General features: G+C 51.1%; 56 protein-coding genes and 2 pseudogenes (1 of these 58 running past the window's edge). 44 read left to right on the top strand and 14 right to left on the bottom strand.

Annotated features, from left to right (window positions below; all coding sequences use genetic code 11):
* Positions 1 to 61 precede the first annotated feature (61 nt).
* Positions 62 to 193: pseudogene (flk, locus tag A7090_RS08790) on the bottom strand (flagella biosynthesis regulator Flk); the annotation flags it as partial.
* Between the two features lie 98 nt (positions 194 to 291).
* Between flk and pdxB the strand changes: the two are divergent.
* From pdxB to rpnB, 16 genes are all read left to right on the top strand, one after another.
* Entirely contained in the window at positions 292 to 1,428 is a 1,137-nt protein-coding gene (gene pdxB / locus A7090_RS08795; RefSeq protein WP_105273727.1) for a 4-phosphoerythronate dehydrogenase PdxB, read from the top strand.
* Between the two features lie 65 nt (positions 1,429 to 1,493).
* Complete coding sequence (locus A7090_RS08800) at positions 1,494 to 2,507, top strand: aspartate-semialdehyde dehydrogenase (RefSeq protein WP_050015928.1); 1,014 nt, start codon at positions 1,494 to 1,496, stop codon at positions 2,505 to 2,507.
* Positions 2,507 to 3,319: a tRNA pseudouridine(38-40) synthase TruA gene (truA, locus tag A7090_RS08805; RefSeq protein WP_105273728.1), complete on the top strand. Its 813-nt coding sequence runs from the start codon at positions 2,507 to 2,509 to the stop codon at positions 3,317 to 3,319. Before A7090_RS08800 ends, truA begins: the two co-directional genes overlap by 1 nt.
* A gap of 82 nt (positions 3,320 to 3,401) precedes the next feature.
* Entirely contained in the window at positions 3,402 to 4,061 is a 660-nt protein-coding gene (locus A7090_RS08810) for a DedA family protein (RefSeq protein WP_105273729.1), read from the top strand.
* 155 nt (positions 4,062 to 4,216) lie between these two features.
* On the top strand, positions 4,217 to 5,131 hold the full coding sequence (gene accD, locus A7090_RS08815) for an acetyl-CoA carboxylase, carboxyltransferase subunit beta (protein WP_105273730.1): 915 nt from the start codon (positions 4,217 to 4,219) through the stop codon (positions 5,129 to 5,131).
* 69 nt (positions 5,132 to 5,200) lie between these two features.
* The gene (gene folC, locus A7090_RS08820; protein WP_105273731.1) at positions 5,201 to 6,469 is read left to right on the top strand and encodes a bifunctional tetrahydrofolate synthase/dihydrofolate synthase; all 1,269 of its coding nucleotides are present in this window, start codon (positions 5,201 to 5,203) and stop codon (positions 6,467 to 6,469) included.
* The gene (dedD, locus tag A7090_RS08825) at positions 6,459 to 7,109 is read left to right on the top strand and encodes a cell division protein DedD (protein WP_105273732.1); all 651 of its coding nucleotides are present in this window, start codon (positions 6,459 to 6,461) and stop codon (positions 7,107 to 7,109) included. The genes folC and dedD overlap by 11 nt, the downstream gene beginning before the upstream one ends.
* Positions 7,110 to 7,367: 258 nt before the next feature.
* A complete protein-coding gene (gene cvpA, locus A7090_RS08830) occupies positions 7,368 to 7,856 on the top strand; it encodes a colicin V production protein (RefSeq protein ID WP_000262113.1) in 489 nt (162 codons plus the stop codon).
* A gap of 36 nt (positions 7,857 to 7,892) precedes the next feature.
* Positions 7,893 to 9,410, top strand: a complete 1,518-nt coding sequence (purF, locus tag A7090_RS08835; protein WP_105273733.1) for an amidophosphoribosyltransferase — start codon at positions 7,893 to 7,895, stop codon at positions 9,408 to 9,410.
* Between the two features lie 94 nt (positions 9,411 to 9,504).
* Positions 9,505 to 10,074, top strand: a complete 570-nt coding sequence (gene ubiX, locus A7090_RS08840; protein WP_105273734.1) for a flavin prenyltransferase UbiX — start codon at positions 9,505 to 9,507, stop codon at positions 10,072 to 10,074.
* A 263-nt stretch (positions 10,075 to 10,337) separates the two neighbouring features.
* Entirely contained in the window at positions 10,338 to 11,120 is a 783-nt protein-coding gene (gene argT / locus A7090_RS08845) for a lysine/arginine/ornithine ABC transporter substrate-binding protein ArgT (RefSeq protein WP_105273735.1), read from the top strand.
* A gap of 220 nt (positions 11,121 to 11,340) precedes the next feature.
* The gene (gene hisJ, locus A7090_RS08850; RefSeq protein ID WP_000737625.1) at positions 11,341 to 12,123 is read left to right on the top strand and encodes a histidine ABC transporter substrate-binding protein HisJ; all 783 of its coding nucleotides are present in this window, start codon (positions 11,341 to 11,343) and stop codon (positions 12,121 to 12,123) included.
* An 88-nt stretch (positions 12,124 to 12,211) separates the two neighbouring features.
* Complete coding sequence (gene hisQ / locus A7090_RS08855) at positions 12,212 to 12,898, top strand: histidine ABC transporter permease HisQ (RefSeq protein ID WP_105273736.1); 687 nt, start codon at positions 12,212 to 12,214, stop codon at positions 12,896 to 12,898.
* Positions 12,895 to 13,611 carry an ABC transporter permease gene (locus A7090_RS08860; protein WP_105273737.1) on the top strand — a complete coding sequence of 239 codons (717 nt, stop codon included), beginning with the start codon at positions 12,895 to 12,897 and terminating at the stop codon, positions 13,609 to 13,611. Before hisQ ends, A7090_RS08860 begins: the two co-directional genes overlap by 4 nt.
* 7 nt (positions 13,612 to 13,618) lie before the next feature.
* A complete protein-coding gene (gene hisP, locus A7090_RS08865) occupies positions 13,619 to 14,392 on the top strand; it encodes a histidine ABC transporter ATP-binding protein HisP (RefSeq protein ID WP_105273738.1) in 774 nt (257 codons plus the stop codon).
* 196 nt (positions 14,393 to 14,588) lie between these two features.
* Entirely contained in the window at positions 14,589 to 15,491 is a 903-nt protein-coding gene (gene rpnB, locus A7090_RS08870) for a recombination-promoting nuclease RpnB (protein WP_105273739.1), read from the top strand.
* A 47-nt stretch (positions 15,492 to 15,538) separates the two neighbouring features.
* Here rpnB and A7090_RS08875 read toward each other — a convergent pair whose 3' ends face one another.
* The 3 genes from A7090_RS08875 to yfcG are packed head-to-tail and all read right to left on the bottom strand — an operon-like array spanning position 15,539 to position 17,519.
* Complete coding sequence (locus tag A7090_RS08875) at positions 15,539 to 16,432, bottom strand: TIGR01777 family oxidoreductase (RefSeq protein WP_105273740.1); 894 nt, start codon at positions 16,430 to 16,432, stop codon at positions 15,539 to 15,541.
* Between the two features lie 20 nt (positions 16,433 to 16,452).
* A complete protein-coding gene (gene folX, locus A7090_RS08880; protein ID WP_105273741.1) occupies positions 16,453 to 16,815 on the bottom strand; it encodes a dihydroneopterin triphosphate 2'-epimerase in 363 nt (120 codons plus the stop codon).
* A gap of 56 nt (positions 16,816 to 16,871) precedes the next feature.
* Entirely contained in the window at positions 16,872 to 17,519 is a 648-nt protein-coding gene (gene yfcG / locus A7090_RS08885; RefSeq protein WP_105273742.1) for a GSH-dependent disulfide bond oxidoreductase, read from the bottom strand.
* Positions 17,520 to 17,685: 166 nt separating this feature from the next.
* Here yfcG and yfcF point away from each other — a divergent pair.
* The 3 genes and pseudogenes from yfcF to yfcD all read left to right on the top strand — a co-directional run.
* Positions 17,686 to 17,991, top strand: a pseudogene (gene yfcF, locus A7090_RS08890) (glutathione transferase); the annotation flags it as partial.
* A 55-nt stretch (positions 17,992 to 18,046) separates the two neighbouring features.
* Positions 18,047 to 18,598 (top strand): phosphodiesterase, encoded by a 552-nt coding sequence (gene yfcE / locus A7090_RS08895; RefSeq protein WP_123056940.1) that lies wholly within the window; start codon positions 18,047 to 18,049, stop codon positions 18,596 to 18,598.
* A 58-nt stretch (positions 18,599 to 18,656) separates the two neighbouring features.
* On the top strand, positions 18,657 to 19,205 hold the full coding sequence (gene yfcD / locus A7090_RS08900) for an NUDIX hydrolase YfcD (RefSeq protein ID WP_105273744.1): 549 nt from the start codon (positions 18,657 to 18,659) through the stop codon (positions 19,203 to 19,205).
* A gap of 6 nt (positions 19,206 to 19,211) precedes the next feature.
* Here the strand turns inward: yfcD and A7090_RS08905 are convergent, their stop codons facing one another.
* Positions 19,212 to 20,231 carry a LacI family DNA-binding transcriptional regulator gene (locus A7090_RS08905; RefSeq protein WP_105273745.1) on the bottom strand — a complete coding sequence of 340 codons (1,020 nt, stop codon included), beginning with the start codon at positions 20,229 to 20,231 and terminating at the stop codon, positions 19,212 to 19,214.
* Positions 20,232 to 20,478: 247 nt separating this feature from the next.
* On the opposite strand from A7090_RS08905, the gene A7090_RS08910 reads away from it, so the two are divergent.
* From A7090_RS08910 to A7090_RS08930, 5 genes are all read left to right on the top strand, one after another.
* The gene (locus A7090_RS08910; RefSeq protein WP_105273746.1) at positions 20,479 to 20,922 is read left to right on the top strand and encodes a PTS sugar transporter subunit IIA; all 444 of its coding nucleotides are present in this window, start codon (positions 20,479 to 20,481) and stop codon (positions 20,920 to 20,922) included.
* A gap of 84 nt (positions 20,923 to 21,006) precedes the next feature.
* The gene (locus A7090_RS08915; protein ID WP_105273747.1) at positions 21,007 to 21,279 is read left to right on the top strand and encodes a PTS sugar transporter subunit IIB; all 273 of its coding nucleotides are present in this window, start codon (positions 21,007 to 21,009) and stop codon (positions 21,277 to 21,279) included.
* A gap of 22 nt (positions 21,280 to 21,301) precedes the next feature.
* Positions 21,302 to 22,690 carry a PTS ascorbate transporter subunit IIC gene (locus A7090_RS08920; protein ID WP_105273748.1) on the top strand — a complete coding sequence of 463 codons (1,389 nt, stop codon included), beginning with the start codon at positions 21,302 to 21,304 and terminating at the stop codon, positions 22,688 to 22,690.
* A complete protein-coding gene (locus tag A7090_RS08925) occupies positions 22,687 to 23,517 on the top strand; it encodes a transketolase (RefSeq protein ID WP_105273749.1) in 831 nt (276 codons plus the stop codon). The genes A7090_RS08920 and A7090_RS08925 overlap by 4 nt, the downstream gene beginning before the upstream one ends.
* Complete coding sequence (locus tag A7090_RS08930) at positions 23,510 to 24,463, top strand: transketolase family protein (RefSeq protein WP_105273750.1); 954 nt, start codon at positions 23,510 to 23,512, stop codon at positions 24,461 to 24,463. The genes A7090_RS08925 and A7090_RS08930 overlap by 8 nt, the downstream gene beginning before the upstream one ends.
* A gap of 42 nt (positions 24,464 to 24,505) precedes the next feature.
* Here A7090_RS08930 and yfcC read toward each other — a convergent pair whose 3' ends face one another.
* The 3 genes from yfcC to ackA all read right to left on the bottom strand — a co-directional run bounded on the left by yfcC (position 24,506) and on the right by ackA (position 29,637).
* On the bottom strand, positions 24,506 to 26,026 hold the full coding sequence (gene yfcC / locus A7090_RS08935; protein ID WP_105273751.1) for a putative basic amino acid antiporter YfcC: 1,521 nt from the start codon (positions 26,024 to 26,026) through the stop codon (positions 24,506 to 24,508).
* 189 nt (positions 26,027 to 26,215) lie between these two features.
* Positions 26,216 to 28,360: a phosphate acetyltransferase gene (pta, locus tag A7090_RS08940; protein ID WP_105273752.1), complete on the bottom strand. Its 2,145-nt coding sequence runs from the start codon at positions 28,358 to 28,360 to the stop codon at positions 26,216 to 26,218.
* A gap of 74 nt (positions 28,361 to 28,434) precedes the next feature.
* The gene (gene ackA / locus A7090_RS08945) at positions 28,435 to 29,637 is read right to left on the bottom strand and encodes an acetate kinase (protein ID WP_000095707.1); all 1,203 of its coding nucleotides are present in this window, start codon (positions 29,635 to 29,637) and stop codon (positions 28,435 to 28,437) included.
* Between the two features lie 337 nt (positions 29,638 to 29,974).
* Between ackA and yfbV the strand changes: the two genes are divergently transcribed.
* The 4 genes from yfbV to A7090_RS08965 all read left to right on the top strand — a co-directional run bounded on the left by yfbV (position 29,975) and on the right by A7090_RS08965 (position 33,763).
* Positions 29,975 to 30,430 carry a terminus macrodomain insulation protein YfbV gene (gene yfbV, locus A7090_RS08950; RefSeq protein WP_000106627.1) on the top strand — a complete coding sequence of 152 codons (456 nt, stop codon included), beginning with the start codon at positions 29,975 to 29,977 and terminating at the stop codon, positions 30,428 to 30,430.
* Between the two features lie 257 nt (positions 30,431 to 30,687).
* Positions 30,688 to 31,182, top strand: a complete 495-nt coding sequence (locus tag A7090_RS08955; RefSeq protein WP_105273753.1) for a YfbU family protein — start codon at positions 30,688 to 30,690, stop codon at positions 31,180 to 31,182.
* A 10-nt stretch (positions 31,183 to 31,192) separates the two neighbouring features.
* Positions 31,193 to 31,843: a hexitol phosphatase HxpA gene (hxpA, locus tag A7090_RS08960; protein ID WP_105273754.1), complete on the top strand. Its 651-nt coding sequence runs from the start codon at positions 31,193 to 31,195 to the stop codon at positions 31,841 to 31,843.
* Positions 31,844 to 31,930: 87 nt separating this feature from the next.
* Positions 31,931 to 33,763: an SLC13 family permease gene (locus A7090_RS08965; protein ID WP_105273755.1), complete on the top strand. Its 1,833-nt coding sequence runs from the start codon at positions 31,931 to 31,933 to the stop codon at positions 33,761 to 33,763.
* Between the two features lie 106 nt (positions 33,764 to 33,869).
* Here A7090_RS08965 and yfbR read toward each other — a convergent pair whose 3' ends face one another.
* Positions 33,870 to 34,469 carry a 5'-deoxynucleotidase gene (yfbR, locus tag A7090_RS08970; RefSeq protein WP_105273756.1) on the bottom strand — a complete coding sequence of 200 codons (600 nt, stop codon included), beginning with the start codon at positions 34,467 to 34,469 and terminating at the stop codon, positions 33,870 to 33,872.
* Positions 34,470 to 34,552: 83 nt separating this feature from the next.
* Positions 34,553 to 35,770 carry an alanine transaminase AlaA gene (alaA, locus tag A7090_RS08975; protein WP_000074527.1) on the bottom strand — a complete coding sequence of 406 codons (1,218 nt, stop codon included), beginning with the start codon at positions 35,768 to 35,770 and terminating at the stop codon, positions 34,553 to 34,555.
* 910 nt (positions 35,771 to 36,680) lie between these two features.
* Between alaA and lrhA the strand changes: the two genes are divergently transcribed.
* From lrhA to nuoN, 14 genes are all read left to right on the top strand, one after another.
* Positions 36,681 to 37,619, top strand: coding sequence for a transcriptional regulator LrhA (gene lrhA, locus A7090_RS08985; protein WP_105273758.1), 939 nt, complete (start codon positions 36,681 to 36,683; stop codon positions 37,617 to 37,619).
* 629 nt (positions 37,620 to 38,248) lie between these two features.
* Positions 38,249 to 38,692: an NADH-quinone oxidoreductase subunit NuoA gene (gene nuoA / locus A7090_RS08990; RefSeq protein ID WP_000062997.1), complete on the top strand. Its 444-nt coding sequence runs from the start codon at positions 38,249 to 38,251 to the stop codon at positions 38,690 to 38,692.
* A gap of 15 nt (positions 38,693 to 38,707) precedes the next feature.
* Positions 38,708 to 39,370, top strand: coding sequence for an NADH-quinone oxidoreductase subunit NuoB (nuoB, locus tag A7090_RS08995; protein WP_000386733.1), 663 nt, complete (start codon positions 38,708 to 38,710; stop codon positions 39,368 to 39,370).
* Between the two features lie 93 nt (positions 39,371 to 39,463).
* Positions 39,464 to 41,266, top strand: a complete 1,803-nt coding sequence (gene nuoC / locus A7090_RS09000) for an NADH-quinone oxidoreductase subunit C/D (protein WP_000247878.1) — start codon at positions 39,464 to 39,466, stop codon at positions 41,264 to 41,266.
* A gap of 2 nt (positions 41,267 to 41,268) precedes the next feature.
* Entirely contained in the window at positions 41,269 to 41,769 is a 501-nt protein-coding gene (nuoE, locus tag A7090_RS09005) for an NADH-quinone oxidoreductase subunit NuoE (protein WP_105273759.1), read from the top strand.
* Entirely contained in the window at positions 41,766 to 43,103 is a 1,338-nt protein-coding gene (nuoF, locus tag A7090_RS09010) for an NADH-quinone oxidoreductase subunit NuoF (RefSeq protein ID WP_105273760.1), read from the top strand. Before nuoE ends, nuoF begins: the two co-directional genes overlap by 4 nt.
* Before the next feature lie 52 nt (positions 43,104 to 43,155).
* On the top strand, positions 43,156 to 45,882 hold the full coding sequence (nuoG, locus tag A7090_RS09015; RefSeq protein ID WP_105273761.1) for an NADH-quinone oxidoreductase subunit NuoG: 2,727 nt from the start codon (positions 43,156 to 43,158) through the stop codon (positions 45,880 to 45,882).
* A complete protein-coding gene (gene nuoH / locus A7090_RS09020) occupies positions 45,879 to 46,856 on the top strand; it encodes an NADH-quinone oxidoreductase subunit NuoH (RefSeq protein ID WP_105273762.1) in 978 nt (325 codons plus the stop codon). The genes nuoG and nuoH overlap by 4 nt, the downstream gene beginning before the upstream one ends.
* 14 nt (positions 46,857 to 46,870) lie before the next feature.
* The gene (gene nuoI / locus A7090_RS09025; RefSeq protein ID WP_000172749.1) at positions 46,871 to 47,413 is read left to right on the top strand and encodes an NADH-quinone oxidoreductase subunit NuoI; all 543 of its coding nucleotides are present in this window, start codon (positions 46,871 to 46,873) and stop codon (positions 47,411 to 47,413) included.
* An 11-nt stretch (positions 47,414 to 47,424) separates the two neighbouring features.
* Entirely contained in the window at positions 47,425 to 47,979 is a 555-nt protein-coding gene (nuoJ, locus tag A7090_RS09030; RefSeq protein ID WP_105273763.1) for an NADH-quinone oxidoreductase subunit J, read from the top strand.
* Positions 47,976 to 48,278, top strand: a complete 303-nt coding sequence (nuoK, locus tag A7090_RS09035) for an NADH-quinone oxidoreductase subunit NuoK (RefSeq protein WP_000612644.1) — start codon at positions 47,976 to 47,978, stop codon at positions 48,276 to 48,278. Before nuoJ ends, nuoK begins: the two co-directional genes overlap by 4 nt.
* Positions 48,275 to 50,116, top strand: coding sequence for an NADH-quinone oxidoreductase subunit L (gene nuoL / locus A7090_RS09040; RefSeq protein WP_105273764.1), 1,842 nt, complete (start codon positions 48,275 to 48,277; stop codon positions 50,114 to 50,116). The genes nuoK and nuoL overlap by 4 nt, the downstream gene beginning before the upstream one ends.
* Before the next feature lie 174 nt (positions 50,117 to 50,290).
* Positions 50,291 to 51,820 (top strand): NADH-quinone oxidoreductase subunit M, encoded by a 1,530-nt coding sequence (gene nuoM, locus A7090_RS09045; RefSeq protein WP_105273765.1) that lies wholly within the window; start codon positions 50,291 to 50,293, stop codon positions 51,818 to 51,820.
* Positions 51,821 to 51,827: 7 nt separating this feature from the next.
* Entirely contained in the window at positions 51,828 to 53,285 is a 1,458-nt protein-coding gene (gene nuoN, locus A7090_RS09050; RefSeq protein WP_105273766.1) for an NADH-quinone oxidoreductase subunit NuoN, read from the top strand.
* Positions 53,286 to 53,362: 77 nt separating this feature from the next.
* Here nuoN and A7090_RS09055 read toward each other — a convergent pair whose 3' ends face one another.
* Positions 53,363 to 53,785 (bottom strand): hypothetical protein, encoded by a 423-nt coding sequence (locus A7090_RS09055; RefSeq protein ID WP_105273767.1) that lies wholly within the window; start codon positions 53,783 to 53,785, stop codon positions 53,363 to 53,365.
* A gap of 182 nt (positions 53,786 to 53,967) precedes the next feature.
* Here A7090_RS09055 and A7090_RS09060 point away from each other — a divergent pair, with 182 nt between their 5' ends.
* A complete protein-coding gene (locus A7090_RS09060; protein ID WP_105273768.1) occupies positions 53,968 to 54,684 on the top strand; it encodes a hypothetical protein in 717 nt (238 codons plus the stop codon).
* On the opposite strand, the gene A7090_RS09065 is transcribed toward A7090_RS09060, so the two are convergent.
* The 3 genes from A7090_RS09065 to A7090_RS09075 all read right to left on the bottom strand — a co-directional run bounded on the left by A7090_RS09065 (position 54,679) and on the right by A7090_RS09075 (position 56,974).
* Positions 54,679 to 55,254: a hypothetical protein gene (locus A7090_RS09065; protein ID WP_105273769.1), complete on the bottom strand. Its 576-nt coding sequence runs from the start codon at positions 55,252 to 55,254 to the stop codon at positions 54,679 to 54,681. The genes A7090_RS09060 and A7090_RS09065 overlap by 6 nt on opposite strands.
* Positions 55,255 to 55,405: 151 nt before the next feature.
* Complete coding sequence (locus A7090_RS09070; protein WP_105273770.1) at positions 55,406 to 55,909, bottom strand: YfbM family protein; 504 nt, start codon at positions 55,907 to 55,909, stop codon at positions 55,406 to 55,408.
* Between the two features lie 102 nt (positions 55,910 to 56,011).
* Positions 56,012 to 56,974 (bottom strand): M28 family metallopeptidase, encoded by a 963-nt coding sequence (locus A7090_RS09075; RefSeq protein WP_105273771.1) that lies wholly within the window; start codon positions 56,972 to 56,974, stop codon positions 56,012 to 56,014.
* A gap of 148 nt (positions 56,975 to 57,122) precedes the next feature.
* Between A7090_RS09075 and A7090_RS09080 the strand changes: the two genes are divergently transcribed.
* Positions 57,123 to 57,671, top strand: the beginning of a protein-coding gene (locus tag A7090_RS09080) for a vWA domain-containing protein (RefSeq protein WP_105273772.1). The gene runs 1,197 nt beyond the window's last position; 549 of the gene's 1,746 nt are visible here — the first part of the coding sequence; the start codon lies at positions 57,123 to 57,125; its stop codon lies off the right edge, out of view.

Below are 57,671 nucleotides of genomic sequence, written 5' to 3' on the forward strand. Positions count from 1 at the left end.
TGTTTTGTGTTGAAGTGAGAATATCACCTTTAATCAGGTGGCCAAATTTAGTGTGCCACTACACTTTCGTCATTAAGCTTTCCAGCGAAGTCCGTTGCTGACTGGATAAAGGCTGGTTGCCCGCGCCAGACGGCAGGTTATCTCCCTGACCTGGTGGTTGCCCAGGAGGAGGGCCGGAAATAGGTTGTATCATTACGTATCCTTATACCTGAAATCTTCGCAAGTATGCCTGGCCGCGAGATTATGGCACACTTGTCCGGTTAACTCTCGTCTCATACAGGTAACACAAACGTGAAAATCCTCGTTGATGAAAATATGCCTTATGCCCGCGACTTATTTAGCCGTTTGGGTGAGGTGACAGCGGTTCCGGGGCGTCCAATTCCAGTAGCACAACTGGCAGATGCAGATGCGCTGATGGTGCGTTCGGTCACGAAAGTGAATGAATCTTTACTGGCAGGAAAACCCATTAAATTTGTTGGCACTGCCACAGCGGGGACCGACCATGTCGATGAAGTATGGTTAAAGCAGGCAGGAATTGGTTTTTCCGCTGCACCTGGCTGTAATGCGATTGCGGTAGTGGAATATGTTTTCTCCTCACTACTGACGCTGGCCGAACGTGATGGATTTTCACTGCACGAGCGTACCGTGGGGATCGTGGGCGTTGGTAACGTTGGGCGCCGTTTACAGGCGCGGCTGGAAGCGTTAGGGATCAAAACATTGCTTTGCGATCCACCTCGCGCCGACCGTGGGGATGAGGGCGATTTCCGCTCGCTGGATGAATTAGTCCAGCAGGTGGATATTCTGACTTTCCATACGCCACTCTTTAAAGATGGGCCGTACAAAACGCTACATCTGGTGGATGAAAAAGTGATCCGTAGCCTGAAGCCGGGAGCGATTCTGATTAACGCCTGCCGTGGCGCAGTCGTCGATAATACCGCGCTGCTGACCTGCCTGAACGAAGGGCAAAAGTTAAGCGTGGTGCTGGATGTCTGGGAAGGCGAACCTGAGCTTAACGTGGATCTGCTGAAAAAAGTGGATATCGGCACGCCGCATATCGCAGGTTATACCCTGGAGGGTAAAGCACGTGGCACTACGCAAGTGTTTGAAGCCTATAGCAAGTTTGTGGGGCGTGAACAACACGTTGCTCTTGATACATTGCTGCCCACGCCAGAGTTTGGTCGCATTACGCTGCATGGTCCGCTCGATCAACCGACGCTAAAAAGGCTGGTGCATTTGGTGTATGATGTGCGCCGCGATGACGCACCGCTGCGTAAAGTCGCCGGAATACCGGGTGAGTTCGATAAACTGCGCAAAAATTATCTTGAGCGCCGTGAATGGTCATCTCTGTATGTGATTTGTGATGACGCCAGTGCGGCATCATTGCTGTGTAAACTGGGTTTTAACGCCGTTCATCATCCGGCACGTTAATCTCTTCTTCATGCTCTCTGCTGTAACATTGGCAGGGAGCTTTGCTATTTCTGGAGTAAACCACCATGTCTGAAGGCTGGAACATTGCCGTCCTGGGCGCAACTGGCGCTGTGGGCGAAGCCCTGCTTGAAACGCTGGCTGAACGTCAGTTCCCGGTTGGGGAAATTTATGCACTGGCACGTAACGAAAGCGCAGGCGAACAACTGCGCTTTGGTGGTAAGACAATCACCGTGCAGGATGCCGCTGAATTCGACTGGACGCAGGCGCAACTGGCGTTTTTTGTCGCAGGCAAAGAAGCCACCGCAGCTTGGGTTGAAGAAGCGACCAACTCAGGTTGCCTGGTGATCGACAGCAGCGGATTGTTTGCTCTCGAACCCGACGTACCGCTGGTGGTGCCGGAAGTAAACCCGTTTGTACTGACCGATTACCGCAACCGGAATGTCATCGCCGTACCGGACAGCCTGACCAGCCAGCTGCTGGCGGCACTGAAACCGTTAATCGATCAGGGCGGTTTGTCACGTATCAGCGTCACCAGCCTGATTTCTGCCTCTGCCCAGGGTAAAAAAGCGGTCGACGCTTTAGCGGGGCAGAGCGCGAAACTGCTCAACGGCATTCCGATTGATGAAGAGGATTTCTTCGGGCGTCAACTGGCCTTCAACATGCTGCCGTTACTGCCGGATAGCGAAGGTAGCGTGCGCGAAGAACGTCGTATCGTTGACGAAGTGCGCAAAATCCTGCAGGACGAAGGGCTGATGATTTCGGCAAGCGTTGTTCAGGCTCCGGTATTTTACGGTCATGCCCAGATGGTCAACTTCGAAGCACTGCGTCCGCTGGCGGCAGAAGAAGCGCGTGATGCGTTTGCCCAGGGTGAAGATATTGTGCTCTCTGAAGAGAACGAATTCCCGACGCAGGTGGGCGATGCTTCCGGGTCGCCACATCTTTCCGTTGGTTGTGTACGCAATGACTACGGTATGCCGGAGCAAGTCCAGTTCTGGTCGGTGGCCGATAACGTTCGCTTTGGCGGCGCGCTGATGGCAGTAAAAATCGCCGAGAAACTGGTGCAGGAGTATCTGTACTAATGTCCGACCAGCAACAACCGCCAGTTTATAAAATTGCGCTGGGCATTGAGTACGACGGCAGCAGGTATTACGGCTGGCAACGGCAGAACGAAGTACGCAGTGTGCAGGAGAAGCTGGAAAAGGCACTCTCCCAGGTGGCGAACGAACCTGTCACCGTCTTCTGCGCCGGGCGTACCGACGCAGGTGTACACGGCACCGGGCAGGTTGTGCATTTCGAAACTACCGCGCAGCGCAAAGACGCTGCGTGGACGTTGGGCGTAAATGCGAATTTACCTGGTGACATCGCCGTACGTTGGGTTAAAGCTGTACCTGATGATTTTCATGCCCGATTTAGCGCCACGGCTCGCCGTTATCGCTACATCATCTACAATCATCGACTGCGCCCGGCGGTACTGAGTAAAGGGGTAACCCATTTTTACGAACCGCTGGACGCTGAACGGATGCATCGGGCTGCGCAATGCCTGCTGGGCGAGAATGATTTCACCTCGTTCCGTGCGGTGCAGTGCCAGTCCCGAACGCCGTGGCGCAACGTTATGCATATTAATGTCACGCGTCACGGTCCTTATGTGGTGGTAGATATCAAAGCAAATGCTTTTGTACATCATATGGTCAGGAATATTGTCGGCAGCCTGATGGAAGTCGGTGCCCACAACCAGCCGGAGAGCTGGATAGCAGAGCTGTTGGCGGCAAAGGACAGAACGCTGGCGGCAGCAACGGCAAAAGCGGAAGGGCTGTATCTGGTCGAGGTGGATTACCCTGACCGGTTTGATCTTCCAAAACCGCCAATGGGTCCGCTATTTCTGGCGGACTAACGAGAATAATGCTCGGAACATTTCAGGCTGTAGCCAGCGTAGTTACAGCCTGAAAGATGACGAAAACAAGGCATAGGCAAATATGGATCTGATTTATTTCCTCATCGATTTTATCCTGCACATTGACGTGCATCTGGCAGAGCTGGTCGCGGAGTATGGCGTCTGGGTTTATGCCATTTTGTTCTTAATTTTGTTCTGTGAAACCGGTTTGGTGGTAACGCCGTTTTTACCGGGTGATTCATTGCTGTTTGTTGCCGGTGCGTTGGCATCACTGGAAACCAACGATCTCAACGTCCATATGATGGTGGTGCTGATGCTGATCGCCGCGATTGTGGGGGACGCGCTCAATTACACTATCGGGCGGTTGTTTGGTGAAAAGTTATTCAGTAATCCGGATTCGAAAATTTTCCGTCGCAGTTATCTGGATAAAACCCACCAGTTTTATGAAAAACACGGCGGTAAAACCATTATTCTCGCCCGTTTTGTACCTATCGTCAGAACGTTCGCGCCATTTGTTGCGGGAATGGGCCACATGTCGTACCGCCATTTCGCCGCTTATAACGTGATTGGCGCACTGTTGTGGGTACTGCTTTTTACCTACGCAGGTTATTTCTTCGGTACAATCCCGATGGTTCAGGATAACCTTAAGCTGCTGATCGTCGGGATTATTGTGGTTTCTATTTTGCCGGGCGTCATCGAAATTATCCGCCACAAACGCGCAGCGGCACGCGCCGCAAAATAAAAAGTAACTCTGCGGTTCGAACACTTTTTTATCCAAAGTTTCGGGCTGTTATGTTTTAATGTGCAACATTCATGGTCTGTTGGGGGCAAAAATGGCATTATGCGTCCCCAAAGATAAAACTGGCATCGAACCAGGTTCAGACAGAAAGGTCCCTAATGAGCTGGATTGAACGAATTAAAAGCAACATTACTCCCACCCGCAAGGCAAGCATTCCTGAAGGGGTGTGGACTAAGTGTGATAGCTGCGGTCAGGTTTTATACCGCGCTGAGCTGGAACGTAATTTTGAGGTCTGTCCGAAGTGTGACCATCACATGCGTATGACAGCGCGTAATCGCCTGCATAGCCTGTTAGATGAAGGAAGCCTTGTGGAGCTGGGTAGCGAGCTTGAGCCGAAAGATGTGCTGAAGTTTCGTGACTCCAAGAAGTATAAAGACCGTCTGGCATCTGCGCAGAAAGAAACCGGCGAAAAAGATGCGCTGGTGGTGATGAAAGGCACCCTGTATGGAATGCCGGTTGTCGCTGCGGCATTCGAGTTCGCCTTTATGGGCGGTTCAATGGGGTCTGTTGTGGGGGCACGTTTCGTGCGTGCTGTTGAGCAGGCGCTGGAAGATAATTGCCCACTGATCTGCTTCTCTGCCTCTGGTGGCGCGCGTATGCAGGAAGCGCTGATGTCGCTGATGCAGATGGCGAAAACCTCTGCGGCACTGGCAAAAATGCAGGAGCGCGGCTTGCCGTATATTTCCGTGCTGACCGACCCGACGATGGGCGGGGTTTCTGCAAGTTTCGCCATGCTGGGCGATCTCAACATCGCTGAACCGAAAGCGTTAATCGGCTTTGCCGGTCCGCGTGTTATTGAGCAGACCGTTCGCGAAAAACTGCCGCCAGGATTCCAGCGCAGTGAATTCCTGATCGAGAAAGGCGCCATCGACATGATCGTCCGTCGCCCGGAAATGCGCCTGAAACTGGCGAGCATTCTGGCGAAGTTGATGAATCTGCCTGCGCCGAATCCTGAAGCGCCGCGTGAAGGCGTAGTGGTGCCACCGGCACCGGATCAGGAACCTGAGGCCTGATGACTGATAAGGGCAGGGCCACTGGCTCTGCCCTTTTGCTATTCTCACCGTAACGAATCAGCGGATACCATGATTATCAAACGCACTCCTCAAGCCGCGTCGCCTCTGGCTTCGTGGCTTTCTTATCTGGAAAACCTGCACAGTAAAACTATCGATCTCGGCCTTGAGCGCGTGAGCCAGGTCGCGGCGCGTCTTGGCGTTCTGAAACCAGCGCCATTTGTGTTTACCGTTGCGGGTACGAATGGCAAAGGCACCACCTGCCGTACGCTGGAGTCGATTCTGATGGCGGCAGGGTACAAAGTGGGGGTCTACAGTTCTCCGCATCTGGTGCGTTATACCGAGCGCGTTCGTGTGCAGGGGCAGGAATTGCCGGAATCGGCCCACACCGCCTCTTTTGCGGAGATTGAATCGGCACGCGATGATATTTCCCTGACCTATTTCGAGTACGGTACGCTGTCGGCGTTGTGGCTGTTCAAACAGGCACAACTTGACGTGGTGATTCTGGAAGTAGGGCTGGGTGGTCGTCTGGATGCGACTAATATTGTCGATGCCGATGTTGCGGTGGTGACCAGCATTGCGCTGGATCATACTGACTGGCTGGGGCCAGATCGCGAAAGTATTGGTCGCGAGAAAGCAGGCATCTTCCGCAGTGAAAAACCGGCAATTGTCGGTGAGCCGGAAATGCCTTCTACCATTGCTGATGTGGCGCAGGAAAAAGGTGCACTGCTACAACGTCGGGGCGTTGAGTGGAACTATTCTGTCACCGATCATGACTGGACGTTTAGCGATGCTCACGGCACGCTGGAAAATCTGCCGTTGCCGCTTGTCCCGCAACCGAATGCAGCAACGGCGCTGGCGGCACTGCGTGCCAGCGGGCTTGAGGTCAGTGAAAATGCCATTCGCGACGGGATTGCCAGCGCAATTTTGCCAGGCCGTTTCCAGATTGTGAGCGAATCGCCACGCGTTATTTTTGATGTCGCGCATAATCCACATGCAGCGGAATACCTCACCGGGCGTATGAAAGCGCTACCGAAAAACGGGCGCGTGCTGGCGGTTATCGGTATGCTACATGATAAAGATATTGCCGGAACTCTGGCCTGGTTGAAAAGCGTGGTTGATGACTGGTATTGTGCGCCACTGGAAGGGCCGCGCGGTGCCACGGCAGAACAACTGCTTGAGCATTTGGGTAACGGCAAATCATTTGATAGCGTTGCGCAGGCATGGGATGCCGCAATGGTGGACGCTAAAGCGGAAGATACCGTGCTGGTGTGTGGTTCGTTCCACACGGTCGCACATGTCATGGAAGTGATTGACGCGAGGAGAAGCGGTGGCAAGTAAGTTTCAGAATCGGTTAGTGGGCACGATCGTGCTGGTGGCACTGGGGGTGATTGTACTTCCAGGACTGCTGGACGGGCAGAAAAAACATTATCAGGATGAGTTCGCGGCTATCCCGCTGGTGCCGAAAGCGGGCGATCGCGATGAGCCTGATATGATGCCAGCCGCCACCCAGGCGTTGCCGACGCAGCCGCCGGAAGGCGCAGCTGAAGAGGTGCGGGCTGGTGACGCCGCTGCACCGTCGCTCGATCCGGCCACTATTGCAGCCAATAACACCGAGTTTGAACCGGAACCTGCACCGGTCGCCCCACCGAAGCCGAAACCGGTGGAGCCGCCTAAGCCAAAGGTAGAAGCGCCACCTGAGCCGAAACCGGTCGTGGAAGAAAAAGCAGCGCCGACGGGTAAAGCCTATGTTGTGCAACTGGGGGCGCTGAAAAATGCCGATAAAGTGAATGAGATTGTCGGTAAGCTGCGCGGTGCTGGTTATCGGGTTTATACGTCGCCATCCACGCCAGTGCAGGGTAAAATTACCCGTATTCTGGTTGGGCCAGATGCTTCTAAAGAGAAGCTGAAAGGTTCGCTGGGTGAGCTCAAGCAGCTTTCTGGCTTAAGTGGCGTGGTAATGGGCTATACACCGAATTAATACGGTTTTGCCTGATGCGACGCCTGCGCGTTTTATCAGGCTTGTGCTGGAGTAGAACCGTAGGTCGGATTAGGCGTTCACGCCGCATCCGACACGCATAGCCCTAAGCTGCAAAGGCATAAAAAGTCGATGGCGTTGAATGTTTTTTCAGCGCCATTTTTATTGATGCGCGGGAAGGAAATCCCTACGCAAACGTTTTCTTTTTCTGTTAGAATGCGCCCCGAACAGGATGACAGGGCGTAAAATCGTGGGACACATATGGTCTGGATTGATTACGCCATAATCGCGGTGATTGCTTTTTCCTCTCTGGTTAGCCTGATCCGTGGCTTTGTACGTGAAGCGTTATCGCTGGTGACATGGGGTTGTGCTTTCTTTGTTGCCAGTCATTACTACACTTACCTGTCAGTCTGGTTTACGGGCTTTGAAGACGAACTGGTTCGAAATGGGATTGCCATCGCGGTACTGTTTATCGCTACCCTGATCGTTGGTGCTATCGTGAACTTCGTGATAGGCCAGTTGGTGGAGAAAACGGGGTTGTCAGGCACCGATAGGGTGCTGGGTGTCTGTTTCGGCGCATTGCGCGGTGTGTTGATTGTCGCCGCCATTCTCTTCTTTCTCGACTCCTTTACTGGGGTGTCGAAAAGCGAAGACTGGAGCAAATCACAATTGATCCCGCAGTTCAGTTTTATCATCAGATGGTTTTTTGACTATCTGCAAAGCTCGTCAAGTTTCTTGCCCAGGGCGTAAGTGCTCTGAGATGTGGCTTAACGAGGAAAAAGACGTATGTGCGGTATTGTCGGTATCGCCGGTGTTATGCCGGTTAACCAGTCGATTTATGATGCCTTAACGGTGCTTCAGCATCGCGGTCAGGATGCCGCCGGCATCATCACCATAGATGCCAATAACTGCTTCCGTTTGCGTAAAGCGAACGGGCTGGTGAGCGATGTATTTGAAGCTCGCCATATGCAGCGTTTGCAGGGCAATATGGGCATTGGTCATGTGCGTTACCCCACGGCTGGCAGCTCCAGCGCCTCTGAAGCGCAGCCGTTTTACGTTAACTCCCCGTATGGTATTACGCTTGCCCACAACGGCAATCTGACCAACGCGCATGAGTTACGTAAAAAACTGTTTGAAGAAAAACGCCGCCACATCAACACCACTTCCGACTCGGAAATTCTGCTTAATATCTTCGCCAGCGAGCTGGACAACTTCCGACACTATCCGCTGGAAGCCGACAACATCTTCGCCGCCATTGCTGCCACAAACCGCTTAATCCGCGGCGCGTATGCCTGTGTGGCGATGATTATCGGCCACGGTATGGTTGCTTTCCGCGATCCTAACGGGATTCGCCCGCTGGTGTTGGGGAAACGCGATATTGATGAGCGTCGTACCGAGTATATGGTCGCCTCTGAAAGCGTTGCGCTCGATACGCTGGGCTTTGAGTTCCTGCGTGACGTCGCGCCGGGCGAAGCGATTTACATCACTGAAGAAGGGCAGCTGTTTACCCGTCAATGTGCTGACAATCCGGTCAGCAATCCGTGCCTGTTTGAGTATGTATACTTTGCCCGCCCGGACTCGTTCATCGACAAAATTTCCGTTTACAGCGCGCGTGTGAATATGGGCACCAGGCTGGGCGAGAAAATTGCCCGCGAATGGGAAGATCTGGATATCGACGTGGTGATCCCGATCCCGGAAACCTCTTGTGATATCGCGCTGGAAATTGCTCGTATTCTGGGCAAGCCGTACCGCCAGGGCTTCGTCAAAAACCGCTATGTTGGCCGCACCTTCATCATGCCGGGTCAGCAGCTGCGTCGTAAGTCCGTGCGCCGTAAACTGAACGCCAACCGCGCTGAGTTCCGCGATAAAAACGTCCTGCTGGTCGACGACTCCATCGTCCGTGGCACCACTTCTGAGCAGATTATCGAGATGGCACGCGAAGCCGGAGCGAAGAAAGTGTATCTTGCCTCTGCGGCACCGGAAATTCGCTTCCCGAACGTTTACGGTATTGATATGCCAAGCGCCACGGAGCTTATCGCCCACGGTCGTGAAGTGGATGAAATTCGCCAGATCATCGGTGCTGACGGGTTGATTTTCCAGGACCTGAACGATCTGATCGAAGCCGTTCGCGCTGAAAACCCGGATATCCAGCAGTTTGAATGCTCGGTGTTCAACGGCATCTACGTTACCAAAGATGTTGATCAGGGCTACCTCGATTTCCTCGATACTTTACGTAATGACGACGCCAAAGCCGTGCAACGTCAGAACGAAGTGGAAAATCTTGAAATGCATAACGAAGGATGATGCCTTCGCTCAGGGTGCCGGTCTGGCACCCTGACTTGCAACTCCCGCCGAAATCCTGCAAAGTCTGCCTGCAAGTCTGACAGGACAACTATTTATGAAACGACTCATTGTAGGCATCAGCGGTGCCAGCGGCGCGATTTATGGCGTGCGTTTATTACAGGTTCTGCGCGACGTCGCAGATGTTGAAACGCATCTGGTGATGAGTCAGGCAGCACGCCAGACCTTATCTCTCGAAACGGATTTCTCCCTGCGCGAGGTGCAAGCGTTAGCTGATGTGACGCACGATGCGCGCGATATTGCTGCCAGCATTTCTTCAGGTTCTTTCCAGACGCTGGGGATGGTGATTTTACCCTGTTCAATCAAAACGCTTTCCGGCATTGTCCATAGTTATACCGATGGTTTACTGACCCGTGCGGCAGATGTGGTGCTGAAAGAGCGCCGCCCGCTGGTGCTCTGCGTGCGTGAAACCCCGTTGCACTTAGGCCACCTGCGTTTAATGACTCAGGCGGCAGAAATTGGCGCGGTGATTATGCCTCCCGTTCCGGCGTTTTATCATCGCCCACAATCCCTTGATGATGTGATAAATCAGACGGTTAACCGTGTTCTTGACCAGTTTGCGATAACGCTTCCCGAAGATCTCTTTTCCCGCTGGCAGGGCGCATAATTCCGCTGTTGCCCTGTTTCAGGGCAATTTTGCAACCGCGATCAAATCCTCAACATTTTGTTCCTGCCATTCAATCGAAACGCTGCGATTCAACCACCATACCTGCTATCTTCAATTTTAGGATAATAATGCAACGTCTTATTAACATATTTAACATTGAATATTGCAGCTGTCGGCAAGATGGCATAAGACCTGCATGAACGAGCCTGCAAACACACAACACAATACACAACATAAAAAGCCATTTCACTTGAGGGTTATGTATGAAGAAGTCGATTCTCGCTCTGTCTTTGTTAGTCGGTCTCTCCGCAGCGGTTTCCAGCTATGCGGCGCTACCGGAGACGGTACGTATCGGAACAGATACCACCTATGCACCGTTCTCATCGAAAGATGCCAAAGGTGACTTTGTTGGCTTTGATATCGATCTCGGTAATGAGATGTGCAAACGGATGCAGGTGAAATGTACCTGGGTTGCCAGTGACTTTGATGCGCTGATCCCCTCATTGAAAGCGAAAAAAATCGACGCCATTATCTCGTCGCTCTCCATTACCGATAAACGTCAGCAGGAAATTGCGTTCTCCGACAAGCTGTACGCCGCGGACTCTCGTTTAATTGCCGCCAAAGGTTCGCCGATTCAGCCAACGCTGGATTCACTGAAAGGTAAACATGTGGGTGTGCTGCAGGGATCAACTCAGGAAGCATACGCTAACGAGACCTGGCGTAGCAAAGGCGTGGATGTGGTGGCCTATGCCAACCAGGATTTGGTCTATTCCGATCTGGCTGCAGGACGTCTGGATGCCGCATTGCAGGATGAAGTTGCGGCCAGCGAAGGATTCCTCAAGCAACCTGCCGGTAAAGTGTTCGCCTTTGCTGGCTCATCAGTGAAAGACAAAAAATACTTCGGTGACGGCACCGGTGTAGGCCTACGTAAAGATGATGCTGAACTGACGGCTGCGTTCAATAAGGCGCTTGGCGAACTGCGTCAGGACGGCACCTACGACAAGATGGCGAAAAAGTATTTCGACTTTAATGTCTACGGTGACTGATACGTCGCAGGGAAGCTGTACCTGATGGAATGATCATCATGGTGCACGCCAGGTTTGTTGCACTATCGTGGTGCATTGAAATGCATGCTTAAGCATTTTTAATGAAAAATAATACATCTGACGGGGCGGGATATTTTGCCTTGATGGTCAATTTTATGGCACGATAAGTGTAACAAACCTGTAAATATTCCCTATAAAAAGACTGTCAGTTGAGGACATTATGAAAAAACTGGTGCTATCGCTTTCTCTGGTTCTGGCCTTCTCCAGCGCAACTGCGGCGTTTGCTGCGATTCCGCAAAACATCCGTATCGGTACCGATCCGACCTATGCGCCATTTGAATCAAAAAATTCACAAGGCGAACTGGTTGGCTTCGATATTGATCTGGCGAAGGAGTTGTGCAAACGCATCAATACGCAATGTACGTTTGTCGAAAACCCACTGGATGCGTTAATCCCGTCCTTAAAAGCGAAGAAGATTGACGCCATCATGTCATCGCTTTCCATTACGGAAAAACGTCAGCAAGAAATAGCCTTCACCGACAAACTGTACGCTGCCGACTCTCGTCTGGTGGTGGCGAAAAATTCCGACATTCAGCCGACAGTCGAGTCACTGAAAGGCAAGCGGGTAGGCGTATTGCAGGGTACTACTCAGGAGACGTTCGGTAACGAGTACTGGGCACCAAAAGGTATTGAAATCGTCTCTTATCAGGGGCAGGACAACATTTACTCTGATCTGACCGCCGGACGTATTGATGCCGCATTCCAGGATGAGGTCGCCGCCAGCGAAGGCTTCCTCAAACAACCTGTCGGTAAAGATTACAAATTCGGCGGCCCGTCTGTTAAAGATGAAAAACTGTTTGGCGTAGGTACTGGCATGGGCCTGCGTAAAGAAGATAACGAACTGCGCGAAGCACTGAATAAAGCCTTTGCCGAAATGCGCGCTGACGGTACTTACGAGAAATTAGCGAAAAAGTACTTCGATTTTGATGTTTATGGTGGCTAATCGCCATCGGTGAAAGAAAGCCCGCTCCCTTCGGGTAACCGGAGGGAGACAAGAGGCGGTAATTCACCACACTGACAGGACAGGCTGCATGTTGTATGGGTTTTCAGGTGTTATTTTACAGGGTGCGCTCGTCACGCTGGAGCTGGCTATCAGCTCTGTAGTGCTCGCTGTAATCATTGGTTTAATTGGCGCTGGCGGTAAGCTCTCGCAAAATCGGCTTTTGGGGCTGATTTTCGAAGGGTACACCACGCTGATTCGTGGCGTGCCGGACTTAGTGTTGATGCTGCTGATTTTCTACGGTTTGCAGATTGCGCTAAACACGGTGACGGAGGCGATGGGTGTCGGACAGATTGATATCGATCCGATGGTCGCTGGTATTATCACTCTCGGTTTTATCTACGGTGCTTATTTTACCGAAACGTTCCGTGGCGCGTTTATGGCTGTGCCGAAAGGGCATATAGAGGCGGCGACGGCGTTCGGTTTTACTCGTGGGCAAGTGTTTCGGCGGATCATGTTTCCGGCGATGATGCGTTACGCCCTGCCAGGCATTGGCAACAACTGGCAAGTGATTCTTAAATCTACCGCACTGGTTTCGTTACTCGGCCTGGAAGATGTGGTCAAAGCCACGCAGCTGGCGGGCAAAAGTACCTGGGAACCGTTCTATTTCGCCATCGTCTGTGGCGTGATTTACCTGGTTTTCACCACCGTTTCCAATGGTGTGCTGCTGTTACTTGAGCGCCGCTACTCCGTGGGCGTGAAGAGGGCTGACCTGTGATCGAAATCTTACATGAATACTGGAAACCATTGCTGTGGACCGACGGTTATCGCTTTACTGGCGTGGCGATCACCCTGTGGCTGCTGATTTTGTCGGTAGTGATAGGTGGAGTTCTGGCGCTGTTTCTGGCGATTGGTCGCGTCTCAAGTAATAAATACATCCAGTTTCCAATCTGGTTATTTACTTATATTTTTCGCGGTACACCGCTGTATGTACAGTTGCTGGTGTTCTATTCCAGCATGTACACGCTGGAGATTGTTAAGGGTACCGAGTTGCTGAACGCTTTTTTCCGCAGTGGCCTGAACTGTACCGTGCTGGCGCTGACGCTTAACACCTGCGCTTACACCACCGAGATTTTTGCCGGGGCGATCCGTTCAGTGCCGCATGGGGAAATTGAAGCCGCCAGAGCCTATGGCTTCTCGACCTTTAAAATGTATCGCTGCATTATTTTGCCTTCTGCGCTGCGTATTGCTCTACCAGCCTACAGCAACGAAGTGATCCTGATGTTGCACTCTACCGCGCTGGCGTTTACGGCCACGGTGCCGGATCTGCTGAAAATAGCCCGCGATATTAACGCCGCCACGTATCAACCTTTTACCGCCTTCGGCATTGCCGCGGTGCTCTATTTAATCATCTCTTATGTCCTGATCAGCCTCTTTCGCAGAGCGGAAAAACGCTGGTTGCAGCATGTGAAACCTTCTTCAACGCACTGAGAATACGATGTCTGAGAATAAATTAAACGTTATCGATTTGCACAAACGCTACGGTGAACACGAAGTGCTGAAAGGGGTCTCACTGCAAGCGAATGCCGGAGATGTAATAAGTATCATCGGATCGTCGGGATCGGGGAAAAGTACCTTTCTGCGCTGCATTAACTTCCTCGAAAAGCCGAGCGAAGGATCGATCGTGGTCAACGGTCAGACGATCAATCTGGTGCGCGATAAAGACGGTCAACTCAACGTTGCCGATAAAAATCAGCTACGTTTACTGCGCACGCGCCTGACGATGGTATTCCAGCACTTCAATCTCTGGAGCCACATGACGGTGCTGGAAAATGTCATGGAAGCGCCGATTCAGGTGTTGGGCCTGAGCAAGCAGGAAGCGCGCGAGCGGGCGGTGAAGTATCTGGCGAAAGTCGGAATAGACGAACGTGCGCAGGGTAAATACCCGGTGCACCTGTCTGGAGGTCAGCAACAGCGTGTTTCCATCGCAAGGGCGCTGGCAATGGAACCGGAAGTTCTACTGTTTGATGAACCTACTTCGGCGCTCGATCCTGAACTGGTAGGCGAAGTGTTGCGTATTATGCAGCAACTGGCAGAAGAGGGGAAAACCATGGTGGTAGTGACTCACGAAATGGGCTTTGCTCGTCATGTTTCTACTCATGTCATTTTTCTCCATCAGGGGAAAATAGAAGAAGAGGGCGCACCAGAACAGTTATTCGGTAACCCGCAAAGCCCTCGTCTGCAACAGTTCCTTAAGGGATCGCTGAAATAATTTTCTCTCCGGTGGCTAACGCTGCCGGAGTATTTTCATGGGGAATTTGCGAGTCAGCTTCCGCTGAAAAGTAAAAGTTGCAGTCCGCTAAAAATACTTCTGAATTCGCTGTCCAAAGATAAAAACTGCCTGCTGCATTGGGTGTTAATCGTGGTTATTGTCACGTCATCTTAAATTTGAGGTGTAACGGAACGCCATGACAATATCGACAACTTCCACGCCGCATGATGCGGTATTTAAATCTTTTTTACGCCATCCAGACACCGCGCGGGATTTTATTGATATCCACCTTCCTGCTCCGCTGCGCAAACTGTGTGATTTAACGACGCTCAAACTGGAACCAAACAGTTTTATTGATGAAGACCTGCGGCAATATTATTCCGACCTATTGTGGTCTGTGAAAACGCAGGAGGGAGCGGGTTATATTTATGTGGTGATAGAGCACCAAAGTAAGCCGGAGGAATTAATGGCTTTTCGCATGATGCGCTATTCCATTGCGGCGATGCAAAACCATCTTGATGCGGGCTATAAAGAGCTTCCATTGGTGATCCCCATGCTGTTTTATCATGGTTGCAGAAGCCCTTATCCTTATTCACTCTGCTGGCTTGATGAATTTGCCGAGCCTGCTATAGCCCGCAAAATTTATTCATCGGCTTTTCCGCTGGTGGATATTACCGTGATGCCAGATGACGAGATTATGCAACATCGCAAAATGGCGCTGTTGGAGTTAATTCAGAAACATATTCGTCAGCGCGATCTGTTGGGATTAGTCGATCAAATAGTTTCTCTTTTGCTTACAGGAAACACTAATGACAGACAGCTAAAAGCCCTGTTTAATTACGTATTACAAACGGGGGATGCCCAGCGTTTCCGTGCATTTATTGGTGAGATAGCGGAACGAGCACCACAAGAAAAGGAGAAACTGATGACCATTGCTGACAGATTACGTGAAGAAGGGCGGAATGATGGATTAATTCTGGGCAAACGCGAAGAAGCCCTGCGTATTGCTCAGGAGATGCTGGAGAGAGGTTTAGACCGAGAGTTAGTTTTGACACTGACCCGACTTTCGCCAGACGATCTTATCGCTCAAAGCCACTAACCCTGTAACACCGGGAGTTAACTGGCGGATGTTTGCAGTAAACCACATTAGCAAACAACATTCGCCAGCGCCTCTTCTAAATCGTACCAGCGAAACGCAAACCCCGCTTCTTCCAGCCTTTTGGGCAAGGCCCGTTGTCCACCTAACACCAGTACTGAAGATTCGCCCATTAACAGCCGAATGGCGGTCGCGGGGACGCGCAAAATGGCCGGGCGATGCAGCGCATGACCGAGCGCATGGGCAAATTGTTCATTGCGTACCGGGTAGGGCGAAACCATATTAAATGGCCCGCGCAGTTCGTTATCCAGTAGCCAGAGAATACCGTTGACCATATCATCGATATGAATCCAGGTCAGATACTGCCGACCGGAGCCAATCGGACCGCCAAAGCCCAGACGAAACGGCGGCAGCATTTTACCGAGGATACCGCCATCCGGTGCCAGCACTACGCCGGTACGCAGCAGGCACACTCGCGTTTTGTCACTTTGCGCCCGACAAGCAATCTCTTCCCAGCGGGCGCAGAGTTTATGGGTAAATTCGTTATGTGGTGGTTCTTCTTCGGTAACCACCACTTCACCTAAGTCGCCATAATAGCCCGTTGCCGAACCGGAAATGAGTACCGACGGCGGCGTGTTGCTGGCATTAATTAAATCCACCAGTTTTTGCGTGATATTCCAGCGGCTTTGGCAGAGACGCTCTTTTTGCTCGTGAGTCCAGCGTTTATCGGCAATCGGTTCTCCGGCCAGGTTGATTACCGCATCAACGCCGTTGAGGTTGCGTTGATCGGCAAGCCCTTGCCATAGTGTCACCTGGGGGCCGAGAACGGAGCTGGCTTTCTGCGGGTTACGCGTCACTACCGTGATTTGATGTCCCAACGCCAGTAAACGCGGAATCAAATGGCGGCCAATTAATCCCGTCCCTCCGGTGATCACTATGTTCATGCAGCCTCCCGATATGGCGGTTAACGCTGCCAGCTTAAGGTCATGGATACCGAATCGGCGTAGCGCAGCGCGTGCAGTTTATCGATCTCCACTTCAGCATACGTCACCCAGTGATGTTCACGTGCGATATCGAGCACATCCTGAGTTAATTTTTCCAGCAAAGAGAAGCGGTTATTCTCAACGTGCTGAATAATGTTTTTCGTTACAGTGCGATAATTCAGCGCATCGTTGATATCTTCGCTGGTGCGTGCTTTATCGGCGGGGTAGTGGATAGTCACGTTGATAACAATATCCTGACGGTTCTTAATTTCTTCATCCTTAATTCCGATAAACGTACGTAAACGAAGGTTCTTTATACGAATAATAGCGGCAGGTTGTGCCATTGCAGGTTCTCCGTTGTTTTAATTAGGATGAAATAATACACGAGAACCTGTATCTGTTAACTATCCGAACGCTTATCACTGAGTTGTGCTTTTAGCAGTGCCTGCCCGGTGGCAGGGCGCGAACGAATTCGCTCATACCAGTTCTTCACTGCCGGATACATGGCGAGGTCAATTCGCTGGCGAGTCCAGGCATTAACCCACGGCCAGCAGGCAATATCTGCAATGCTGTAGTTTTCTCCACCCAGCCAGGGCGAGTTTTCCAGCCGCTTGTTTAGCACGTGATACAGACGCTGAGTTTCAACCTGATAACGTTCAATAGCGTAAGGAATGGTTTGTGGTGCCGCGTGATTAAAATGATGATTTTGCCCAAGCATCGGCCCCAGCCCGCCGACCTGCCAGAATAGCCACTGTAATGTGGCGGCGCGTTCACGCGTTTCATGACTCAAAAAGAGTCCCGTTTTCTCTGCCAGATACAACAAAATGGCACCAGACTCAAAGAGGCTTAACGGTTCGCCGCCATTGGCTGGAGAATGATCAACAATTGCCGGAATTTTATTGTTAGGCGAAATGCGCAAAAATTCCGGACGAAACTGACCGCCTTTCCCCAGGTCTACCTTAATCAAGCGATAATCCAGCCCTGCCTCTTCGAGAAACAGCGTAATTTTGTGACCATTTGGTGTCGGGGCGAAATAGAGATCGATCATTGCAGCTCCGGTTGTCTAATCATCTGAACAACACAAGTATAGAAAGCGCGACGACTTGCGTGAGTATTCGTCACGTGACAGTGACAAAAAGGCTCTATAGTTTGATTGCAAGCCCCCTTTATTGCCGAGGACATAATGAGTAAACCCGCTATCACGCTTTGGTCAGATGCCCATTCGCGAAGAACGTCCGACGGACGTCGTTTTTGCTGGTGCGAAAAAAACGCCACTAACGGCAGAGGGAAAAGCCAGTGCAGAGAAACTGTTCGCGATGGCAGAACATTTGTTAGCTCTGGGTAAGCCAAATTTATTTGGTGAATGGTGCATTGCCGATACTGATCTGGCGTTAATGATTAACCGTCTGGTACTACATGGCGATGAGGTGCCTGAACGCCTGGTGGATTATGCGACATTCCAGTGGCAGCGAGCGTCTGTCCAGCGTTTTATTGCACTTTCGGCGAAGCAATCTGGCTGATAGCAACGACAGAATCCAGTATCATAGCTTACGTTTTTTCGACGAGGAGTGAGTGATGAAACTGATGTTTGCATCGGACATTCATGGGTCGTTACCGGCGACGGAACGTGTTCTGGCGTTGTTTGCCCAAAGCGGTGCCCAGTGGCTGGTGATCCTTGGCGACGTGTTGAATCACGGTCCGCGTAATGCTTTACCGGAGGGTTACGCGCCAGCCAAAGTCGCTGAACGGCTTAATGAAGTGGCACATAAAGTTATCGCTGTGCGCGGCAACTGCGACAGCGAAGTGGACCAAATGCTGCTGCATTTTCCCCTAACCGCGCCGTGGCAACAGGTATTACTGGAAAAACAACGTCTGTTTTTGACGCATGGTCATCTTTTTGGCCCGGAAAATCTGCCTGCTTTAAACCAGAACGATGTGCTGGTGTACGGTCATACCCATCTGCCAGTAGCAGAACAGCGGGGGGAGATTTTCCACTTCAACCCCGGCTCGGTGAGTATTCCGAAAGGCGGTAATCCGGCGAGTTATGGCATGCTGGATAATAACGTACTTAGTGTCATCGCACTCAATGATCAAAGTATCATTGCGCAGGTCGCGATTAATCCGTAATTTACCCACAACTCATTAATGCGCCGTAAGAGCGCCAGAAAAAGAAGGTTTCCTGATAATGGAACAGCGTCGTTTGGCAAGTACTGAATGGGTGGATATTGTCAATGAAGAGAATGAAGTCATTGCACAAGCCAGCCGGGAACAAATGCGGGCACAGTGTCTGCGTCATCGTGCAACTTATATCGTCGTACATGATGGCATGGGCAAAATTCTGGTCCAGCGTCGTACCGAGACAAAAGACTTTTTACCCGGCATGTTAGATGCGACCGCAGGCGGTGTAGTCCAGGCCGATGAGCAACTTCTTGAATCCGCACGTCGCGAAGCGGAAGAAGAGTTGGGCATTGCCGGTGTCCCCTTTGCCGAGCACGGGCAGTTCTATTTCGAAGATAAAAATTGCCGTGTCTGGGGCGCCTTGTTCAGCTGCGTCTCTCACGGTCCCTTCGCCCTACAGGAAGATGAAGTCAGTGAAGTTTGCTGGCTGACGCCAGAAGAAATTACCGCACGTTGCGACGAGTTCACTCCAGACTCGCTGAAAGCGCTGGCGTTGTGGATGAAGCGCAATGCCAGGAATGAACGAGAAACTCAAGAAGATTCGGAAGAGGCTTAATAAGTTTCAGCAGCTTTCTCGCAAGCACAAACTGGGAGCGATGGGTTTTCGATCGCTCCAGTTACCTTCTTTTATTCGTTCCAGTAAAGCCTTCCCTGCTTCCAGACCAATTTTCCGATGAGGAACCGCCATTGTTGTTAACGGCGGTTGGCAAACTTTGCTAACGTCACTGTCGCCAAATCCTACTACGGCGAGATCGTCAGGCACTTTGATACGTCTTCGTTGACACTCATACAGAACACCGCAGGCCAGCTCATCAGACACACATACCAGAGCATCCAGTTCCGGCCATGCGAGTAAAAATTCTGGCAATTGTGACGCTCCGGTGGAAAAGACCGGTGGCAGAGCGGCGTTAATAACGCGGTTGGGAGACATATGATGGCGCAACATGGCTTTATACCATCCCTGTAAATGTTGCTGAAAGATCCACTGTTCCTGGTTAGCGCACAGCAGGCCGATATTCTGATAACCACGTTGTACCAGCATATCCGTCAGTTCGAACATCGCAGCGACATTATCAATACCAATGTTCATATCAATCGGGTCGGTACGAATGGCACCGATTTCCATAACGGGAATTGAGGCATTTTTGAGCCAGTTGCGCACGGTATCGCTATGCTCAACACTGAGCAAAATTGCTGCGGCGATATTCGAAGCCAGCAGGGTTTCCAGCAGTTTTTCTTCTTGTTCCAGGCGGTGGCGTGACTCGGCCAGGATTATCTGATATCCCGCAGGCTGTAGCACATGTTGTAGTCCGGCAAACATTTCTGTACATCCCGCTTCGGCCAGATTTGGTACGACCATCGCAATAGTGCGAGAAGATGCTGATGCCAACGCACTTGCAGTGAGATTAGGCATATACCCTAGTTCATTTACAGCGGCTTCAATCTTCTCTCGTAGTTTATCGGAAACTTGTTCAGGCGTACGTAACGCTCTGGATACAGTCATTGTGCCAACGCCCGCGAGTTGCGCGACATCGGCGATAGTGACTTTACCTGTACTGCGACGTTTTCGGGTTATTGCCATACAAAATCCTGCTCAGTGACTACATATGGAGATTTTTTTTGCTTGTCATCGACGGCTTCCTGTTGGTAGCAGAGTATACCCCTTAATTTCTGCCAGAAGCTTGGATTTCAGTGAAATCCGTTTTGATAGCGCTATCACAAATATGAATGATACATTTTGATAGCGCTATCTTTGTGAGATTGATCTCAGATATGCCACCGTTGCTTGCTTAAAGTCTGCGCATTGACACGGAAAATGAGGAGGACAAGTGCTTAATACCTGGCTTTCTGATTCAACAATTGCATTGCGTAAGAGTGTCGATTCCTGGCAACAGGCATTGGATATTTGTGGCAGACCGCTACTGGACGCCGGACTAATTACAAAGGATTATCTTACTGCAATAAAAAAACAGCATGAAGAATTGGGACCCTATTATGTTCTGGCGCCAGGGTTGGCGATGCCTCATGCACGACCAGAAGAAGGGGCTAAAGGATTAGGGTTATCGTTATTAAAACTTGAAAAAGGCGTGGGTTTTAATGCGAAAGAGTTTGACCCAGTAGATATCATTATTTTGCTTGCCGCACCGGATAACCACAGCCATATAGAAATGATTTCAGTACTGGCAGAGTTATTCTCAAGCGAAAAAGATTTACGGGCATTACACCAGGCTAACACACTAGAGGAAATAAAAGAGATAATTTCACGATTCTGATTGCGTTACCTATTTAGTATTTTTACAACATAACATTACGCTATTGCGCAATGGGAACTTCTACAATTTAAAATGGTGAATACAATGAAAATCATGGCTATTTGCGGGTCAGGGCTTGGTAGTAGTTTTATGGTTGAAATGAATATTAAAAAGATCCTGAAAAAAATGGAGATAGATGCGGAAGTGGAACACTCCGATCTTTCATCCGCAACTCCAGGCGCAGCCGACTTGTTTGTGATGGCGAAAGATATTGCCGCCAGTGCCAGCGTGCCGGAAAGTCAACTGGTGGTTATCAACAACATCATTGATATTAATGAACTCGAAACGCAACTGCGCAACTGGTTCGCCAAACGATAATTCTAATTGAAGCGAGGTGGATATGTTTATCCTTGAAACGCTGAATTTTGTTGTTGATATCCTGAAAGTACCCTCGGTACTGGTTGGGTTGATTGCCTTAATTGGTCTGGTTGCCCAGAAAAAAGCTTTTTCTGATGTTGTTAAAGGCACAATCAAAACTATTCTCGGATTTATTGTGTTGGGCGGTGGCGCAACAGTCCTGGTGGGATCGTTAAATCCACTGGGTAGTATGTTTGAACATGCGTTTAATATTCAAGGCATCATTCCAAATAATGAGGCTATTGTTTCTATTGCGCTGGAGAAATATGGCGCATCGACGGCACTTATTATGGCATTTGGTATGGTGGCTAATATTATTGTTGCCCGCTTTACCCGCCTGAAATATATCTTCCTGACCGGGCACCACACCTTTTATATGGCCTGCATGATTGGTGTAATTCTTACGGTGGCGGGTTTTGAAGGGATTTCACTGGTCTTTACCGGGTCGCTGATTCTGGGGTTGGTGATGGCATTTTTCCCCGCGTTGGCCCAACGTTATATGAGGCGTATTACTGGTAACGATGAAATCGCTTTTGGGCACTTTGGTACTTTGGGGTATGTCCTTTCAGGCTGGATTGGTAGTGTGTGCGGTAAAGGTTCTCGCTCGACAGAAGAGATGAACTTACCGAAAAATCTGAGTTTTTTGCGCGACAGTTCTATCTCTATCTCCCTGACGATGATGGTCATTTATCTGATCATGGCAATCAGTGCCGGTCGTGAGTATGTCGAAAGCCAGTTCAGTGGCGGTCAGAACTACCTGGTCTACGCCATCATCATGGCCATTACCTTTGCCGCAGGGGTATTTATCATTCTGCAAGGTGTGCGTTTAATCCTCGCGGAAATTGTACCTGCATTTACGGGATTCTCTGAAAAATTGGTGCCTAACGCACGTCCGGCTCTCGATTGCCCGGTCGTGTATCCCTATGCGCCAAATGCGGTGCTGGTAGGGTTTCTGTTTAGCTTTCTTGGCGGTCTGGTAGGGTTATTTCTGTTGGGCCAGATGAATCTGGTGTTAATTCTCCCTGGCGTTGTGCCTCACTTCTTTACCGGAGCAACTGCGGGTGTGTTTGGTAATGCCACGGGAGGACGTCGCGGTGCAATGATCGGGGCGTTTGCGAATGGGTTATTGATTACGTTCCTGCCCGTGTTGTTACTGCCTGTTCTCGGGGCGATTGGATTTGCCAATACCACGTTTTCTGATGCGGATTTTGGCGCTATCGGGATCGTTCTCGGCAACCTTGCGCGATATCTCTCTCCTTTTGCGATTACGGGACTTGTGGTGGCGCTGTTTGCATTGCTGGTCGCCTGGAATATTTTTGCTAAAAACAAAGTTGCTACTCAGGCGCAAGAAACGAGTGGAGATAAATCATGAATGTCAGAGAAGTCACTCAATTTGCACGGGATATTCGCTCAGAAACACTTAAATCGCTGAATCATCTTGGCTTTGGCCATTATGGCGGCTGTATGTCGGTGGTTGAAACACTGGCGGTACTGTATGGCGTAGTGATGAAAATTGATCCTGCGGACCCTGACTGGTCTGAGCGCGACTACTTTGTGTTGTCGAAAGGACATGCAGGGCCGGCCCTTTATAGCACTCTGGCGCTGAAAGGTTATTTTCCTCTGGAAGAATTAAGTACCTTAAATCAGAACGGTACGCGCTTACCAAGTCATCCCGACAGACTAAAAACTCGCGGTGTTGATGTCACCACAGGATCGCTGGGGCAGGGGATATCTATTGCCGGTGGGATGGCGCTCTCCCATAAACTGGCGGGCCGCAGTAATCGGGTTTTTTGTATTGTCGGTGACGGAGAGCTTAACGAAGGCCAATGCTGGGAAGCCTTCCAGTTTATTGCTCACCATCGGCTGAATAATCTCACGGTTTTCATCGACTGGAATAAACAACAACTTGATGGCGAACTGGATAAGATTATCAATCCATTTGATTTAGAAGCGAAATTCCGTGCTTTTGGTTTTGATGTCATAACGGTAAAAGGCGATGACATTAATGAGTTAGTGCAGGTAGTGAAACCTGTCAGGCCGACAGATGCCAGACCACTTATTGTCGTCCTTGATACCATTAAAGGGCAGGGCGTGCCGTACCTTGAGCAACTTAGCAATTCTCATCACCTGCGTCTGACGCCAGAAATAAAGGAGACGCTAAACGAAACTATTCGTCAACTGGAGGCCATGCATGATTAAGCTCGCACCTGCAGGACAAAAAGACAGTATTGAAATGCGCAAAGTCTATGCCGGATTCATCGCGCAGCAGATTGAGGCTGGTGGTGCTGTCATTGCTCTTGAAGCAGATTTAATGAGCTCCATGGCAATGGATAGCGTGGCGCGGGATTATCCACAGCAGGTAATCAACTGCGGCATTATGGAAGCCAACGTTATTGGTACAGCAGCAGGTCTGGCGTTGACTGGTCGCAAGCCATTTGTGCATACCTTTACCGCATTTGCCAGCCGTCGCTGTTTTGATCAGTTATTTATGTCGCTTGATTACCAACGTGGCAATGTCAAAGTGATTGCTTCCGATGCAGGTGTTACTGCTTGTCACAACGGTGGAACACATATGTCGTTTGAAGACATGGGGATTGTACGTGGGCTGGCGCATTCGGTCGTGCTGGAAATGACCGATGCGGTGATGTTTAGTGATATTTTACGCCAACTTGTGGATCTTGATGGGTTTTACTGGGTTCGTACGATCCGTAAGCAAGCGACAAGTATCTATGCGCCAGGAACAACATTTTCTATTGGTAAAGGCAACGTCCTGCGTGAAGGCACTGATATTACGCTGATTGCTAATGGCATTATGGTAGCGGAGGCCCTGGAGGCCGCGCGTCAACTGGAACAGAGCGGTGTGAGTGCCGCAGTGATTGATATGTTTACCCTTAAACCTGTTGATCGCATGTTAATTAGAAATTATGCCGAGAAAACCGGGCGTATTGTGACCTGTGAAAACCATAGTATTCACAATGGTCTGGGGTCTGCAGTTGCGGAGGTTCTGGTCGAAAGCTGCCCAGTACCGATGCGTCGCGTGGGCGTGAAGGAACGCTATGGTCAGGTAGGAACTCAGGACTTTTTACAGAGAGAGTACGGATTAACCGCACATGATATTGTGGCGGCAGCCAGAGAGTTATTGTAATCAGTTCCCCTTGCCAGAGAGACTGGCAAGGGGATTTTCGACTTAATGGTAGCCCATCAACTGAGCACCAATCACCACCACGCTGGACATAATAAACAGCAGTCCAAGCAGTGTCGCGCCCACTTTCAGCCAGTTACGGAAGTCCACCCGGCAAACGCCGAGCGTCGCCATTAACGAAGCCGAGGTCGGGTAAATGATGTGACTGAAGCCATCACCAAACTGGAACGCCAGCACGGTAACCTGACGGTTAACACCGACCAGATCGCCAAGCGGTGCCAGTAACGGCATGGTTAACGCTGCCTGACCAGAACCGGACGTCACGAAGAAATTAAATACCGCCTGGAAGAGCAACATAAACCAGGCCGCGACCGCGTTATCCAGACCGCTAATGGCATTGGCAATGCTGTTGAGGATGGTATTTAACACGCTGGCATCACCCGCTTCACCATTACCGACCAGCAGCAAAATCCCTTTGGCGAAACCCACCAGCAGGGAAGGGGCGATCATCATTCGCGCCCCTTCGGTAAAGGATGAAGCCATGGTATTAACCGTCATGCCGTTAAGGCGGAAAACAACGCCGATGATGCCAATCACCAGACCCATTGTGAAGAACTGGCTGGCAATTTCTGGAATAAACCAGGCATTAACGATTACGCCCCAAATCACCCAGACCATTACGGCGGTCAGGACAATCAATACCAGCCAGTCACCAAAGGTAAATGGACGTTGTTCAACATCAGCCTGTTTTTCACGGAAAAAGCGGTCGGACTCATGCACGCGTGACAGGAGAGGATTCTTTTTCACTCGTGCGGCGTACACCATGGTAAAGATCAGGCCAATCAACGTAGCGATAACCCACACCACGATGCGCAAGCCGGAGCCGGAAAGTACCGGAACGCCGGCAATCCCCTGAGCAATGACCACACAAAACGGGTTCATCCACGAACTGGCAAAACCGATTTGTGTGGCGATATAGGTCACCAGGACGGTGGTAATACTGTCATAGCCCAGCCGGACCATGAGCGGTGCGATGATAATGGCAAAGGCGACGGCCTCTTCCCCCATCCCAAATACCGCGCCGCCAAGTGAAAACAGAATAAACAGCGCAGGAATAAAGAGAATTTCATTTCCGCGTGTATGGCGAATAAGTGCCAGGATGCCGTTATCAATAGTTCCTGTACGCATCACGATGCCAAACGCGCCGCCAATCACCAGCATAAACATGATGATGCCAACGGCTGTACCGTATTTCGATCCTGAGGTTAACCCTTCAAACGGGAAGTTCATTAAACCGGGACGTTCATCGCCCGTCGTGAACAGCTGTACGCGGTGATACTCAGGTTCGCCTGCCTCGTTAGTCAGAATGCGAAATGAGTGTGGATCTACGACTTTGCGTGTTTTTGTTTGACCATCAACCTGATACTGCACTTCCTGACTGTCAAACATCCCCACCGGAATTACCCAGGTGGCGAGACTGGTTAAAATAGCAACAAAAAAGATAATCACCAGCGTATCGGGCATTGCCCATCTTCTGGTTGGTTTGGATTCAGTGATTGCGGACATAGCGCAAATTTTCCCTTGCACAAAACAAAGTGGTAAGTATGCAAAGTGAGATTGCGTAATTCATTGATGCAGCGCAGCTTAGCAGGATAATCAGAATGTAGTAATGCAAATTAAGAGAATAAAAAACCGGAAATAGTGACTATTTCCGGTTCAGGTATCCGCAGCGCAAAGCTGCGGATGATGACGAGATTACTGCTGCTGTGCAGACTGAATCGCAGTCAGCGCGATGGTGTAGACGATGTCGTCAACCAGTGCGCCACGGGACAGGTCGTTAACCGGCTTGCGCATACCCTGCAGCATCGGCCCGATGGAGATCAGGTCGGCAGAACGCTGTACCGCTTTGTAGGTGGTGTTACCGGTGTTCAGATCCGGGAAGATGAACACGGTAGCGCGACCAGCAACCGGAGAGTTCGGCGCTTTGGATTTCGCAACGTCAGCCATTACCGCAGCGTCGTACTGCAGTGGACCGTCGATCATCAGGTCAGGACGTTTTTCCTGCGCCAGACGAGTTGCTTCGCGAACTTTTTCTACGTCGCTACCCGCACCAGAAGTCCCGGTGGAGTAGGAGAGCATAGCAACGCGCGGCTCGATACCGAAGGCCGCGGCAGAATCGGCAGACTGAATCGCAATTTCTGCCAGTTGTGCTGCGGTTGGGTCCGGGTTGATCGCACAGTCACCGTAAACGTAAACCTGTTCCGGCAGCAGCATGAAGAACACGGAAGATACCAGAGAGCTGCCCGGTGCGGTTTTGATCAGTTGCAGCGGTGGACGGATGGTGTTAGCGGTGGTGTGAACAGCACCGGAAACCAGACCATCAACTTCATCCTGTTCCAGCATCAGCGTACCGAGAACCACGTTGTCTTCCAGCTGTTCGCGGGCAACGGTTTCGGTCATGCCTTTGTTTTTACGCAGTTCGACCAGACGGCCAACATAGCTTTCGCGAACCACTTCTGGATCAACGATTTCGATGCCTGCCCCCAGTTCTACACCCTGAGACGCTGCAACGCGGTTGATCTCTGCCGGATTACCCAGCAGTACGCAAGTTGCGATACCACGTTCAGCACAGATGGCGGCTGCTTTAACTGTACGCGGTTCGTCGCCTTCCGGCAGAACGATACGTTTGCCCGCTTCGCGCGCCAGTTCAGTCAGCTGATAACGGAACGCTGGTGGAGACAGACGACGGCTGCGCTCGGAAGTGGCAGTCAGAGACTCGATCCAGTCAGCGTTGATGTAGTTAGCAACGTATTCCTGAACTTTCTCGATACGCTCGTGATCGTCAACCGGAACTTCCAGGTTGAAGCTCTGCAGGCTCAGAGAAGTCTGCCAGGTGTTGGTGTTCACCATAAATACCGGCAGGCCGGTAGCGAAAGCACGTTCGCACAGTTTGGAAATACGCGCGTCCATTTCGTAGCCGCCAGTCAGCAGCAGGGCACCGATTTCTACGCCGTTCATCGCAGCCAGGCAAGCGGCAACAAGTACGTCAGGGCGATCTGCGGACGTTACCAGCAGAGAACCGGCACGGAAGTGCTCCAGCATGTGCGGAATGCTGCGTGCGCAGAAAGTGACGGATTTAACGCGGCGAGTATTGATGTCGCCTTCGTTGATGATGGTCGCATTCAGGTGGCGAGCCATATCGATTGCACGAGTCGCGATCAGATCAAAGCTCCACGGCACAGCGCCGAGAACTGGCAGCGGGCTGGATTCTTGCAGCTTCGCCGGATCAACGTTGTTCACTTTAGCTTTGGAAGAGTCGTCGAAAATCTCGGACAGATCCGGGCGAGTGCGCCCCTGCTCATCAACCGGTGCGTTCAGTTTGTTAACGATAACGCCGGTGATGTTGGTGTTTTTGGTACCACCGAAGCTGTTGCGGGTCAGTTCGATACGCTCTTTCAGCTGTTCCGGGGTGTCTGTGCCCTGAGACATAACGAAGACGATTTCCGCATTCAGCGTTTTAGCGATTTCGTAGTTCAGAGACTGGGCAAACTGGTGCTTACGTGTCGGGACCAGACCCTCAACCAGAACGACTTCAGCGTCTTTGGTGTTAGCGTGGTAGTTCGCGACAATCTCTTCCATCAGCACATCTTTCTGATTGCTGGAAAGCAGACCTTCAACGTAGCTCATTTTCAGCGGTTCAGCGGCCGTCGTGGTGGAAGAGTTCGCACGCACGATAGTCGTGGTCTGATCGGGCGCATCGCCATCGGCACGCGGCTGAGCAATAGGTTTGAAAACGCTCAGACGAACGCCTTTGCGTTCCATTTCACGGATCACGCCAAGGCTGACGCTGGTCAGACCGACGCTGGTTCTGGTAGGGATCAGCATAATAATACGGGACACGGTTTATCCTCTTTCGTTACCGCCGATTTGGCGGGTTACAAAACAGCACCGCCAGCTAGGCTGGCGGTGTGAAATCAGGCAGTCAGGCGGCTCGCGTCTTGCGCGATAACCAGTTCTTCGTTGGTTGGGATAACCACCGCAGGACGGGTACCTTCTTTGTTGATGAAACCAGATTTTCCGAAACGTGCAGCCAGGTTGCGTTCATGATCAACTTCAAAGCCCAGCACACCCAGTTTGCCCAGAGACAGTTCACGAACCATCGCGGCATTTTCACCAATACCACCGGTGAATACAACAGCGTCCAGACGACCATCCATCAGCGCAGTGTAGGCACCGATGTATTTCGCCAGGCGGTGGCAATAAACGTCCATTGCGCGCTTCGCGTCTTCTTTCGTCGCGTAGTTGTCTTCAACATAGCGGCAGTCGCTGGTCACTTCGGTCAGACCCAGCAGGCCAGACTCTTTGGTCAGCAGTTTGTTGATAGCATCAACGCTCATGCCGAGGGTGTCGTGCAGGTGGAAAATGATCGCCGGATCGATGTCACCAGAACGGGTACCCATGACCAGACCTTCCAGCGGGGTCAGGCCCATAGAGGTGTCAACGCATTTACCGTTGCGGATAGCAGAAACAGAGCCACCGTTGCCCAGGTGGCAGGTGATGATGTTCAGTTCTTCTACCGGCTTGTTCAGCATTTTTGCCGCTTCCTGGGTTACATAGAAGTGGCTGGTGCCGTGCGCGCCGTAACGACGGATGCCGTGCTCTTTGTACAGGTTGTACGGCAGGGCGTAGAGGTAAGACTCTTCCGGCATAGTCTGGTGGAACGCGGTGTCAAATACTGCAACGTTTTTGTCTTTCAACTGTGGGAAAGATTTCAGTGCTTCTTCGATACCGATCAGGTGAGCCGGGTTGTGCAGCGGTGCAAAAGAAGCTGCATCTTTGATACCCTGAATAACAGACTCATCGATCACTACGGAGCTGGTATACTTTTCGCCGCCGTGTACGATACGGTGACCGATAGCAGTCAGCTGCGCAGACAGTTCTGGTTTTTGTGCCAGAATAGTATTAACGATAAAGTTGAGCGCTTCGCTGTGAGCGGCGCCTGCACCTAAAGCCGCTTCCTGTTTATTGCCGTCCATTTTCCATTTGATACGTGCTTCGGGCAGGTGGAAACATTCGGCTAAACCAGACAGGTACTCTTCACCATTTACTGCATCGATGATTGCAAATTTCAGTGAAGAACTACCGCAGTTCAGAACCAGTACTAACTTACTCGACATGGAAGTACCTATAATTGATACGTGGCTAAAAAAACGTCAGGGAGCCATAGAGCGTAGCGCATGATGACACCGACATTTATGATTAACATCATGCACTGCAAATTTTTTTTGCATGATGGAAAAAATATTTTGAGTCTATGCCATTTTGCGTAATTTTCAGCCAATGGCATAATGTATATGAATTTGACGACTCAATGAGTATGTACTACTTGGCCTTCAGGCTGCTAAAGGATACCTGATAGTGGGTATAGAAGACAAAATGTTTTGAACGTTGTCCCGCTGAGTTGTGAATTTGCACAAATTTTTGAAAAATTTATATGTGAAGTTGAGGTGAGGCATGTCAACGCCGGATAATCGTTCTGTTAATTTTTTTAGTTTGTTTCGCCGGGGACAGCATTACTCAAAGACGTGGCCGCTGGAAAAACGCCTTGCCCCGGTCTTTGTTGAAAATCGCGTTATCAAGATGACGCGCTATGCGATCCGTTTTATGCCGCCGATCGCCGTGTTTACTCTCTGCTGGCAGATTGCCCTGGGCGGCCAGCTTGGACCGGCAGTTGCCACTGCGCTGTTCGCCTTAAGTTTACCCATGCAGGGATTGTGGTGGCTGGGCAAGCGTTCAGTAACGCCATTACCCCCTGCAATCCTCAACTGGTTTTATGAAGTTCGCGGTAAATTGCAGGAGTCTGGACAGGTGTTGGCACCCGTCGAAGGCAAACCGGATTACCAGGCATTAGCTGACACGCTTAAGCGCGCCTTCAAACAACTGGATAAAACTTTCCTTGATGATTTGTAATTGACCCCTGATTACGCATATAAAAGAAGGCATAGATAAGCCTTCTCAGATTGTTGACAAAGTGCGCTCTGTTCATGCCGGATGCGGCGTGAACGCCTTATCCGGCCTACAAAAATATGCAGTTTCAATAGATTGCAGAGATTACGTAGGTCTGATGAGCGTAGCGCATCAGGCAATTTTGCGTTTGTCATCATTTTCAGAAGGCATAGATAAGCCTTCTTTTTTTTCACCGTAGTAGAGTGATACAGGAGCCCACAATGGAAATGACCAACGCGCAACGTCTTATTTTGTCTAACCAGTACAAAATGATGACGATGCTCGATCCGGCAAATGCTGAACGTTACCGCCGCCTGCAAACAATCATTGAGCGTGGTTATGGATTACAGATGCGTGAACTGGATCGCGAGTTTGGCGAGCTGAAAGAAGAAACCTGCCGCACCATCATCGACATTATGGAGATGTATCATGCGTTGCATGTTTCCTGGTCTAATTTGCAGGACCAGCAATCCATCGATGAACGTCGTGTCACCTTCCTCGGCTTTGACGTCGCCACTGAAGCGCGTTACCTCGGTTATGTCCGCTTTATGGTTAACGTAGAAGGGCGCTATACCCATTTTGACGCCGGAACACACGGTTTTAACGCCCAGACGCCAATGTGGGAAAAATATCAGCGCATGCTTAATGTGTGGCATGCCTGCCCGCGTCAGTACCATCTGAGCGCCAACGAAATTAATCAAATTATCAACGCCTGAGGAGGCCCGCGTGCGGTGCAAAGGTTTTCTGTTTGATCTTGATGGAACGCTGGTGGATTCCCTGCCTGCGGTAGAGCAGGCGTGGAGCAACTGGGCCAGACGTCATGGGTTAGCACCGGAAGAGGTTCTGGCTTTCATTCATGGTAAACAGGCGATTACCTCTCTGCGCCATTTTATGGTGGGCAAATCCGAGGCAGACATTGCCGCCGAGTTTACACGTCTGGAGCAAATCGAGGCCACGGAAACCGAAGGTATTACCGCGCTTCCGGGGGCAATTGCCTTACTCAATCATTTGAATAAAGCAGGTATTCCGTGGGCCATTGTGACTTCTGGCTCCATGCCGGTAGCGCGAGCGCGCCATAAAATAGCCGGACTTCCTGCGCCAGAGGTGTTTGTGACCGCTGAGCGGGTGAAGCGCGGAAAACCAGAGCCTGATGCGTATCTGTTAGGTGCGCAGCTGCTGGGGCTTGCGCCGCAGGAGTGTGTGGTGGTAGAAGATGCTCCTGCTGGCGTGCTTTCCGGCCTGGCCGCGGGTTGCCATGTAATTGCAGTTAACGCTCCGGCAGATACCCCGCGCCTGAATGAGGTCGATTTTGTCCTTCACAGTCTGGAGCAAATTACTGTGACCAAACAGCCAAATGGTGATGTTATTATTCAGTGAAACACCTGATCATGATTTAGCCCCATTTCGTTGGGGCTTTTTTATGGCAGAATCAAGCCATCCCCCCTCAATTAACAAGGATAAGTTGTGAACGGTGAATTGATTTGGGTTCTTTCATTACTGGCCGTTGCCATCGTCTTGTTTGCGACGGGCAGAGTGCGTATGGATGCGGTCGCTTTGTTTGTTATTGTCGCGTTTGCATTAAGCGGAACGCTGACGGTCTCCGAAGTATTTTCTGGCTTCTCCGATCCCAACGTAGTCCTGATTGCCGCCTTGTTTATTATTGGCGATGGCTTGGTCCGTACCGGTGTTGCTACCGTAATGGGAACATGGCTGGTCAAAGTGGCGGGCAACAGTGAAATCAAAATGTTGGTTTTGTTGATGCTGACCGTCGCGGGGCTTGGTGCGTTTATGAGTTCAACCGGCGTCGTCGCTATCTTTATTCCCGTGGTGTTAAGCGTTGCGATGCGCATGCAAACGTCGCCGTCCCGTCTGATGATGCCGTTAAGTTTTGCCGGGCTGATAAGCGGCATGATGACGCTGGTGGCGACGCCGCCAAACCTGGTGGTCAACAGTGAATTGCTGCGTGAAGGCTATCATGGTTTTAGTTTCTTTAGCGTAACGCCCATCGGCCTGGTCGTATTGATTCTGGGCATCTTATATATGCTAGTGATGCGTTTCATGCTGAAAGGGGATACCCAGACCCCGCAGCGCGAAGGCTGGAAGCGTCGTACGTTCCGTGATCTTATCCGTGAATATCGACTTACCGGCCGTGCGCGTCGTTTGGCTATTCGTCCCGGTTCGCCAATGATTGGCCAACGACTGGACGATCTCAAATTACGTGAACGTTATGGCGCTAACGTCATCGGTGTTGAACGCTGGCGGCGTTTTCGTCGCGTTATCGTGAACGTTAATGGGGTTTCTGAATTTCGCGCGCGTGACGTTTTGCTTATTGATATGTCTGCGGCTGATGTCGATCTCCGGCAATTTTGTAGTGAGCAATTGCTGGAGCCGATGGTACTGCGCGGCGAGTATTTTTCTGACCAGGCCCTTGATGTGGGCATGGCAGAGATTTCATTAATTCCTGAGTCAGAACTTATTGGTAAATCGGTGCGCGAAATTGGTTTTCGTACCCGCTACGGACTGAATGTGGTGGGGCTAAAGCGCAATGGCGTGGCGCTGGAAGGTTCGCTGGCGGATGAGCCTCTGCTGCTGGGCGATATCATCCTGGTTGTGGGTAACTGGAAACTGATCGGTATGCTGGCCAAACAGGGCCGCGACTTCGTAGCGCTGAACTTACCGGAAGAGGTGAGTGAAGCATCGCCCGCGCACAGCCAGGCACCCCATGCCATTTTCTGTCTGGTGCTAATGGTGGCGTTAATGCTGACTGATGAAATTCCTAATCCTGTTGCCGCTATCATCGCCTGCCTGTTGATGGGGAAATTCCGCTGTATCGATGCTGAAAGCGCCTATAAATCCATTCACTGGCCAAGCATTATTTTGATAGTCGGGATGATGCCGTTTGCTGTGGCATTACAGAAAACGGGCGGTGTCGCGCTGGCAGTGAAAGGGTTGATGGACATTGGCGGCGGCTACGGGCCACATATGATGCTGGGGTGTTTGTTTGTCTTATCGGCGGTTATTGGGCTATTTATCTCTAATACCGCGACGGCGGTGTTGATGGCTCCGATTGCGCTGGCTGCTGCCAAAACGATGGGGGTGTCGCCTTATCCATTTGCGATGGTCGTGGCGATGGCAGCATCTGCCGCCTTTATGACGCCCGTTTCTTCACCCGTTAACACACTGGTTTTAGGTCCGGGAAATTACAGCTTCAGTGATTTTGTGAAGCTTGGCGTTCCGTTCACCATTATCGTGATGGTGGTTTGCGTGGTGATGATCCCGATGCTGTTTCCGTTTTAATGAGATGTCGCATCCGGTGCGCAATGCCTGATGCGACGCAAACGCGTCTTATCCTGCCTACAAATCAAATCCAAATGTAGGCAGGATAAAGCGTTGACGCCGCATCTTACAGTGGCGAATCCTGGCTAATCTCATCGAGTGAAAGATGGAAGCTGGGAACAAATACTTCCATGAAGTAGTCCATCTCCAGACTGCGGCGCGCTTCAAGCGTTGCTTCCAGCCGCGTTTTTGCCAGCAAGAATTCATTATTCCCGGCCGCGAGCTCTTCCAGACATTTCAGATATGCACACAGTGCATCTGCCTGTTTCACCAGCGATTTTTCTTCATCGCTATACGCATGCTCATCAATCAACGGCGCGAAGATATCCTGCAACTCTTCCGGCACCATATCGACCAGTTTTTGCTGAGCGATTTTTTCAATAGCCTTGTATTCCTGAGCGATTTGCGAATTGAAGTATTTCACCGGAGTAGGGAGATCGCCTGTGAGCACTTCTGAGGCATCGTGGTACATCGCCAGCAAAGCGATGCGTTCGGCGTTGACATTACCGCCAAATTTACGATTTTTGATGGCTGCCAGCGCATGGGCGACCATCGCTACCTGCAAACTGTGTTCGGACACATTTTCCGTCCGCACGTTGCGCATTAGCGGCCAGCGGTTAATGAGTTTCAGGCGGGAGAGGTGGGCAAAAAAATGGCTCTGTTTCATAGTGACCTTACGTATGATGACATCATCAGGTCATTGTGGCGGGATAACACTGCCGGATGCAATCTCCGGCAGTGAAATTAAGATTACAGCTGATGATAACCAGAAAGGAAACGCGCGAACTTACTCAAAGACAGCTCGATATCATCGACACGCGGTAGCGTGACAATGCGGAAGTGATCCGGCCACGGCCAGTTGAATGCCGTCCCTTGCACCAGCAGGACTTTTTCCTGCAACAGGAAATCGAGCACCATTTTCTGATCGTCGTGAATGTTAAAGCGTTTGGCATCGATTTTCGGGAACATGTACAGCGCACCGCGCGGTTTCACGCAGGAAACGCCCGGGATATCGTTGATCAACTCCCACGCACGGTTACGCTGCTCGTAAAGACGCCCGCCTGGGGTAATAAATTCACTGATACTCTGATAACCGCCCAGCGCGGTCTGAATGGCGTGTTGCGCAGGAACGTTAGCACACAGGCGCATTGAAGCCAGCATTTCCAGACCTTCGATGTAGCCTTTGGCGTGTTTTTTCGGTCCGTTCAACACCATCCACCCCTGACGGAAGCCTGCAACGCGGTACGTTTTCGACAATCCGTTAAAGGTAATGGTCAGCAGATCAGGTGCCAGCGGCGCAATTGAGTGATGCTCGGCATCGTCGTAGAGAATCTTGTCATAAATTTCATCGGCAAAGATAATGAGATTATGCTGACGTGCAATCTCTACAATCTCCATTAAAAGCTCTTTGGAATATACCGCGCCGGTTGGATTGTTCGGGTTGATAATAACGATCCCACGCGTACGAGGCGTAATTTTAGCGCGAATATCATCGAGGTCCGGGAACCAGTCAGAGGATTCATCGCAAAGATAATGCACTGCTTTACCGCTGGAGAGCGAAACCGCTGCGGTCCATAGTGGGTAATCAGGTGCAGGAACCAACATTTCGTCCCCGCTGTTCAGCAATGCCTGCATTGCCTGAACGATAAGCTCCGATACACCATTGCCGATGTAAATATCTTCCACGGTAACATCACGCATGCCACGAGCCTGGTAGTGCTGCATGATGGCTTTACGCGCGGAGTAAAGACCTTTGGAATCGCAATAGCCTTGAGCGGTAGGCAGGTTGCGTATCACGTCAACGAGGATTTCATCTGGCGCGTCAAAACCGAACGGGGCAGGGTTGCCAATGTTCAGTTTCAGTACCTTGTTACCTTCTTCTTCCAGGCGTTTTGCTTCTTTCAGCACCGGACCACGGATGTCGTAACAGACATTCTCTAATTTGCTGGATTTTTCAATGGGTGACATGAATCTTGACCTTTTTGCTGTTATCGCCACTCCCTGCCGTGGAAGTCAGCTTAGAACAATGTACTCCCCCAGGACGGTGTTTTGAAGGTCTGCAGAATAAGATTTTGCCAGAGGAGAAGGCTTGATTGTGCTGTTTATGGCTTAATAATGGCAAAATAATGAGTGGTGTATGCTTAATAACTGGTAATAAATAGTGATTTGTTCTGGTTTTTAATTCTGATTTTGGTTTTTTTATCTGTGTGATAATTGTGTCAAAATGCCTCGTTTAAGAAATCTCTAATGAAAGGATGATGATATTTCCGCATTACGGAGAGTTTAACCGCGTGATGATTTCCGATGTGTCGCAATGGGGGCAAGGCGTGAAACTATTGTTAAGCGAAATTAATGAATGTGGGTGATGCTAATTAATTATTATTTAATATTCAAAAAGGTTTTGTTGTGCTTATTAATAATAGAAGATTACTTTGCCTAACATAACATAACTTTGCATCAGATAATTCGCAATGACCCTTATAAATAAAAGGTTTTTGGGGTAAAATGCTCACATAAATGACGGTTCCCTGCTCTTGATGCCGCTTCACCGTTGCTGTTTGTACGCGTTCGCGTATGACCAGCGATGTTGCACGAGAGTGGAACGAGGACTCACATTTACACAAACACGCGCATGTCATAAATAGAAAAGAGTGAGTAACTTAATAGATATGCGATTCCTGAAGATATATTCTGTGATCTACTTCAGGCATTATAACGGAACAATGTGAGTCACTTTTTTAGTGCAACTCATATGCATTTTTACTTTCGTCCGGGTTCCGGATGAAACTGCCAGGGAGGCACATTACAAATGGAATTGCTTGTTTGTGTGTGCACAGCATTAACCAGCTCAGTATGAGCCGCCAGTAAGTGATAATATATGATAAGTGCAAATCGTCCGATAATTAACCTCGACCTCGATCTGCTGAGAACATTTGTTGCTGTTGCCGATCTGAACACTTTTGCTGCCGCAGCTGCCGCTGTGTGTCGTACTCAGTCTGCTGTAAGTCAGCAAATGCAGCGTCTGGAACAACTCGTTGGGAAAGAACTGTTCGCTCGTCACGGTCGCAACAAACTGTTAACTGAACATGGCATTCAACTTCTTGGTTACGCCAGGAAAATTCTGCGTTTTAATGATGAGGCCTGCTCATCATTAATGTTCAGTAATCTTCAGGGTGTGTTAACTATCGGTGCTTCAGATGAATCTGCCGATACGATCTTACCTTTCCTGCTAAATCGCGTGAGTTCGGTTTATCCGAAACTAGCGTTGGATGTCCACGTTAAACGTAATGCCTACATGGTAGAAATGCTGGAATCCCAGGAAGTGGATTTGATGGTAACCACCCATCGTCCTTCTGCCTTTAAGGCATTGAACCTGCGTACCTCGCCAACACACTGGTACTGCGCCGCGGAATACGTATTGCAAAAAGGCGAGCCGATCCCTCTTGTATTGCTGGATAATCCCAGTCCGTTTCGCGATATGGTGCTGGCGACGCTTAATAAAGCAGATATTCCCTGGCGACTGGCTTATGTTGCCTCAACGCTTCCGGCCGTTCGTGCGGCAGTGAAAGCGGGTCTTGGTGTGACGGCAAGGCCGGTCGAGATGATGAGTCCGGACCTGCGTGTGCTGAGTGGAGTAGATGGCTTACCGCCTCTTCCCGATACCGAGTATCTGCTGTGCTACGACCCGTCCAGCAATAATGAGCTGGCCCAGGTGATTTATCAGGCGATGGAGAGCTACCATAATCCGTGGCAATACAGTCCAATGTCTGCTCCGGAAGGAGATGACTCAGTGTTAATTGAAAGGGATATTGAGTAATCGACGGACGAGAGATAATTCCTGAGACAATAGTGTAAAAACGAGCCGCTGGGGGTAGTTAAAACCCCAGCGGCTGTTTTTTGGTAAAAAACCTTCCTCGCGTAGTGCAGAACGCACAAAACTGTTCATTTTTCAATCACCAGAAATTCACGCCCCGTACGCACAAATAATCGCCTGAAAAAAAACACGTGTTACATCCATGTTAAAAAATACGTAAATCTGTTGCTGCATTTTTGTTATAAAATGACAAAAGCGTGTCACAGATCAAGAAAATACTCTCTTTGGGGGGAGGCATTGACACAAATTCCTGTCAAAATAGACCCGTATTTTTTTCCATTGCTTCACAACGGACACGATTCAACAACATCTAATTATCCTGGAGTCGTCAAAGATCTGGGGTGAAAGAGCATTAAATGCTAATGGTGTTGATATTATGTAAACCAATGTGAAGAAACTTTTGTTAAGGTTGACAAAAGGTTATAGAAAGGAGTAAAAAACCACATCAATTAGCTGTATAGAAGAGTTTCTACAGTGATTGTAAGGTTTTTTTTATTCCTCCCCATGAATCGATGTGGCGTCCATCTGCCGTGAAGAGCAGGGAATCTGGCGCTACTTTTGATGAGTAAGCAATGAGTATGTCAACATCCACTGAAGTCATCGCTCATCACTGGGCATTCGCTATCTTTCTTATCGTTGCCATTGGCCTGTGTTGCCTGATGCTGGTAGGCGGTTGGTTTTTAGGCGGTCGCGCACGCGCGAGGTCAAAAAACGTACCGTTTGAATCAGGTATCGACTCGGTCGGCTCCGCCCGCTTACGCCTGTCCGCCAAGTTTTATCTGGTGGCCATGTTCTTCGTTATCTTCGACGTTGAAGCGCTGTATCTGTTCGCATGGTCAACCTCTATCCGCGAAAGCGGCTGGGTAGGCTTTGTGGAAGCTGCAATTTTTATTTTTGTGTTACTGGCAGGTCTGGTTTATCTGGTGCGAATTGGCGCGCTGGACTGGACGCCCGCGCGTTCACGCCGCGAGCGTATGAACCCGGAAACGAACAGTATCGCTAATCGTCAACGCTAACCGCGAGGCATTAAGATGGATTATACGCTCACCCGCATAGATCCCAACGGTGAGAACGACCGTTACCCCCTGCAAAAGCAGGAGATCGTAACCGACCCTCTGGAGCAAGAAGTTAACAAAAACGTGTTTATGGGCAAGCTCAATGACATGGTTAACTGGGGTCGTAAAAACTCAATTTGGCCGTATAACTTCGGTCTTTCCTGCTGTTACGTTGAGATGGTGACTTCGTTTACCGCGGTGCATGACGTGGCGCGTTTTGGCGCAGAAGTATTGCGTGCTTCGCCGCGTCAGGCTGACCTGATGGTGGTGGCAGGAACCTGCTTTACCAAAATGGCACCGGTTATTCAGCGTCTCTATGACCAGATGCTGGAGCCAAAATGGGTTATCTCAATGGGTGCCTGTGCCAACTCCGGCGGTATGTACGATATTTATTCCGTTGTGCAGGGCGTCGATAAATTCATTCCGGTTGATGTTTACATTCCGGGTTGCCCGCCGCGTCCTGAAGCGTATATGCAGGCACTGATGCTGTTGCAGGAATCTATCGGCAAAGAACGTCGTCCGCTCTCCTGGGTGGTTGGCGATCAGGGCGTTTATCGCGCCAATATGCAATCAGAGCGCGAACGCAAGCGCGGTGAGCGCATTGCCGTAACCAACCTGCGTACACCTGACGAGATTTAATTTGCGCCTGTCGGCAAAGGGATTTTTCTTCGCTTATTCCTAAATCTATTTCGCGAAGTTTACTGCGCCGACAGTCACCACGGACCATTTGCAATGGTGAACAATATGACCGACTTAACCGCGCAAGAACCCGCCTGGCAGACCCGCGATCATCTTGATGATCCGGTGATTGGCGAACTGCGCAACCGTTTTGGGCCGGATGCCTTTACTGTTCAGGCGACTCGCACCGGGGTTCCCGTTGTGTGGATCAAGCGTGAACAATTACTGGAAGTTGGCGATTTCTTAAAGAAACTGCCGAAACCTTACGTCATGCTGTTTGACTTACACGGCATGGACGAACGTCTGCGCACACACCGCGAAGGGTTACCTGCCGCGGATTTTTCCGTTTTCTATCATCTGATCTCTATCGATCGTAACCGCGACATCATGCTGAAGGTGGCGCTGGCAGAAAACGACCTGCACGTACCGACCTTTACCAAACTGTTCCCTAACGCTAACTGGTATGAGCGTGAAACCTGGGATCTGTTTGGCATCACTTTCGACGGTCACCCTAATTTGCGCCGCATCATGATGCCGCAAACCTGGAAAGGTCACCCGCTGCGTAAAGATTACCCGGCGCGCGCCACCGAATTCTCGCCGTTTGAGCTGACTAAAGCCAAACAGGATCTGGAGATGGAAGCCCTGACCTTCAAACCGGAAGAGTGGGGGATGAAGCGCGGCACCGAAAACGAGGACTTCATGTTCCTCAACCTCGGTCCGAACCACCCGTCGGCGCACGGTGCTTTCCGTATCGTTTTGCAGCTCGATGGCGAAGAGATTGTCGACTGCGTACCAGACATCGGCTACCACCACCGCGGTGCAGAGAAAATGGGCGAGCGCCAGTCCTGGCATAGCTACATTCCGTATACCGACCGTATCGAATATCTCGGCGGCTGTGTCAACGAAATGCCGTACGTACTGGCGGTAGAGAAACTGGCTGGGATCACCGTGCCGGATCGCGTTAACGTTATTCGCGTAATGCTCTCCGAACTGTTCCGCATCAACAGCCACCTGCTGTATATCTCGACCTTTATTCAGGACGTCGGCGCGATGACGCCAGTGTTCTTCGCCTTTACCGACAGGCAGAAAATTTACGATCTGGTGGAAGCAATCACTGGTTTTCGTATGCACCCGGCGTGGTTCCGTATTGGCGGCGTAGCGCACGACCTGCCGCGTGGCTGGGATCGCCTGCTGCGTGAGTTCCTCGACTGGATGCCGAAACGTCTGGCGTCTTACGAGAAAGCGGCGCTGCAAAACACCATTCTGAAAGGTCGTTCCCAGGGCGTTGCCGCCTATGGCGCGAAAGAGGCGCTGGAGTGGGGCACCACCGGCGCAGGCCTGCGTGCCACCGGGATCGACTTCGACGTGCGTAAGGCGCGTCCTTATTCTGGCTATGAAAACTTCGACTTTGAAATCCCGGTGGGCGGTGGTGTTTCTGACTGCTACACCCGCGTGATGCTGAAAGTGGAAGAGCTGCGCCAGAGCCTGCGTATTCTTGAGCAGTGCCTCAACAACATGCCGGAAGGCCCGTTCAAAGCGGATCATCCGCTGACCACGCCGCCGCCGAAAGAGCGCACGCTGCAACATATCGAAACCCTGATCACCCACTTCCTGCAAGTGTCGTGGGGGCCGGTGATGCCTGCCAATGAATCTTTCCAGATGATTGAGGCGACCAAAGGGATCAACAGTTACTACCTGACCAGCGACGGCAGCACCATGAGTTATCGCACCCGTATCCGCACGCCGAGTTATGCGCATTTGCAGCAAATTCCGGCGGCGATCCGCGGTAGCCTGGTGTCTGACTTGATTGTTTATCTGGGCAGTATCGATTTTGTTATGTCAGATGTGGACCGCTAATTATGCACGAGAATCAACAACCACAAACCGAGGCTTTTGAGCTGAGTGCGGCAGAGCGTGAAGCGATTGAGCACGAGATGCACCACTACGAAGACCCGCGTGCGGCGTCCATTGAAGCGCTGAAAATCGTTCAGAAGCAGCGTGGCTGGGTGCCGGATGGCGCGATCCACGCGATCGCCGACGTGCTGGGTATTCCGGCGAGCGATGTCGAAGGTGTGGCAACGTTCTACAGCCAGATCTTCCGCCAGCCGGCAGGCCGTCATGTGATCCGTTATTGCGACAGCGTGGTCTGTCACATCAACGGTTACCAGGGCATTCAGGCGGCGCTGGAGAAAAAGCTGAACATCAAACCAGGGCAAACGACATTTGATGGCCGCTTTACGCTGCTGCCAACTTGCTGCCTGGGGAACTGTGATAAAGGGCCAAACATGATGATCGATGAGGATACTCACGCGCATCTGACCCCGGAAGCGATCCCTGAATTGCTGGAGCGGTATAAATGAAAAACATTATCCGTACTCCCGAAACGCATCCGCTGACCTGGCGTCTGCGTGATGACAAACAGCCAGTGTGGCTGGACGAATATCGCAGCAAAAACGGTTACGAAGGCGCGCGTAAGGCGCTGACCGGGCTTTCTCCGGACGAAATCGTCAATCAGGTCAAAGACGCTGGTCTGAAAGGGCGCGGCGGCGCGGGCTTTTCGACTGGCCTGAAGTGGAGCCTGATGCCGAAAGACGAATCCATGAACATCCGTTACCTGCTGTGTAACGCTGATGAAATGGAGCCAGGCACCTATAAAGACCGCCTGCTGATGGAGCAGCTGCCGCACCTGTTGGTGGAAGGTATGCTCATCTCCGCGTTTGCGCTGAAAGCTTACCGTGGCTACATCTTCCTGCGTGGCGAATATATCGAGGCGGCAGTGAATCTGCGCCGTGCCATTGCCGAAGCGACCGAGGCGGGTCTGCTTGGCAAAAATATTATGGGAACAGGTTTTGATTTTGAACTGTTTGTCCATACCGGGGCAGGGCGCTACATCTGCGGCGAAGAAACAGCGTTAATCAACTCCCTGGAAGGGCGTCGTGCTAACCCACGCTCGAAACCCCCTTTCCCGGCAACCTCCGGCGTATGGGGCAAACCGACCTGTGTCAACAACGTCGAAACCCTGTGTAACGTTCCGGCGATCCTTGCTAACGGCGTGGAGTGGTATCAGAGCATCTCGAAAAGTAAAGATGCTGGCACCAAGCTGATGGGCTTCTCCGGTCGGGTGAAAAATCCGGGCCTGTGGGAACTGCCGTTCGGCACCACTGCACGCGAGATCCTCGAAGATTACGCTGGTGGTATGCGTGACGGTCTGAAATTCAAAGCCTGGCAGCCAGGCGGTGCGGGCACTGACTTCCTGACCGAAGCGCACCTTGACCTGCCGATGGAATTCGAAAGTATCGGTAAAGCGGGCAGCCGTCTGGGGACGGCGCTGGCGATGGCGGTTGACCATGAGATCAACATGGTGTCGCTGGTGCGTAACCTGGAAGAGTTTTTCGCCCGTGAGTCCTGCGGCTGGTGTACGCCGTGTCGCGATGGTCTGCCGTGGAGCGTGAAAATTCTACGTGCGCTGGAGCGTGGCGAAGGTCAGCCGGGAGATATCGAAACACTTGAGCAACTGTGTCGATTCTTAGGACCGGGGAAAACGTTCTGTGCCCACGCACCTGGTGCAGTGGAGCCGTTACAGAGCGCCATCAAATATTTCCGCGAAGAATTTGAGGCGGGAATCAAACAGCCGTTCAGCAATACCCATTTGATTAATGGGATTCAGCCGAACCTGCTGAAAGAGCGCTGGTAACCGAATTTTGATTAACGCTCGGTCTCTGACCGAGAAAACTGGAAGCATGCTAATGGCTACAATTCATGTAGACGGCAAAGAATACGAGGTCAACGGAGCGGACAACCTGCTGGAAGCTTGTCTGTCTCTGGGCCTTGATATTCCTTACTTTTGCTGGCATCCGGCGTTGGGAAGCGTCGGTGCTTGCCGCCAGTGTGCGGTGAAGCAATACCAAAACGCGGAAGACACGCGTGGTCGCCTGGTGATGTCCTGTATGACACCGGCTTCCGATGGCACCTTTATTTCCATTGACGACGAAGAAGCGAAACAGTTCCGCGAAAGCGTGGTGGAGTGGTTGATGACCAACCACCCGCACGATTGCCCGGTGTGTGAAGAAGGTGGTAACTGCCATCTTCAGGATATGACCGTGATGACCGGACACAGCTTCCGTCGCTACCGTTTCACCAAGCGTACCCACCGTAATCAGGAGCTGGGGCCGTTCATCTCGCATGAAATGAACCGCTGCATCGCCTGCTACCGCTGCGTGCGTTATTACAAAGATTATGCCGACGGTCAGGATCTGGGCGTGTATGGCGCGCACGACAACGTGTACTTCGGTCGTCCGCAAGACGGCACCCTGGAAAGCGAATTCTCCGGCAACCTGGTGGAAATCTGCCCGACCGGCGTATTTACCGATAAAACGCACTCCGAGCGTTACAACCGTAAATGGGATATGCAGTTTGCACCGAGCATCTGCCAGCAATGTTCCATCGGTTGTAACATCAGCCCCGGCGAGCGTTATGGTGAACTGCGTCGTATCGAAAACCGTTACAACGGTACGGTAAACCACTATTTCCTCTGCGACCGTGGTCGTTTCGGTTACGGTTACGTCAACCTGAAAGACCGTCCGCGTCAGCCGGTACAGCGTCGTGGCGATGATTTCATTACTCTTAACGCCGAACAGGCAATGCAGGGCGCGGCAGATATTCTGCGTCAGTCGAAGAAAGTCATCGGCATCGGTTCTCCGCGCGCCAGCGTGGAAAGCAACTTTGCGCTACGTGAGCTGGTGGGCGAAGACAACTTCTATACCGGTATCGCTCACGGTGAGCAGGAGCGTCTGCAACTGGCGCTGAAAGTACTGCGTGAAGGCGGCATTTATACTCCGGCTCTGCGCGAAATCGAATCTTACGATGCGGTACTGGTGCTGGGCGAAGACGTTACCCAGACCGGCGCACGTATCGCGCTGGCGGTGCGTCAGGCGGTGAAAGGTAAAGCACGCGAAATGGCGGCAGCACAGAAAGTGGCTGACTGGCAGATTGCGGCAATTCTCAACATCGGCCAACGTGCGAAGCATCCGCTGTTTGTTACCAATGTTGATGACACCCGTCTGGATGATATCGCGGCGTGGACTTACCGCGCACCGGTTGAAGATCAGGCGCGTTTAGGTTTTGCCATTGCTCATGCGCTGGATAACTCCGCGCCAGCGGTTGACGGTATCGAGCCTGAGCTACAAAGCAAAATCGATGTCATTGTGCAGGCACTGGCTGGTGCGAAGAAACCGTTGATTATCTCCGGGACGAACGCCGGTAGCTTAGAGGTGATTCAGGCTGCGGCTAACGTGGCGAAAGCCCTGAAAGGTCGCGGCGCTGACGTAGGTATCACCATGATTGCCCGTTCTGTCAACAGCATGGGGCTGGGCATTATGGGGGGGGGATCGCTTGAAGAAGCGTTGACCGAACTGGAAACCGGACGCGCCGACGCGGTGGTGGTGCTGGAAAACGATCTGCATCGTCACGCTTCTGCTACCCGCGTGAATGCTGCGCTGGCTAAAGCGCCGCTGGTGATGGTGGTTGACCATCAACGCACGGCGATAATGGAAAACGCTCATCTGGTGCTTTCTGCTGCCAGCTTTGCTGAAAGCGACGGTACGGTCATTAATAATGAAGGCCGCGCCCAACGTTTCTTCCAGGTTTACGATCCGGCTTATTACGACAGCAAAACTGTCATGCTGGAAAGCTGGCGCTGGCTGCACTCGCTGCACAGTACCCTGCTGAGTCGTGAAGTGGACTGGACGCAGCTCGACCACGTGATTGACGCCGTTGTGGCGAAAATTCCGGAACTGGCGGGTATCAAAGATGCCGCGCCGGATGCGACCTTCCGCATTCGTGGCCAGAAGTTGGCCCGTGAACCGCACCGTTACAGCGGTCGTACCGCCATGCGCGCTAATATCAGCGTTCATGAGCCGCGTCAGCCGCAGGATATTGACACTATGTTCACCTTCTCGATGGAAGGTAACAACCAGCCGACCGCGCACCGTTCGCAAGTGCCGTTTGCCTGGGCGCCGGGCTGGAACTCCCCGCAGGCGTGGAACAAATTCCAGGACGAAGTGGGCGGCAAACTGCGCTTTGGCGATCCGGGCGTGCGTTTGTTTGAAACCAGCGAAAATGGTCTGGATTACTTCACCAGCGTACCGGCACGCTTCCAGCCGCAGGACGGGAAATGGCGTATCGCGCCGTACTACCACCTGTTTGGCAGTGATGAATTGTCACAGCGTGCTCCGGTCTTCCAGAGCCGTATGCCGCAGCCGTACATCAAACTCAACCCGGCAGATGCCGCGAAGTTGGGGGTGAATGCGGGTACACGCGTCTCCTTTAGTTACGATGGCAACACGGTCACGCTGCCGGTTGAAATCGCCGAAGGGCTGACGGCAGGGCAGGTGGGCTTGCCGATGGGGATGTCCGGCATTGCTCCGGTGCTGGCGGGCGCGCATCTTGAGGATCTCAAGGAGGCACAACAATGAGTTGGTTATCACCGGAACTGATAGAGATCCTGCTGACCATCCTCAAAGCGGTAGTGATCCTGCTGGTGGTTGTCACCTGTGGGGCATTCATGAGCTTTGGCGAACGTCGCCTGCTGGGTCTGTTCCAGAACCGTTACGGACCTAACCGTGTTGGCTGGGGCGGTTCGCTCCAGCTGGTTGCGGACATGATCAAAATGTTCTTTAAAGAAGACTGGATCCCGAAATTCTCGGATCGCGTCATCTTTACCCTGGCACCGATGATTGCCTTTACCTCGCTGCTGCTGGCTTTTGCGATTGTGCCAGTCAGTCCCGGTTGGGTGGTTGCTGACCTGAACATCGGGATTTTGTTCTTCCTGATGATGGCCGGTCTGGCGGTTTACGCGGTGCTGTTTGCGGGCTGGTCAAGTAACAACAAATACTCGCTGCTGGGTGCGATGCGTGCTTCTGCGCAGACCCTGAGCTACGAAGTGTTCCTCGGGCTTTCCCTGATGGGCGTGGTGGCGCAGGCTGGTTCATTCAACATGACCGATATCGTTAATAGCCAGGCGCATGTGTGGAACGTCATCCCGCAATTCTTTGGTTTTATTACCTTTGCCATCGCGGGCGTGGCGGTGTGTCACCGTCACCCGTTTGACCAGCCGGAAGCCGAGCAGGAACTGGCCGATGGTTACCACATTGAATATTCCGGTATGAAGTTCGGTCTGTTCTTCGTGGGTGAGTACATCGGGATTGTGACCATCTCCGCACTGATGGTGACGCTGTTCTTCGGTGGCTGGCAAGGCCCGTTGTTACCGCCATTCATCTGGTTCGCGCTGAAAACCGCGTTCTTTATGATGATGTTCATTTTGATTCGTGCGTCGTTACCACGTCCGCGCTATGACCAGGTAATGTCCTTCGGCTGGAAAATCTGCCTGCCGCTGACGCTCGTCAACTTGCTGGTAACGGCGGCTGTCATTCTCTGGCAGGCGCAATAAGGGGCACTAAGACCATGACCTTAAAAGAATTGTTAGTAGGTTTCGGCACCCAGGTTCGTAGTATCTGGATGATCGGCCTGCACGCGTTCGCCAAACGCGAAACGCGAATGTATCCGGAAGAGCCGGTCTATCTGCCGCCCCGTTATCGTGGTCGTATCGTTCTGACTCGCGACCCGGACGGTGAAGAGCGTTGCGTAGCTTGTAACCTCTGCGCGGTAGCCTGCCCGGTCGGCTGTATCTCGCTGCAAAAAGCAGAAACCAAAGATGGTCGCTGGTATCCGGAATTTTTCCGCATCAACTTCTCACGCTGCATTTTCTGTGGTCTGTGCGAAGAAGCTTGTCCGACCACGGCGATTCAGTTAACCCCGGATTTCGAAATGGGGGAATACAAGCGTCAGGATCTGGTTTACGAGAAAGAGGATCTGCTGATCTCCGGTCCGGGCAAATACCCGGAATATAACTTCTACCGGATGGCAGGTATGGCAATCGACGGCAAAGATAAGGGCGAAGCAGAGAACGAAGCCAAGCCTATCGACGTCAAGAGCCTGTTACCGTAAGGAGAGGGGCAATGGAGTTCGCTTTTTATATTTGTGGCCTGATAGCCATACTTGCGACCTTGCGAGTGATCACCCATACCAATCCGGTACACGCACTGCTGTACCTGATTATTTCGCTGCTGGCGATTTCCGGGGTGTTCTTCTCGCTGGGTGCTTACTTCGCCGGTGCGCTGGAAATTATCGTCTACGCGGGTGCCATTATGGTGCTGTTCGTGTTCGTGGTGATGATGCTCAACCTGGGCGGTTCGGAAATCGAACAGGAACGCCAGTGGCTGAAACCGCAGGTGTGGATTGGTCCGGCAATTTTGTCGGCCATCATGCTGGTGGTGATTGTTTACGCCATTCTCGGGGTTAACGATCAGGGTATCGACGGTACGCCAATCAGTGCTAAAGCAGTGGGTATTACGCTGTTCGGGCCTTACGTACTGGCGGTGGAACTGGCTTCTATGCTGCTGCTCGCGGGTCTGGTTGTGGCCTTCCACGTCGGGCGTGAAGATCGCGCGGGCGAGGTACTGAGCAACCGTCCGAATGACAGCGCGAAAAGAAAAACGGAGGAGCACGCATGATCCCCTTACAACATGGACTGATCCTCGCGGCAATCTTATTCGTTCTTGGCTTAACCGGTCTGGTTATCCGTCGCAATCTGCTGTTTATGCTGATTGGTCTGGAAATCATGATTAACGCTTCCGCGCTGGCCTTTGTGGTCGCGGGAAGCTACTGGGGCCAGACCGACGGTCAGGTGATGTACATTCTCGCCATCAGCCTTGCGGCGGCAGAAGCGAGTATCGGCCTTGCGCTGCTGCTGCAACTTCACCGTCGTCGCCAGAACCTGAACATCGATTCAGTAAGTGAGATGCGCGGATGAATATGCTTGCCTTAACCATTATTTTGCCATTGATTGGCTTCGTCCTGCTGGCGTTCTCCCGTGGGCGCTGGTCTGAAAACGTTTCGGCGATCGTGGGTGTCGGCTCTGTGGGCCTGGCGGCGCTGGTAACCGCCTTTATTGGCGTCGACTTCTTCGCTAACGGCGAGCAGGCATACAGCCAGCCGCTGTGGACGTGGATGTCGGTAGGCGACTTCAACATCGGTTTTAACCTGGTGCTGGACGGCCTGTCGCTGACCATGCTCTCGGTGGTCACCGGCGTCGGCTTCCTGATCCACATGTACGCCTCCTGGTATATGCGCGGTGAAGAGGGGTACTCTCGTTTCTTCGCTTACACCAACCTGTTCATTGCCAGCATGGTCGTTCTGGTTCTCGCCGATAACCTGCTGTTGATGTACCTCGGCTGGGAAGGTGTGGGCCTGTGCTCCTATCTGCTGATCGGTTTCTATTACACCGATCCGAAGAATGGCGCAGCGGCAATGAAAGCGTTCGTCGTGACCCGTGTGGGTGACGTGTTCCTTGCTTTCGCGCTGTTCATTCTCTACAACGAACTGGGCACCCTGAACTTCCGCGAAATGGTGGAACTGGCACCGGCGCACTTTGCTGACGGCAATAATATGCTGATGTGGGCGACGCTGATGCTGCTGGGCGGTGCGGTCGGTAAATCTGCGCAGTTGCCGTTGCAGACCTGGCTTGCCGATGCGATGGCTGGCCCGACGCCAGTCTCCGCGTTGATCCACGCCGCAACCATGGTAACTGCGGGTGTCTACCTGATTGCCCGTACCCACGGCCTGTTCCTGATGACGCCGGAAGTTCTGCATCTGGTGGGTATTGTCGGGGCGGTTACGCTGCTGCTGGCCGGTTTTGCCGCGCTGGTACAGACCGACATCAAACGTGTTCTCGCTTACTCCACCATGAGTCAGATTGGCTACATGTTCCTCGCGCTTGGTGTACAGGCATGGGATGCGGCGATTTTCCACTTGATGACCCACGCGTTCTTTAAAGCGCTGCTGTTCCTGGCGTCCGGTTCCGTCATTCTGGCCTGCCATCACGAACAGAACATCTTCAAGATGGGCGGTCTGCGTAAATCTATTCCGCTGGTTTATCTCTGCTTCCTGGTGGGCGGTGCAGCACTGTCGGCACTGCCGCTGGTCACTGCGGGCTTCTTCAGTAAGGATGAGATCCTCGCGGGTGCGATGGCGAATGGTCATATCAATCTGATGGTGGCAGGTCTGGTCGGTGCGTTTATGACCTCGCTCTACACCTTCCGTATGATTTTCATCGTCTTCCACGGAAAAGAACAAATTCACGCTCACGCCGTGAAAGGGGTAACTCACAGCCTGCCGCTGATTGTGCTGCTGATCCTTTCCACCTTCGTTGGCGCACTGATTGTACCGCCGCTGCAGGGCGTGCTTCCGCAAACTACGGAGCTGGCGCACGGCAGCATGTTGACCCTGGAAATTACCTCTGGTGTGGTCGCGGTTGTCGGCATTCTGCTGGCAGCCTGGCTGTGGCTGGGTAAACGCACTCTGGTGACCTCCATTGCCAACAGTGCGCCAGGCCGACTGCTGGGCACCTGGTGGTACAACGCCTGGGGCTTTGACTGGCTGTACGACAAAGTGTTTGTTAAACCGTTCCTGGGTATTGCGTGGCTGCTGAAGCGCGACCCGATGAACGCCATGATGAACATCCCGGCGATCCTCTCGCGCTTTGCAGGTAAAGGCCTGCTGTTAAGCGAGAACGGTTATCTGCGCTGGTATGTGGCATCCATGAGCATCGGTGCGGTGGTTGTGTTGGCGCTGCTGATGGTATTGCGTTGAGTTTGACGAATGCGGTTTTGCCCGGTGGCGCTGCGCTTACCGGGCCTACAGGGTTCCGTAGGTCGGGTAAGCGTTAGCGCCACCCGACACCACAAACCGCACTCAACCGTGAAATTTGTCGAATTCGTTGAAAATCGGTCCTTGATAGGACTTTAACAAGGAATAAAGATCGCCATGTTACTACCCTGGCTAATATTAATTCCCTTTATTGGCGGCTTCCTGTGCTGGCAGACCGAACGCTTTGGCGTCAAGGTGCCGCGCTGGATCGCGCTGATCACCATGGGATTGACGCTGGCACTGTCGCTGCAACTGTGGTTGCAGGGCGGTTATTCACTGACGCAATCTGCCGGAATTCCGCAGTGGCAGTCTGAATTCGACATGCCGTGGATCCCGCGTTTTGGCATCTCTATCCATCTTGCCATTGACGGTCTGTCGCTGCTGATGGTCGTGCTGACCGGGCTGCTCGGTGTGCTGGCGGTACTCTGTTCGTGGAAAGAGATCGAAAAATATCAGGGCTTCTTCCACCTCAACCTGATGTGGATCCTGGGCGGCGTTATCGGCGTGTTCCTTGCCATCGACATGTTCCTGTTCTTCTTCTTCTGGGAAATGATGCTGGTGCCGATGTACTTCCTGATCGCACTGTGGGGGCATAAAGCCTCTGACGGTAAAACGCGTATCACGGCGGCAACCAAGTTCTTCATTTACACCCAGGCGAGTGGTCTGGTGATGTTGATCGCCATCCTGGCGCTGGTTTTTGTTCACTACAATGCGACTGGCGTCTGGACCTTCAACTATGAAGAGCTGCTAAATACGCCAATGTCCAGTGGTGTGGAATACCTGCTGATGCTGGGCTTCTTCATCGCGTTTGCGGTGAAAATGCCGGTGGTTCCGCTGCATGGTTGGCTGCCGGATGCGCACTCCCAGGCACCGACCGCCGGTTCTGTCGACCTCGCGGGGATCTTGTTGAAAACCGCCGCTTACGGTTTGCTGCGTTTCTCCCTGCCGCTGTTCCCGAACGCGTCGGCAGAGTTCGCGCCAATCGCGATGTGGCTGGGGGTTATCGGCATCTTCTACGGTGCGTGGATGGCCTTCGCCCAGACCGATATCAAACGTCTGATCGCCTACACCTCGGTTTCCCACATGGGCTTCGTGCTGATTGCCATCTACACCGGCAGCCAGTTGGCCTACCAGGGGGCGGTTATTCAGATGATTGCGCACGGTTTGTCGGCGGCGGGGCTGTTTATTCTTTGCGGTCAGCTCTATGAACGTATCCACACCCGCGACATGCGCATGATGGGCGGTCTGTGGAGCAAGATAAAATGGCTGCCAGCACTGTCGCTGTTCTTTGCGGTGGCAACGCTTGGGATGCCAGGCACCGGTAACTTCGTTGGTGAATTTATGATTCTGTTCGGCAGCTTCCAGGTTGTCCCGGTGATTACCGTTATTTCTACCTTTGGGCTGGTCTTTGCATCTGTTTATTCGCTGGCGATGTTGCATCGCGCTTACTTCGGTAAAGCGAAAAGCCAGATTGCCAGCCAGGAACTGCCAGGGATGTCGCTGCGTGAGCTGTCTATGATCCTGTTGCTGGTGGTGCTGCTGGTACTGCTGGGCTTCTATCCGCAGCCGATTCTGGATACCTCGCACTCCGCGATTGGCAATATCCAGCAGTGGTTTGTTAACTCCGTTACTACTACAAGGCCGTAAATCGCTCATGACTTTAACTCCACAAAACCTGATCGCACTGCTACCGTTGCTGATCGTCGGCTTGACGGTGGTGGTTGTGATGCTCTCCATTGCGTGGCGACGCAATCATTTCCTCAACGCTACGCTCTCGGTTATTGGGCTTAACGCGGCGCTGGTTTCGCTCTGGTTTGTCGGCCAGGCGGGCGCTATGGATGTTACGCCGCTGATGCGCGTTGATGGTTTCGCCATGCTTTACACCGGGCTGGTATTGTTGGCGAGCCTCGCCACCTGTACTTTCGCCTACCCGTGGCTTGAAGGCTATAACGACAACAAGGACGAGTTCTACCTGTTGGTGTTAATTGCCGCCCTGGGTGGGATCCTGCTGGCGAATGCCAACCATCTGGCGTCTTTGTTCCTCGGTATCGAACTGATCTCTTTGCCGCTGTTTGGCCTGGTCGGTTACGCTTTCCGCCAGAAACGTTCGCTTGAAGCCAGTATCAAATACACTATCCTTTCTGCCGCCGCGTCTTCTTTCCTGCTGTTCGGTATGGCGCTGGTGTATGCGCAGTCTGGCGACCTGTCGTTTGTCGCGCTGGGTAAAAACCTCGGCGACGGTATGCTCAACGAGCCGCTGTTGCTGGCAGGTTTCGGCCTGATGATTGTCGGCCTCGGCTTCAAACTCTCTCTGGTGCCGTTCCACCTGTGGACGCCAGACGTATATCAGGGCGCGCCTGCGCCGGTTTCCACTTTCCTGGCGACGGCGAGCAAAATCGCTATCTTCGGCGTAGTGATGCGTCTGTTCCTTTACGCACCAGTGGGTGACAGCGAAGCGATTCGCGTGGTGCTGGCGATTATCGCCTTTGCCTCTATCATCTTCGGTAACCTGATGGCGCTGAGCCAGACCAACATCAAACGTCTGCTCGGTTACTCATCTATCTCTCACCTCGGCTATCTGCTGGTGGCGCTGATTGCGCTGCAAACTGGCGAGATGTCGATGGAGGCGGTAGGGGTTTACCTGGCCGGTTATCTGTTCAGCAGCCTCGGCGCGTTCGGCGTGGTCAGCCTGATGTCCAGCCCGTATCGTGGCCCGGATGCTGATTCCCTGTTCTCTTACCGCGGTCTGTTCTGGCATCGTCCGATCCTCGCGGCGGTGATGACGGTGATGATGCTGTCTCTGGCCGGTATCCCGATGACGCTGGGCTTTATCGGTAAGTTCTACGTGCTGGCAGTTGGTGTCCAGGCACACTTGTGGTGGCTGGTGGGTGCCGTGGTTGTCGGTTCGGCAATCGGCCTCTACTACTACCTGCGCGTAGCGGTGAGCCTGTATCTGCACGCACCAGAGCAACCGGGTCGCGATGCACCGTCAAACTGGCAGTACAGCGCAGGCGGTATCGTGGTGCTGATCTCTGCACTGTTGGTACTGGTGCTGGGTGTATGGCCACAACCGCTGATTAGCATTGTGCGGTTAGCAATGCCGCTGATGTAATCTGTTAGTTTGTAAGTCAGAAAGCCGCCGACATGTTCGGCGGTTTTTTTATGGTATTTATAAAGAAATTAGAAGAGTTAATCCCACCAACAAATAACTGGATGCATACCCGCAGGGACCTCAACCCATCCATGATTCGTATCTTCTGACCATCCTTCCCAACACTCATCAGGGGCAATTTCTTCTACAAACCAGCTCTGAACTTCTTCTGGTGAAGCAGAAGTGATAACTAAAATACGTTCACTAAAGGGCCAGTCTGGGTCATCGGACATCGTAATCTCTACCAAAACATCACTGACATCGTTACGCTCACGAATTTTCTGTAAATGGTGATAGATAGTTTGCGGAGATTGTTCTGGAGTCACATTGCAACATATCGAACCGACGATATTATTGCCGATAAAAAAATCCTCAAGAGATAACAATGGACGCAGGGTATCAGGATCATTAACATCACCGTTGATATTAACAAGTTGGGTAATGCGTTCTAAAGGTGTCATAATCATTCCTTGAAATAATTCATTCATCAAGTGAATGGTATTGTCTGAATTCATTAACGAATAAATAGAAACAACGCCATACGTCTTATTAGATTCAGGAGTATCATAACATGGACGTTAAGCAGGAAATGCAGTTATACCATTGTTATATATAATATCTTAAATATTTAAAGGCTTATGACATGGAATGGTTAAGTGAAATTCGCAAACTTCGGGAGAGCATATCTGTCGGTATCCAGGCTGCCAGGCGTTTGTTAGAGAAGACTGGTGGTGATGTTGATGAAGCCATTAAGTTGTTTCATATTGACCAAATCAATATATTGACGGCAAAAGTAGACGTCACTCATCAGGAGGCAGAGAATGTTTTGCTGGCGGCAAACTACGATATGGCAGAAGCTCTTCGGCGTATTGATGAACAACGCTATACACTGACGGAATTGATTATACGTAAAAATAAGGATGCCGGAGATGCCTTAAACAAAATAGCATTGGCGATTGAATATGAGTGGGATCTCAAGCGTAAGTATTGGTTTGGTTTTGCAGATATCCAATTATTACCGCCAGTTTTACAAACATTTATGCTGGTTTATGAATGGCATGAATATGTTGGTTGGGAGGGAATGGATTGTGGGATATTTTTTGAAAGTGATCATATTTACCAGCAATTGCAAGCTTTGGGGTTGTTAGAACTCGCCCAAAAAATGGTTACTGCAAGAATCCGATATGATGAGCTAAAAGACAAGGCGGAAAATTTTTACGAAATTACAAAGGATGACATATTCAAAATGCTTATAATACATTGTGACCAACTTGCAAGAGAGGTTGATTCTATATTACTGCAATTTGTGAAGGATAATATTGAGGTTTTCCCACGCCGTCATAACAGACACGAGTTATAAAAAATCGTCCCAAAATTGAACAGGATTTTTATCTGCCTGGTAATTTCCAGGTAATGCCAGGTTAAATTCCGTTTTCATCCAACATGCCAGATCGTTGCCAGTACAGATGATATCGCTGTTATATACTGAATACACGGGATTACCACCAGTATGCAAAGATGTCGCCATATAACGATTCCTGTACAAAGGAATCAAAACCGGGCATTGGTTTGAGATTTTATCAAAATGATCTTTGCGTGAATCTAAATTAAGATTTTTTTCTCCCCATACATCAAGCCAAAAATCGTTTTTCATAACATCGTATAATACACCCTCTATAGGAGTATTGAATCTCTGTTTCACCTCGCGTTCTATTTTTCCTGAGTACAGCGCTTGCCGCCAGTGAATAAAACCTTCCGACGCAGGCAAAGCAGTATGCAAAAATGCTTTAAAATCGAGTGGAAAGCAGAAATTAAAAGTTTGCTCAATGGTAGTAATCTCGGCCTCACTCAAACCTGCATAGAATATAATTCCTTTAGCTCTTAATCTGTCAACCAGGAGGGTGTAGTCTAGTGCCTTGTTCAATTTCATCCCAATAACCTTAAATCCTTATGCTACAGTCTAAAACGAAGTTAAATCATTCGTAAGCTGGATAAAACATTTTAGCATTATATCCAGCTTTTAATACGAATGCTTCATTTAAACTTCTATGCATCAACTTTCCATTGTGCTACCAGCTGAATCACCCAACAATAACCGTCAATGCATGATTCCCTTGCCGTAGGATACGTCTGTACGCGCTAATCAGCTTTTCCATATCAAGCATGATCGAAGCGAAGAGTTGCCCCTCTAACTCTTCTGAAAAGGTCACTCCCGGATAAATCTCCATTTCATTGAGTCGTTTAATGGAAAACTGTTTACGTAGCTCACTTCGGTCCAGTGATTCCAGGCGGTCGATTGTCGCGCCTAACTCCTGATTCCAGGTTAACCCCAGAAAGCCATCTATACCATCTTCGAGGCTGTGTTCACCAAGCACTGCACGACTCAGCGGATCATTCTTTGCGGGATCAAAAGCAGAGGTGCCTGTCAGGCCAAAGTGTAAAAAATCCCAGCGTTTATCAATATCCAGTCGGCGTAATCCTGAAAGCGTGTCATGTATATTATCCATCAAAGGTTTTTCAGTAGACTCAAGCAGTTGATTAATCTTTTTTGAGTCAATTTCTGCAAAATAGCCAATCATGCCCATTTATTACTTCTCCGTTGAATTTCATTTTTCGCATCTTAAAACAGACGAGGGAAAATAAAATACGTATGTTGCTTTTTCTGGAGCCGCCTCGAGAAATTTTTATTATTTACTGTTGTATAACAAGGTGATAACGCCATCCACCACCTGAGCCATTTTCTGATAATTCAATCTGTCTGCGGTATCACCGGGCAAGTGGTATTGTTTATTACGATAAAAAGCGGTGTCAGTAATCATTATGGCGGAAATATCATGTTGCCAATAATTAAGGTGGTCAGAGAAATCAATGCCGGGAATAAATCCTGGAGCATTCATAGAATAAACAGATAAATCCCGGGATGACATCAATGCTGCTTTTGCCTGACGAACGGCGTTGATATCCTGCATTCTGCCGACCACGGCAATAAAGTCTCCCCGATCGGGATAAAGCCAGGACATGGCCGGGGATGGGTAATCCTGGCTTCCAGGCGCAGAGTCGTAATAGCCAATCATTTCCAGAGAAATCATTAATTGTACTGGGCGGGTAAGCGAAGCTGCATGTACCGCGCTCCCCATTTCATCGCTACGAAAGAAGGGCGGTTCTTCCGACGCATAGGCGACCAGCTGCACGCCTGTTTTCGGTACTTGCTGATGTAACAAACGTGCCAGTTCGAGTAATCCTGCCACACCGCTGGCGTTATCATCCGCGCCCGGCGTATAGGTCAATTGATCGTTTTCATAACTGCTGGCAGAGTCATAATGCGCACCAATAATAATCAGCGGTCCATCGGCAGGACCATAATCAGCAACAATGTTTTTGTAGGGGCCACCTGTAATGGGGACATCCTGCGAGGTAACTCTGGCACCGCTACTGACAAAGACCTCTTTTATATACTCTGCGGACCTATTCAGATTATCAATATTGTCGGCACTACGTGGATGCACAGTTTGTGTAAGATAACGAACTGTTTTTTCTAATTGCTCAGGACTTGCGTGTCGGGGCGTTGGCGGTAATGCATTCACCCAGGGTTGGTAAAAAATAATCAGAGGGAGTGAAAACAGAAATAATATAATAAAAGCAAAATTTATTTTTTTTTCATATGCAAATTATTAATGGGTTGCGTTGTCGAATCATTATTTGTTATGAATTTCGAGATTGTATTTTATTAAGATTAGCAGGATTATACAAAGAGTATATTTTATGTATGGGCCCTGAGTTTATTTAAAAGGATTTTATATGCGAAATAAAAATATAATCATGTTACTTATAAGTAGTTTGATTTTGTCAGGATGTGGGCCGGAACCTGAGGATAAGGAAAGTCAGCAACAACAACCCAGTACCCCCTCAGACCAGCAAGTGCTTGTCGCGCAACAAGCTGCAATAAAAGAGGTAGAGCAAAGCGCAGCCGCCGCTAAAGCTGCTGCAGACGCGAAAGCCTTAGCCCAGCAAGAAGTGCAACAATATTCAGATAAACAGACTTTGCAGGGGAGATTGCAGGAAGCGCCAACATTTGCACGAGCGGCTAAAGCAAACACTACACATATCGCAAATCCAGGAACCGCTCGCTACCAGCAGTTCGATGATAATCCGGTTAAGCAGGTAGCGCAAAACCCACTCGTGACGTTTAGCCTTGACGTCGACACCGGCAGTTATGCGAATGTGCGGCGTTTCCTTAATCAAGGGCTGTTACCTCCGCCAGACGCTGTGCGGGTGGAGGAGATAGTCAATTATTTCCCGTCTGACTGGGATATCAAAGACAAACAATCTATTCCGGCCTCTAAGCCA

This window comes from Escherichia sp. MOD1-EC7003, from assembly GCF_002965065.1.
GTDB lineage: Bacteria > Pseudomonadota > Gammaproteobacteria > Enterobacterales > Enterobacteriaceae > Escherichia.

Excerpts from the sequence above, each read along its gene's own strand:
- A7090_RS08800 (WP_050015928.1), top strand. The coding sequence starts at position 1,494 with ATGTCTGAAGGCTGGAACATTGCCGTCCTGGGCGCAACTGGCGCTGTG.
- truA (WP_105273728.1), top strand. The coding sequence starts at position 2,507 with ATGTCCGACCAGCAACAACCGCCAGTTTATAAAATTGCGCTGGGCATT.
- A7090_RS08810 (WP_105273729.1), top strand. The coding sequence starts at position 3,402 with ATGGATCTGATTTATTTCCTCATCGATTTTATCCTGCACATTGACGTG.
- accD (WP_105273730.1), top strand. The coding sequence starts at position 4,217 with ATGAGCTGGATTGAACGAATTAAAAGCAACATTACTCCCACCCGCAAG.
- folC (WP_105273731.1), top strand. The coding sequence starts at position 5,201 with ATGATTATCAAACGCACTCCTCAAGCCGCGTCGCCTCTGGCTTCGTGG.
- cvpA (WP_000262113.1), top strand. The coding sequence starts at position 7,368 with ATGGTCTGGATTGATTACGCCATAATCGCGGTGATTGCTTTTTCCTCT.
- purF (WP_105273733.1), top strand. The coding sequence starts at position 7,893 with ATGTGCGGTATTGTCGGTATCGCCGGTGTTATGCCGGTTAACCAGTCG.
- ubiX (WP_105273734.1), top strand. The coding sequence starts at position 9,505 with ATGAAACGACTCATTGTAGGCATCAGCGGTGCCAGCGGCGCGATTTAT.
- argT (WP_105273735.1), top strand. The coding sequence starts at position 10,338 with ATGAAGAAGTCGATTCTCGCTCTGTCTTTGTTAGTCGGTCTCTCCGCA.
- hisJ (WP_000737625.1), top strand. The coding sequence starts at position 11,341 with ATGAAAAAACTGGTGCTATCGCTTTCTCTGGTTCTGGCCTTCTCCAGC.
- hisQ (WP_105273736.1), top strand. The coding sequence starts at position 12,212 with ATGTTGTATGGGTTTTCAGGTGTTATTTTACAGGGTGCGCTCGTCACG.
- hisP (WP_105273738.1), top strand. The coding sequence starts at position 13,619 with ATGTCTGAGAATAAATTAAACGTTATCGATTTGCACAAACGCTACGGT.
- rpnB (WP_105273739.1), top strand. The coding sequence starts at position 14,589 with ATGACAATATCGACAACTTCCACGCCGCATGATGCGGTATTTAAATCT.
- A7090_RS08875 (WP_105273740.1), bottom strand. The coding sequence starts at position 16,432 with ATGAACATAGTGATCACCGGAGGGACGGGATTAATTGGCCGCCATTTG.
- folX (WP_105273741.1), bottom strand. The coding sequence starts at position 16,815 with ATGGCACAACCTGCCGCTATTATTCGTATAAAGAACCTTCGTTTACGT.
- yfcG (WP_105273742.1), bottom strand. The coding sequence starts at position 17,519 with ATGATCGATCTCTATTTCGCCCCGACACCAAATGGTCACAAAATTACG.
- yfcE (WP_123056940.1), top strand. The coding sequence starts at position 18,047 with ATGAAACTGATGTTTGCATCGGACATTCATGGGTCGTTACCGGCGACG.
- yfcD (WP_105273744.1), top strand. The coding sequence starts at position 18,657 with ATGGAACAGCGTCGTTTGGCAAGTACTGAATGGGTGGATATTGTCAAT.
- A7090_RS08905 (WP_105273745.1), bottom strand. The coding sequence starts at position 20,231 with ATGGCAATAACCCGAAAACGTCGCAGTACAGGTAAAGTCACTATCGCC.
- A7090_RS08915 (WP_105273747.1), top strand. The coding sequence starts at position 21,007 with ATGAAAATCATGGCTATTTGCGGGTCAGGGCTTGGTAGTAGTTTTATG.
- A7090_RS08920 (WP_105273748.1), top strand. The coding sequence starts at position 21,302 with ATGTTTATCCTTGAAACGCTGAATTTTGTTGTTGATATCCTGAAAGTA.
- A7090_RS08925 (WP_105273749.1), top strand. The coding sequence starts at position 22,687 with ATGAATGTCAGAGAAGTCACTCAATTTGCACGGGATATTCGCTCAGAA.
- A7090_RS08930 (WP_105273750.1), top strand. The coding sequence starts at position 23,510 with ATGATTAAGCTCGCACCTGCAGGACAAAAAGACAGTATTGAAATGCGC.
- yfcC (WP_105273751.1), bottom strand. The coding sequence starts at position 26,026 with ATGTCCGCAATCACTGAATCCAAACCAACCAGAAGATGGGCAATGCCC.
- ackA (WP_000095707.1), bottom strand. The coding sequence starts at position 29,637 with ATGTCGAGTAAGTTAGTACTGGTTCTGAACTGCGGTAGTTCTTCACTG.
- yfbV (WP_000106627.1), top strand. The coding sequence starts at position 29,975 with ATGTCAACGCCGGATAATCGTTCTGTTAATTTTTTTAGTTTGTTTCGC.
- A7090_RS08955 (WP_105273753.1), top strand. The coding sequence starts at position 30,688 with ATGGAAATGACCAACGCGCAACGTCTTATTTTGTCTAACCAGTACAAA.
- yfbR (WP_105273756.1), bottom strand. The coding sequence starts at position 34,469 with ATGAAACAGAGCCATTTTTTTGCCCACCTCTCCCGCCTGAAACTCATT.
- alaA (WP_000074527.1), bottom strand. The coding sequence starts at position 35,770 with ATGTCACCCATTGAAAAATCCAGCAAATTAGAGAATGTCTGTTACGAC.
- lrhA (WP_105273758.1), top strand. The coding sequence starts at position 36,681 with ATGATAAGTGCAAATCGTCCGATAATTAACCTCGACCTCGATCTGCTG.
- nuoA (WP_000062997.1), top strand. The coding sequence starts at position 38,249 with ATGAGTATGTCAACATCCACTGAAGTCATCGCTCATCACTGGGCATTC.
- nuoB (WP_000386733.1), top strand. The coding sequence starts at position 38,708 with ATGGATTATACGCTCACCCGCATAGATCCCAACGGTGAGAACGACCGT.
- nuoC (WP_000247878.1), top strand. The coding sequence starts at position 39,464 with ATGGTGAACAATATGACCGACTTAACCGCGCAAGAACCCGCCTGGCAG.
- nuoE (WP_105273759.1), top strand. The coding sequence starts at position 41,269 with ATGCACGAGAATCAACAACCACAAACCGAGGCTTTTGAGCTGAGTGCG.
- nuoF (WP_105273760.1), top strand. The coding sequence starts at position 41,766 with ATGAAAAACATTATCCGTACTCCCGAAACGCATCCGCTGACCTGGCGT.
- nuoG (WP_105273761.1), top strand. The coding sequence starts at position 43,156 with ATGGCTACAATTCATGTAGACGGCAAAGAATACGAGGTCAACGGAGCG.
- nuoH (WP_105273762.1), top strand. The coding sequence starts at position 45,879 with ATGAGTTGGTTATCACCGGAACTGATAGAGATCCTGCTGACCATCCTC.
- nuoI (WP_000172749.1), top strand. The coding sequence starts at position 46,871 with ATGACCTTAAAAGAATTGTTAGTAGGTTTCGGCACCCAGGTTCGTAGT.
- nuoJ (WP_105273763.1), top strand. The coding sequence starts at position 47,425 with ATGGAGTTCGCTTTTTATATTTGTGGCCTGATAGCCATACTTGCGACC.
- nuoK (WP_000612644.1), top strand. The coding sequence starts at position 47,976 with ATGATCCCCTTACAACATGGACTGATCCTCGCGGCAATCTTATTCGTT.
- nuoL (WP_105273764.1), top strand. The coding sequence starts at position 48,275 with ATGAATATGCTTGCCTTAACCATTATTTTGCCATTGATTGGCTTCGTC.
- nuoM (WP_105273765.1), top strand. The coding sequence starts at position 50,291 with ATGTTACTACCCTGGCTAATATTAATTCCCTTTATTGGCGGCTTCCTG.
- nuoN (WP_105273766.1), top strand. The coding sequence starts at position 51,828 with ATGACTTTAACTCCACAAAACCTGATCGCACTGCTACCGTTGCTGATC.
- A7090_RS09055 (WP_105273767.1), bottom strand. The coding sequence starts at position 53,785 with ATGACACCTTTAGAACGCATTACCCAACTTGTTAATATCAACGGTGAT.
- A7090_RS09060 (WP_105273768.1), top strand. The coding sequence starts at position 53,968 with ATGGAATGGTTAAGTGAAATTCGCAAACTTCGGGAGAGCATATCTGTC.
- A7090_RS09065 (WP_105273769.1), bottom strand. The coding sequence starts at position 55,254 with ATGAAATTGAACAAGGCACTAGACTACACCCTCCTGGTTGACAGATTA.
- A7090_RS09070 (WP_105273770.1), bottom strand. The coding sequence starts at position 55,909 with ATGGGCATGATTGGCTATTTTGCAGAAATTGACTCAAAAAAGATTAAT.